Here is a 51,962-nt window from a genome sequence, read left to right on the forward strand (position 1 = left end):
AAGGAAAAAGTAGCAAAATACCGGCAAAGTGATGCAGGAAAAGCTGCTTACGCCATACGATGCCAAACTATAGAGCGAAGCTTCGCGGATGCCAAAGTGCTCCACGGGCTTCGCTATTGCCGGTTTCGGGGTAGAGAAAATGTACAGATTCAAGCGTTGCTAACCGCAACTGCTCAGAATATTAAGAAGATAGCCCTTCATCTTTCCAGAAGGACTATCTCGAATATGCACAAGATTTCGTATTGTATTTTACACCTTCGTTTTCATTTTTCTTTCGATACTAAGTTTAAAAGTAGGGGTATCTCAACAGCCTGAAATGTGCAGGCTTTCTCTAAGGATTCGCTTCAAACTAGTCTATTCTGAACCATATTCCTGCATTTTTGCAGGCTTTTGTTCATCCTTTCATGGCTACTTTTATAAAACTGCATTTTTACATGTTTTCCTGATATCTTGCCTTGCCACTGCTAAACAAGAAGCTTTTTATATCACGGTTGTCAGTAATCAATCTGTTATGCATCACCTATTTAGCTCGGTCCTCTGTAAGTTTAAATTGTCCAACAATATGCTGTAATTGATTAGTAATCGTCTCTACATATTTAGAGGTATCTTGTACTCCAACTATCTCTTCTGTTAATTCATGCACCTTATTCTCCACGCTATAAGATACGGTTCGATTCTGGCGACTGACAAGAGCGATTTGCTCAAGCAGTTCTACCACTTGATCAACTACTTCATTCTTACGTTCATCCTGATTAAAAGCTATGTCAAGTGTTCCGGCTACTGTAGCTACCAACTCATTTCCTTCTTCTACTACCTTATTCCCTTCATTCATGATTGAGAAGGCTTGCTCGGCTTCTTTATATATTTTGTCAGTGATTTGATAAACCTCTGAGGTCGATGTTTTAGTCAAGTTAGCAAGCTTGCGAATTTCTCCCGCCACTACGGCAAATCCACTACCCAATTCTCCAACATGAGCCGCTTCTATTGAAGCATTAAGCGCAAGCAGATTCGTCTGGGCAGAAATTTCTTCTATAACCTGAAGTACATTTTTAATTTCCTGTGTCGTCTCGACAAAAGCATGAATACTCTTATTCGTCTCCATTACCTTACCGGAGATTTCCTCCATTTTATCGCCAATGCGACCTACACCGGACTGAGCTACACCGATTTGAGACATCGCTTGCTCTTCAATTTCATTTAGTGTCATGCGCATCGTATCCGCCATTTCTCGTACTTGCTCAATATCTTTCAGTTGTGTACGAATACTGTTAATCACGTCTGTGACCTGGTCACTCACTTTCTTAGTAGAATCTGTGGTTACGCTTGCTGTCTCATTCAGCACTGCCTGACTATCGGATACTTGAACAGCCGCCGCTTTAACCTTTAACATGATTCCTTCTAGGGTGTCCATCATGTTGTTCAACCACTTGGCGATTTCCTTGATCTCATCATTATTAAATTGCCCCAAAGTCAATCGTTTGGTAAGATCACCTTTACCCTCCGCATTGGTTTGAATGAAATTTTTAACTTTCAGCAATTGCTTAATTTCACGATTATCTTCTCTATGATAAAGATATTTCAAAACACCTATTCCTGTGAAAAAATGAAATAAACAGACGATACCAGCTAAAATCCAAGGGGGTAATTGTGAATAAAGTAACATAATAATACCTGCGGAAATTACTGCAATTGCACCAGTGGCATAAGCAAGTATCTGGCGCCGTTTTGTGCCCATACTTCTAATCCGGTATACTTCCTCAAAATCCACTTCACACATCATTCCCCATACATCCGGACAATGCGGCAATTGAAGGGTACAGCCCTTTCCGATTACTGGAATATAGCGATAATCCGGATATCCTGGAAAATCTACAAACAAATTACTTCCATTTCGAATCGTATTTGCAACACCGGGATGTAGCTCCTTTGTAGCCGGACTAATGAATTTGAGCTCCAGCTCGGTATGATCTTTTACAGAAACCGTTCCCCAGTTTGTCGTCACGCCATCCTTCAGATTTTCACCCATCGTAAAGGTCTTATCCTCAAATCGGCTTCTGGATAAAGCTGTCCCAGGATCAATATCCTTTTGTAATACGGGTTCCACCATAAACAAATAGTTGTCTCCCGAATCCGGGTAAATATGCCCTGCTTCTCGCTGTATTAAATCTCCTATCACATCGTTTGGCACTCGTCCGCATAAATAAGCTATGGACTTTCCATTAAATGTAATCGGTAACAAAAATAAAAGAGTCACAGCATCATGAAAAGAAGAAGATCTAGGTCCTATACGTAAGGTCAACTCATCCTTATATGGGCCATATAATAACGGCTGGTCGAATGCATGCCCTCCTAAATATGAAATCGCTGGCGATAGAACGCTGCGGTCGTGATAAGCTGTGCCTGTATGTTTTGAGTAAGTTGAAACTATTACTTCATTAGAGGAATCTAGCAGAAACAACTCAGTTAAATCTGACATTTGATGATAAGTTTTATTCATTGCTTGCACTATGTATTCTTGCTTTAGACTATCTGAATCATAACCTGTTTGTTCCCATTTTGCCGTTAACTGAGCTCCCAACCGTTCCAAGCCAAACCATGTTTCATTAGCCCAATCCATTAAAATTTGCTTTCTAGTCTCGGAAATCCCTTCAAACGTGCGCTCCGCATCTTTCTTTAAATGCTTATTTAGTCTCCATGATTTCGACAATGGATAGCCTGTTTTAAACCCTAACCAATCATACATAATGTGCCCCCCAACTGTTCAAGTGTCAATCCCTTTTCGCCTAACCCCCCTATAATGATGTTAAATATCTTAACATATCGATAGTGCATTTTCTTTGTACAAATCCCCCTATATTTTGGATTTTCTTCAGCCAATAAATGATAAAAATGCAAACAACCCCATTAGACCAATACCCGCACATCCAGTGCATAACGGAAATAATATACTTAAGATACACATGCGAAATACGCTAGCGCGTAAAAAGTCTATCAATGGGTTGGTGACATTTTTATGATCTATACAGCTCTCGGAGATTCCATTACCTTTGGGGAGAATGCGTCCTCATTTAAAAATGCTTATCCTCAACTAGCCGTAGCTTCTTTAAATTCATGTTCATGCAAGACTACCGGGTATGTTCTGGCACGGCCTGGCTGGAATAGCTATGACCTGCTAGATTCCGTAATCTGGCAAGGGTCCTCGATGATTAGCCACTCCTCTGTCGTTTCCATATGGATCGGAGGCGTCGATTTAGCAAATGCTGCACTTTTTTCACTTAGAAACAAACAGCCATTTTCCACAAAAGAAATATTATCCGTGTATAAAAGAAATTTGTGCAGCATGATTAACCGGATTAAAAAAGGCAGCCGGGCCCGCATTGTCCTCTGTACACAGTACAATCCGTTCCCGAACAGTCCTCTCGCGGCTGATTGGATAAACCGATTAAACGCAGTGACGAATCAAGTCGCCCAAAGCTGTAGCGTAAATGTCGCTCCCGCTCATCAATGGTTTGAGGGAAAGCAAGCAGAGCTTATTTACGGGTACAAAAAAGGTAGAATTGAAGATGCATTAAGTGGATCTCTACCTATTCACCCCAATGATCGGGGACATCGAGCTATCGCGAAGGGGCTCACCCCCTACCTCCTAACCAGAAATGATGTTGCTTTGAAAAAAAAGTAATATACATTCACGCCAGCATGTTCCGTTAAAGACGTGGATCAATTTCCTGCTCCTGGGCAACCTCAAATAACAGATTAGCCGCAATCTCCCGATACGCTTCATCTCCAGGGGCAATATCAGCTTGCCTAATGCCAAGCATGTCGACACCAAGCTTGTACTCGTTGAGTGAGGTGCGAAGCTTACGGGCTATATTTTTTTGTTTCATCAGTTTCCGATACTTATGCGGAAATTGATAGTCATAGCCATAAATAATTGATAAGTAATCAGGGTTTCGTACCTTCATGTACGGTACTGTCCGTCCATCCCAAACTTCAGGTTTGATAACAACACCTTCCATATGGTTCTCCATCGTCAGCTTAGAAAAAAATTGTTCTGCCAATTCATAGCTTTCCGAATCGGACAAATCCAGAGTGACAGCTTCATCCTCTGACAAAAAAGCATACATCTCCGAAGTGTTCCACTGTGGAATTTGCTCCTCACCACTGTCAAAAACCATTTTTAAAATGGCGAACGGCTTATATTCCATGATCCCCTCTTCCGCATATAGATCAAGCTGTCTTTTATACATCTCATATGCCCGAACATGATCAGCTAACGGCACGTATGTCTCCTGAATTTCATGAAGATATTTATAGTTCTGATAGACGCTCGATCCATATTTTTCACTCAGGGCGCCTTTTGAGATTCGAGACTGATCCTGCGCGTAGCCGCTGACCTCATATTCTTGGGTTAAGCTCTGAAGGGCTGATTCGAAGCCGTTCTGCTGCAAAAATTCCAACTCCGTCTCAAGTGCCTTCTCGATGGGCTTGAATTGACGCTTAATCAACCCTTCCCCAAGCGCATTCCAAGGCATAAGCTCCCCATCCAAAATCAACATACGAATATGATGCTGATCCATATACCCGCCAAACTTGACCAGAAGCTTGTCATAAACCTCCGTCAAATCGACTTGATTCACCTTATAACCATTCCGGCTCACTGCGAAACATTGATCCAACTCCTTATGCAGATAGATGTTGCACCGGGAACCCATATACTTTGGCTGCAAAACAATCTGGTGAATACCATGCTCCTTAAAATAATCAAGCCCCCGCTTCAACGATTCAAGCTCAAGTGTATCCTGATCCTTATCGGCTGGCGACATCGTACCCGAAATGAAGTTAATTTTATTCCGTGAACAGTAGTTAAGCCTGCGGACATCGTCCTCTCCAAGATCCTCTATCGATACCTTCCGCTTTTCTTTAAACAATACCTGGAGCTCCTCGTTAATAACCGCAGTCCGTGACTTATGCGATTTCATAAATGGCTTATATGAGATCATGACGGATGTTAATCCATTCCCATGCACAGCTCCAGTATCAAGGTGAATTTTATTGCGAATTCGAAACGACTGCTTGGCTGCGACGTGTCCAAATATATGATACGGGTAATTCCTGACGGCCTCTTCCTGAAGGAACGCGAGCTGCTCTTCCAACGACGCTTCCCTGTTAATCCGAAAATTACGCTGCTGGCGGATAGACTGGATATCCAATTTGCCGATATATTTATTTTTACAAGGTGCGTGAGTTATAACGTAGGATGACCCTACTGTACCCACATAGCGATAAAATGGCTTCGATACAGAAATCAAATGCTCAAATTTCAGCATTAGCTCTGCATTGGACTGAAGAACCTCCGTGGAATCAAAATAGGTATGAAGAAGCTCTTTATCCACACCGTTAATTTCGCCCTTCAAATATTTATATACGAAGTTCTCATGATTCCCCATTACAAACAAGAAATGCTCTCGATTATGATATAGGAACTCGATCACGGCCTGAGTATTTTTCCCCTTATCCATCCAATCACCGACCAGAATGATCTTCGTATTTCGCAGCTTTTCCCCAGCGATGAGCTCGCCCGCCTCGATCTGGTAGCCATAATCTTTCAGCAAGCTCGTCAGATCATCTACACATTCATGGACGTCACCCACAATAATGTATCGCTGATCCTGTAGAAGGAACGTCTCTGCATAAGCGTTCAGATCCTCAATTACAACGCAGTAATCCGAATTAGCCTTTCCTTCATTTTTCAAATAAAAATCTTTTGCGCGCACCTTATGAATCTTATCGTAGCCCTCACGGGACAGAGAGCCCAATACATCCTTTTTCAAACGATTAATATGGTTCGTAATGAGCTTTTTAGATCGTTCTGATGCGTAATAATCCTCTCTTTTTCGATAATCAAACACGATCACCTCAAGATGATAATGATTAGATTGCGCTATGCTTTTTACCTTTTTTCTAAAGTCTTCTGCAAGTCCAGTGGTATCAACCACTACAAATTCCGCATTTACGGGATACGAAGTGACCATTTTCAGCTTCTCAAATAAGAGATGAAACGCCTGCTCACTTGCCTCCAGCATCACCTGATCGTATTTATCATAATCATATCCAAGGACCTCTTGACGGATTTGGTCCGAAGACAGATATTGAACGTTTGCTTTTAGATTTGTATTAGCGTCCTCAAACCTGAGCCCCGGAATTAGTACCTCCTTGGCAAACGTAGTTTTTCCGCATTCCGTTGAACCGACAAGCATGAAGATGGTATGCATTTTTGTCCGCATTTCCATGGATTAATTCCCCCCTTTCTTGAGAATGACGCCCTGCGTCGTTTGAATATGGTTAACCCCGTCCCCGATCGCCACGAATTCATATTGCAAGCCGGACTCCGCAATGACTTCCAGCATCCACTGCTGAAAAGCCTCCTGCCCCATTTCCCATTTATGATCATCATGTCGGAAATCGGTCAATTCGTAGAACTGGTTAAAGTCCGCATTCGGGGTTGTGATGATAAAGTGCTCAAAATCAACGTCGCGATAGATCTGTTGAATTAGCTCAGCCGACTCCTCTTGACTCATATGCTCGATCACCTCAGTCAAGATAATATCTACTTGTTCGCCGCTATACTCCTCCAGGAAATGATGGATAGACTGAAACGTTACGATATTATCGATTTGCCTGGATTCTGCTTTACGTTTCACTTTATCCAGAACCTCATCATTGACATCTATCGCATAGTAATTGGCTTCAATCTTGCCGGCAAAAGAAAGGGCATAAAATCCCTCTCCACAGCCCACATCCAAAATTGATTTGCCAAATGGCAGCACATTGCCGATAAAGCTTCTACGCTGAAATGCGGTTCCTCCATAAGCAAACTGGATTTCGTAGCGGCTTGTGCTCTCAAGCTCCGCTTTGAATTTGTTGTACCGATCTTTAGAAGACAGGAAATTGCGTACAAACAAACTACGGATATAAAATGGTGCGTCGATCACATTGATACTCTTGATGTATTTATCCAGGACACTATCCGAGATATCTATGTACTCATTACCGAACATGGATAGAAACAAACACAAGACACTTACGACATGCAGAAGCTGATATAAGCTTTTTTGTGTCTTCACTGTCAGTGAATAGCTCTTATGAGCCTGAAGAGTCACTTCGAACGAGAAGTCCTTGAGATGCTTTTCAAAAAACTCGATATACCGGATTAGCTCAATGTGGATCATACTGATGTAAAAGGTGTGCTCGTACCCCTCCGTATCTCTTTCATCATGACTTTTAAGCGGTGAGCTGAAAAACTCATTTATGGCATTCAAAGGAAACAAAGGTGTGTTATATCGTGAAACATTTAAATATTCGAAATTGTCCTGCTCGTGCTGCTTGTAGGAAATTTCATTATCTGCATCCTTAAAATAAACATTGTATGTACTCTCATCGGTGTACCATCCATACGCCGTACCTTTTCGAATACTTCGAAGAATCATTCCGGAATTTGGGTTCTTTTTAATCAAGAACGAAAACTGCGGATTCGTAGACTTTACTTGAACAATCGCCATACCGAACTCTCCTTACTTCCTTTTTTTACTATAGAGTTATTATCGGTTACTCCTGTTTAGATGAACATGGCAAAAGTATTACAACCCAACAATTGCTTTTGAATTAATTTTGTTTTGCTTCGAGCAAATTTTCCATATACCTCTGATACAACCAGATCGAAACGGACAGCCAACAACCACTAGCCAAAAATCCCCCAGGACGTCACTTGGATAGTGTACACCCAAAAAACGTAAAAGAACTCCCCAGAGTTTCCTCCGGAGAGTTCTTCCGATAGCTATCAATTTACCGCTATTCTAAAATTGCCCCGTCTTCTCCATGAGCTTAATTAATACTTTAGCCATTTGAGCACGTGTGAAGAGAGACTTAGGCTCAAAATAACCGTCTGCAACGCCCTCCACAAAACCGAGAGATGCTGCAGCCTTCAGGCTGTCCACGGCATATTCACTCACCAGATGGATATCCTTGAATGACCCCGATCCTGATTCTACCGCAGTTGTCTCACCCGTAGTGTAGCTGTAGGCCTTCATAATCATCGTAACCATTTCTTCACGCGTTACGTCCTGATCTGGACGGAAGGTTCCATCTTCGTAGCCATTCATAATTCCGGCCAACTTCATCGCATTTACATACCCTGCATAATATTGATCGCCAGATACATCTGTGAAAGCTGCGCCTTGGCTCTCTTCAGCAATATTTAATGCTCTGCCGAGGAACACGGCCATTTGACCTCTTGTTACTGTTCCTTTTGGTGCAAATTGATCCGAAGTCACACCATCAGTGATGGATCTGGCAGCAAGCACCTCAATGTAATCCTTCGCCCAGTTCCCCACAGTATCACCAAAGGTTTTAGTGGATTCCAGCACAATGAAATTACTAAAGTGGTCGGTCAAGAAATGGATCTGCTGCCCATTGAATTTACCGCCCTTGAAGTTTGTTAATCCATCAGCGGCAATATGGTATACACCAGCTTTTCTCTTATCTGCAAGCTTCGCCAGATTCTGTGCAGTCAATTGCAAGAATACGTTCAGGTTTTTGTTAAAAGTAGTCACGTTACTGCTATTGCCATTCTTATCGATCACGGTAATAGTGAATCCGAACATTCTGCTAACAGGCTGCAATGATTGATTCGCAATGCCTGCCTGGTTCAATATAGACTGCGCCTCAGTCTCCCCAATTAACTTCTTCGTTAATTTAAATTCCTTGGCACCAGCCGCCTCAAGTGCATTGGCAGGGATCGTTATAACTGCATCCGAAGTTACTAGCGTAATGGCAAGGCCCGCCTGATTGATTTTGTCCAGAACGTCTGCAGGCACACTCACCTCTACTGAGGTTCCGCTCACGTCTGCCACCTTAACGGTGATAGCTACTCCCGCTTTGACCTTCTCCAGCAGCTTACTATTTCCCGCAAGTGCTTTCTCTACAGATTCAAGGCCTTTCTGTAAATTGTTAAGCGCTGTTTGTAATTTTGCAGCATTCACAGCTGCTACATTAGTTCCCTTTACGTCCTCTGCTTTAACATCAGCAACAGTACCTGATTCGTTCAACGCTGCAATAATCGCCTCTGCTGCCTTGGCATCATCTTTAGGCAAATTTGTAAGCAGCTTGCTTAGTGCATCGGTGGTCGAATTACTTGCAGGCACTGAAGCTCCTGAGCCGGAGCCGCTGTATGATGTGCCACCAGACGGTGGTGTTCCAGGTACGCTACCGTTATCCTTTTTATTGATAACTACCGCGGTTAATGGCTCAAGCGTAATGGAACCGGAAGTAAGCTTAAATCCAGTACGATTGTTGACCTCTGTTGCTCCAGCTTCATCGTTATCTACGAGCACTTTGCCTGAGGTCAGATCCTCCCCAATCGTAAACGTTCTTTCCTTGTTGTCACCGTTCATAAATACATAGTAATTTCCCGTACCGTCGGTTGATGCATTTTTATATGCGATCGCAACATCGTTAGCTGCAATTTCCGGCGCCTTAATGAGAGTTACATTATTGTTAACCAGCTTCATATCACCGAGTCTAAAGGCATCAGTGGATTTTCTGAGCTCGATTAATCCAGAGGTATATTTAGCCGTCGTATTGTTAATCGGATATTTCTCCGCATCGGTAGCCCTACCCCAATCAATTTTGTTGATAACATCCGTGGAATCAAAAGAATCGCTTATGAAATAAACGGTCTTGTTACTATCCTTATCTTTCATCACATGAAATTTCTGCTCTGGTTCTGTATCCGCGAGCCATTGCTTCGTCCGTCCATATTCTTGCCCTGCATGAAGAAATGCCGTCCCCTGCGAGGTCATAATCATCAGATTGCCAAGACGAAGTCGTTTGTGAATTTCAAGCTCATTCTCTGGAACCGTTGGGTCCTTCTTCAGGGTGTAGGCAATAATATCGTGAAGCGTCAAATTATCATGGGCTTCTAAATAAGGTAAAATGTCTCCCGGATCATCGGAAGGCGTATTTGATGGCTGCGCCTTGATATTGTTAAAAATGACATTAATATCTCTTGCTCCACCCGTAAGAAATCTCGGTTCACCTTCATTAGGATAACCCGATTTCAATTCATTTCGGAACTCATCCGAAAATACACCAACACTATCCGTCTTATTCATCCAGGCTTGAGTTGCGCCTTTACCTTCAAGCGAAGGATCGGCAATATTTCCGCTAAATGTGTTCCAGCCTTCACCCGTAAATAACGCATCCGGGTTGATTTTTACCGCTTCATTATAAGCGTTCTGCACAGATTCATAGGTTGCATCACCCATCATATCCCAGCGCATACCGTCGATTTTATATTCTTTGAACCAGTATTTTACGGAATCAATCATTAGCTTCTCGGCCATCTTATGGTTGGTTGCCAAATTGTTAGTGAAGGTGCCCACAAATTTCCCATCGGCATCCTGCCATGCATAATAATTTGGAACGATGTCATTCAGGAAGTCAGGTTTTGCCATGTGGGTATACACAACATCCAGAACCACACCCATCCCCGCTTCATGTACCGCATCGATTAAACCCTTCAATTCCTTGATTCTCAGCTCAGGATCCGTAGGGTCCTCAGAGTAAGCTCCGTCTGGTGAGAAATAATTATGCGGATCATATCCCCAGTTGAATTGGTTATCTCGTGCTGAGTATTCAAGCTCTCTTTCTTCCATATTCGTCTCATCGCCATAATACCACGCCATTACAGGAAGCAATTGCACATGAGTAACACCCAGTGATTTAAGATATTCCAGCTTATCCTTGAAGGCTGCGTATGATCCCCATCTCGCGTTCAGATCTCCTTCAATCGCAGGATCAGAGGTGAAATCACGTACATGAATTTCCCAGAGGACGGCATCCTCTCTCTTCTTGTAACTATCGATTTGTGCATAGTCGAAGCCTTCCGGATCAGTTCCGGTCAAATCTACGATTGCAGCTTTACCTACAGTATCACCGCCAGAGCCCGGTTGACCCGTTGTCTGCACAGTAAAGGCAGCCATGGATTTGGCATACGGATCGAGCACTGCCTTTGTTACACCATTGTTAGTGACCTGATACTGATAGTAATAGCCTTTTAAATCTGACAAATTCAATTCTGTCGGGTCAACATCCGCCGTCCATACGCCTTTGTCGCCCAAAGCTAGTTCCACATTACCAATATATTGGTTAGCATCATCCTTATCGTAAACGTTTGCGGTAACGGAAGAAGCTGTCGGTGCCCATAACTTAAACGTTGCTCTACCACTATGATAAGTTGCCCCGAGGTCATTTCCCTCGTAATGATACATCTCATCAAGCATTCTCCAGCCTTTGGTTGTCACTACAGTTCTGCCTGAATACGTAACACTCAGAGGGAAATTGTCCAGGGAAAAGCTCAGGTTTACTTCTGCCGTCTTTGATCCCGTAATTACAACACTCTCAACAGCAACACTCGTACCGTTCTTATCCTCTATGCTTAATCCAGATTCCAGTTCGGCAAGGTCCAAACCCTCTGTCATCGTAAAATTCAAAAGCAGCTTACTGTCTGATATTGCCTCCGCTGAAAGGAGAGCTACTGGCAATTCCTTGTACGGTGAAATATAGACCTTATCGTCTCCTTGATAAATCCACAAATGATCGTATTTGTCCAGAAGACTAAACATTTTGTCCCCACCATCACTATCGCTTTGCAAGTTGGGATTGACGACAAGAAGGCCGAGCTGTTTGGCATCCGCCTTAAGCGGCACATCAATATAGGCTCCATAACGGTCTACTTGATCCGTTGTAAATGGGGTAGCAGCCTTTGGAAAAGGCAATGGAATGGTTTCAGATGGAGTAAGCACATCCTTCCACAACCACAATCCGTAGGAGCTGTATTTTTGATCATCTCTGACATAATGGATACGGACTGTATTTGGGTCCTTATTCACAGGTTCATAAGGATACACGGTATCTGATCCTACCTTAATCCACACCTCATTCATAGCCGCAGATGTAATGGTTAGGTGCTTATTCTCACCCTCTTTAACTTCATTCTCTCTATTCACTACCAAAAATCCGATTTTCTTTGCCTGGCTTGCAAGCTCAACATCAACATACGGACCATAGGAATCGACATCCGTGCTGTTAAACGGGATTGCGTCTGATGGCCAGACTTTTGAAGGAGCCGCAACATCATCCCATAACCAAAGACCGTTATCCTTAATTTCTCCGTTATAGTGAACACGGATATGTCCCTCCGGTACTGGCGTTCCACTACCTGCTGCCAATGCAGACACTCCCGAATCCACGTCTGCACTTGCCGCCGTCGAACTTAATCCAACACAGGATAGAAGCAGTGCTACAATCATAAAAATCGATAATGACTTCTTACCCTTTACTGCAAAGTTCATGCAATAATACCTCCTAAAAGAATATTTTGATGAAAAGCCCACTAGTGCAAACGCTTGCATTATGACGGATTCGGTCTTGGAATTTTCGCAAAACTATCCATGAAGTGAAACCGTTTCCATTACATTACATATATTAATCAACGATGTAATAATTTGCAATATACTTACCTTGTATCCAAAACAAAAAAACACCCTGCAGGGTGTTTCAATTTTTACTGTACAAGCAGGGAAACCGCTACATTAAAGCTCATCTGACCATTTGGACTAACTAAGCTTTTTTCAAAAATAAACCGATAGACCTAATGGTCCTAAATCCATCGCTTCAGATAAAAAGCCGGATAAGCCTCTTGCTTTCATAAAAAAAGGGTAATTTTGCAATCATAAACTCATATTGCCTGTAGAAAGGAACTGAGTTTATGAGAAAACGAGCAGTATTAGCCTTAGGGTTATTGTGCAGCCTTATGCTCACATCTTCTTGCGCAGCAACTAACGGTGTAAAAAAACAATCCGTGGAAAAACAAGAGACGATAACAACGGATAATGACGCTGATTTGTATATCGGAGATTTAGGCGTGGAAAAAATAATTTATGCCCATCGAGTGCGAAGCCTTGCTACAGGGAAGCAGCTTGTAGATCCTAATGGGTATCCGCTCATTAAACAATCACCCAACCCATCCATTCTTCCCATTGGAGGAAAGTATGTAGAAAATGTGATTAAGTCTGCTAAATCCTTCCTCGGGGTCCCTTATGTATATGGATCTGACCGAACGGAGCCCTCATCCTTTGACTGCTCTGATTTTACGAGGTGGGTATTCTTATCTGCCGTAGGTATCGACTTGCCTTGGGATTCTAGGAGCCAAGCCGCATATGTAAAGGCCTTTTCCCCAAAAACCTATACTTCATTAAAGGAGGCCAAACGCGGAGATCTGCTGTTCTTCTCAAGCTATAGAGGGAACAAAGCATCCGACTACCGAGGATTAACAGAAGCTGAAAGAACGGTTAGTCATTTAGGCATTTATCTGGGAAACGGAAGGATCATTCATTGTGCTTCCAAGAAGAGCGGAGGCGTCAATACCCATCCACTTACGTGGCGGCAGCTTAACAGCCGTTTCTTGTTTGGGGGAGGAATTTTGTCGAATGAAACTACTGCCGAAATGCAGCATTTCATCGGTCAAATGGATCAATCTGGTTGGTTGAAGTTGAATTGATGCGAAATTGCAGCTTTTTACCCGTTCAATGGATCATCGATGTGAATTCATGCAAATGTGCAGGCTTTTCGAATCCCTTAACCCAGTTCAGCTCAAATTGAGTAAAAAGGCTGCACTTTTGCAGGCATTTCACCTGCATTGGAGACATTTACGGCAAAAACCTGCACTTTTGCATCAAATTGCTCCACAGTGTCCTGTCCTCATTCATGCTTTAGGCTCTTTCTATTCTATCTTTAACCTTTGTTATGTACAACTGCTTTAGCTTGTGACAGAATCGTAGAACACGTGCATACAAGCTTTTGTTTATCTGTATATCAAAGGGCTTGTATCTATTATTTTTGATTTCCAGGCAATTTAATTGATAACCGAAGTAACATCCTCCGTCCAATCCAATCTTTTTATTGCCAAACCAGATGTCAGTAGATTCATGGATACGTTTCGTGGGTATGTGTCCGAACACAACTGTTTTATTTAATTGATGGTCATTACCTATAAACTGCTTGGTCCCCCATAAGAAAATGTTGTCCGGATGTGACTGCAAGTCTCCTGAATAGGCAGGATCAATGCCAGCATGAACGAATAGATGTCGGTCATCCTCGGCATAAAGAGGCAACGACTTCAAAAAATCGATATGATGCTGATAGTACATTTTGATAAAAGCTTTCGCCCTATTATATTCAGGATAGTTAAACCCCATCTTGAACCAGTCCTTACCGACATAGCTCTTGATTGTAGAAATCCCGCCGTTTTCCATCCATATCGCATTTTCATTGTTTTCCATCGCATCGATAAACAGCTGATCATGATTTCCGCGCAAAGCAATAACGTTCCCCTGTTGTACGAGTCGTCTCACCTGCTCAATGACTTCCTTACTCTTGGGACCACGATCGCAATAATCGCCGAGAAGAATCAATTGATCTTCTGAAGGTATATATTTTACTTTGTTCAGTAGTTCTTTAAATTCATCATAACAGCCGTGTATATCACTAATCACAAGCTTCCTCATACTTCAAGTCCCTCTCAACCTACCCGTTGTATCTTCCACCCTATCTTATCATACAGGCAGGTAGAGTTACCATGAGAACCATTGCTCGCTCAAAAAACTGGGAACCGACTTTATATGATGGAATTCATTATTTTGGGGAGTGTAGACGTAGTCTTTTCTATATGCCTCAATATTGTCTGTAATATCATGAATAGCATGGACTATGTACTCTATCTCATGGTTCGTCATAATTGGATGCAAAGAGATACGGACCCAGCCAGGTTTATGACTGAAATCTCTCGTATCGATACTATCCGTGATTTGTCTGGACATCGATTGATTCATATTAAATATATAGTGGCCGAATATTCCCGCGCAGGAGCAGCCCCCTCTCGTCTGAATACCGTAACGGTCATTAAGAAGCCGGACCATCAGATTATAATGGATATTGTCCATATGAAAAGAAACGATACCGTGTCGCTCATTCAAATGGCCATCCAGCACATGAAGTCCAGGAATACTTCTTAGTTTGGGCATTAGAATACCGAGCATTTCCCGTTCTCTTTGCCGGATTTGCTGTGTACCCATCTTCTCTTTTAGTGTGATGCATAATGCGGTTTTAATGGTCTGTAAAAATCCTGGAGTACCACCATCCTCACGTTCTTCGATCTCCCCTTTGTAACGTCTGCCTCCCCATGGGTTACTCCAAAGAACCGTTCCTCCCCCAGGGTGATCAGGGGTCTCGCTGCTGATCAACCTTGAATCTACGATTAAGACACCGCTTGTACCCGGCCCTCCCAGAAATTTATGGGGAGAAAAATAAATAGCATCCAGCTTCTCCTGCGGATGGGCAGAATGCATATTGATGTCCACATAGGGTGCAGAAGCCGAAAAATCGATAAAGCATACTCCACCATGCTCGTGCATTTTTCTGGATAGTGCATGATACGGAGTTTGAACGCCTGTTACATTAGAACAAGCGGTGAAGGCTCCAATTTTTAGCTTGCGATTTCGATAACCTATCAGCTGTCTATCAAGCTGTTCAGGACTTACTCTTCCTTCAGCATCGGGCTCGACAATGACTACATCACCAATGGTTTCCATCCATGAAATATGGTTGGAGTGATGCTCCATATGCGTCACAAAAATGACCGGGCGCTCCTCTTGGGTTAAATGTATTTTATGCCGCACCATCTCAGGTACTTTTATCCCAAGCAGCCGCTGCAGCTTGTTCACCATCGCCGTCATTCCAGAACCGCCCGTCATTAATACGTCGTATTTGTCAGCATGGACATGGTTCTTAATAATATCCTGTGATTGCTTATAGGCCGCGGTCATCATCGATCCCGTAACATTGGATTCTGTATGTGTGTTGGCAACAAACGGTCCGTACACGTCGGTAAGTCTATGCTCAATGGGTCGAAACAGTCGGCCACTTGCCGTCCAGTCTGCATAAAGCATTTTTTTCTTACCATACGCTGTCATGAAAGACTGCTCCATTCCAACGGTCAGCTCTCTGAATGGATAGAAATAGGACTCTAATTCGCTGCGACTACAATAAAATTTACTTCCAATTCTCGCTTGAAGCAATTGTGCTCCCCCCAACATCCCAAACCTACTCTAATGTATGTGGAGTCGAAGAATTGTGTTAATGCCCATACCCATCAAATAAACATTTGGATATTGGATTCAAGCGCCCCCTTAAGAAAATCCTTGGCTTCAACAATTTCAACTTCCGGTAGGAATTCCTCCTTTTTAAATCCCATAACTTCAACAGACAGCTTGCATGCATAGAAATTAACCTGTTTTTTCCGCGCACCCTTGAGAAAATCAACCAACCGCGGGGCATGATCCTCCTCCATCATATCCAGCAAAACCCTTTTGCCAATTCCAGCCCAGTTCATTTTGGACAGGGGGAGATCTTCGGGACCCTTAGGTGATATAAGCGAGAACATTTTCTCATACAGTGTCTTGTCTTCATTTGATAAGTGATCCGGATCACGAATCAAGGACAAGCCCCAGAACGCAAAAAACATATTGACCTCCACATCCATCTCCCTGGCTGTATTCGCCAATATAAGCCCCGCCATAGCCTTGTCGTATTCTCCGCTGAACATGATCAGATCCATTGTTTTTGTCATTACGATACTCCTCCTGTGTCATGGTCATTAAGTCTGCGATGTTATTGTTTACCATGAGGGAGAGATTTATTGCAGGAGACACCTACTTCACAGGTTCATTACAGCGTCGAAACTGCCTCACGATACTGTACATACCATTTTTCCCATTCTTCCTTACGAGACTCCACCACTTTATCATCCAGCAAAGCAGCAATGACATTGAGACAAACATGCCAACCTGCCAAATCCCGCGGGGTATGATCGGTGATCCTTGCGAGCTTTTCAACAAGAACAAGCTTACACCCATCAGCCGCCCCGGACAGCTCGAAACGAACACGATCCTTATCCCAAGTGTACTCCAATACACTAAGAGGTTTTAGCTCAAGAATAGTCATCTCCTCAAAGCTGCCATCTCCCATATCGAACCGAATTATTCCTCCTTCAATAAGCTCGTCCACACTAAGCTCAGGGAACCATCGCTGTAGTTTTTCATTATCTGTAAGGAAAGACCATACTTGCTGCATTGGATGTTTCAAACTTCGCTCAAATGTAGCGATGTATCCTTGCTCTGCTTTTTGAATATGTGCTATCTTCATTTAATTCATCTCCTTCAGGTCCTTTACCTTATGCATGAGTTTTTCAATTCTTCTCAATTGTGAAGCGATCAGATCACCTTTCCTTGCCTCCAATACATCTGCAAATTCTTTAATGTTGGCTGTATTCAGGCAAATTGCAATGCGTTCAGCGTGTTGTGGAACTTCCTTGGGTCTGCAGTTAGATAAATGCTGTATTAACAACGGGAATATCTCCTTTTCATACCTTTGATCAGCTTTACAAAGCTTTGAAAATACAGTCATACTATTATCTATTGTAATAACACTTCCTGTTTCATATGCTGTTCTAACAGCATCCAATTTTTCATATACCTCACTCGGTTTAAGGTCTGTTATTGTTGCCAATGCCGTCATACTTCCCCAAGCCAAGCGGTTGTTTTTTGATCGTAAATGCGAAATAAAATCCGATACATAATTTGCAATCAATTCAGGCTGGTTATTCCCAATCTCATATAAAACCTTAATACAGTCATTAGCAATCGCCTTATCCTTGCCATTTAACCCATCTACAATTTCCCGAATACCTTCGGTATCCCTATTTTTGCATAACAACGTTGCTAATTCTATATTCGGTTCCTCATCATTTCTCCCAAGACTACATGCTAATTTTTCGATCATTTACCAGTACCTCCTGAAAAGATGATTATATTGCGGAAAAAGAAAATGTCTCTATCCGAAAGACAAATACAAAAAATGTCCATTAAAAGGTGGACACCAAAGGAATCATCCTTCTCTAACCAAAATATCTATATATGGTTATTATTTCAATTAGACAAACTAGTTATAGATATTTGAGGACTACAAAGTACAAATATCCCATATATTGCAGTGTCCACTATTTAAAAGACATTTCACCCATTTGTCCACCTAATAAAGACAAAATGAAGGGGTTGTCCCAAAAGTAGGTTTAGTGTCAAAACTAGAAATAGCGGTGCAAGGAAGACGATCCCTGCACCGCTTGATCCCGCCATATGCTATGACCGATCTCATGTGTAAAATAGTGCATGATGCGAGACTCCTGAAATTCCTGCAAATGTGCAGGCTTTCTCTAAGGATTCTCCTCAAACTAGTCTATTCTGAAACATATTCCTGCATTTTTGCAGGCTTTTGTTCATCCTTTCATGGCTACTTTTAAAAAGCTGCATTTTTACATCATTTTCCTGATATCTTACCTCTCCACTGCTGAAAGAGCGTTCCTCAAAGTTATCTTAGATAACTTTTGGGACAGCCTCTTGGTTGCTATTCAAAACTTACACCTGTTTAAACTCAATCCAATCGATCAGCATACCAGGCTTGATGAAATCAAGCTTCAGCTCGTAAAGTCCCGCTTCCAGCTCGATTTTGACAAGTCTTTGTCTGATCCATTTGCCCTCTGTCCCGTTCGTTTGAATGGTCGTCATTAGTTGATCGTTGAGTGTTACAATGCAAGCGCTCTGTGCCAAAGGATTATCCGGAGACATGATATGAACGATGATCCGGTATTCTCCGGCTTGATCTACTTGGATAAAGATTGGCGCAGCTCCAGCTGGTTTAATCTGAGCGTTCTCAGATATCGCTTGTACTTGCCCCGGTGACAGCGATGCATTTGATTTGAATTTTTGAGTCGCCTCTACCGTCACCTGTTTTCTAGAGAATACAGGCGCATGCATGATGAATTCGCAAATATTCATTGCGCTGCGTTGTAATTCACCACGGGTTAGAGTGCCATTTTCCAAAGAAGCTATCGTATTGTCATCCAAGGAATTGATTTCCGCTCCATAATTATTGACGACCATATATAGATCGTTTTGCGCGCGAACCATGTAGTTCGTATATTTCGCATCCGGTGACCCTCCGTGAACAACATCGTTCATAACTGCCCACCAATCCGTCATCACGATGCCTTTATAGCCCCATTCTCCGCGAAGAATCGTAGTGTTCAGATCATAGTTGGAAGCAGCCCAATGCCCATTCACAGGATTGTAGGAGGTCATAATTGAATTCGCTACCCCCTGCTTCACCGCCATTTCGAAACCTTTCAAATAAATTTCTCTAAGGGCGCGTTCAGAAACGACAGCATCTACCTTACTACGGTACTTTTCCTGATTGTTGCAGGCGAAATGCTTCAGTGTAGCGTTAGAGCCGCCTTTCTTGATACCACGAGTGCAAGCTACAGCAAATGCCCCTGAAACAAGCGGGTCCTCCGAAAAATATTCAAAATTCCGTCCATTCAGCGGACTACGACGAATATTGAGACCAGGTCCAAGCAATGTGTCTATGTTGTTTCTCAACAATTCCTGACCTTCCATAACATACAGCTCTTCGACCAGCTCCACATTCCATGAAGCAGCGAGCAAGGTTCCAATAGACACCTGAGTAGCCTTCTCACCGCTATCCATACGAATTCCGGACGGTCCGTCTGCCGTGCAAGCCACTGGAATTCCGTAATTCAACAGCGCGTCACTTACTCCTCCAAAGGCAGAAGCCGTACCCGGCGTAACTAGCGGACTGCTCATCCCCTCTCCTCTGACTATTACAGCCAGATCCTGATCGCTGAGCTGGGCAATAAAGTCTTCCATGCTGACCTTCTTCTCATGTACATCCTTCAATTTATAGCCTTTGTCACCTGTTTGCTTTATGGTCTTGGGCAGATTCTTCTCCATTCTCTCGGCCAAAGAAATCTTTTGTACAGGCACTTCTACATAAGTAAGCTTATACGTACCGTCTTCCTTTTGTGCGCCCGGCTTCATTCTTGTAAAGCCTTCTGTTGGCGCGAGCGCTTCCTGCAGCTGCTCCACAACTTGGAGGGACTCTACTTCGTAACCACTTTGTCCTTCCACATTTATTTCTACAACATTCTTGACGCTGTTCCCTATATAAAAGTGGTAGACGCCCGCTTCCAAAACATAAGCAGAGGGATGACCTGTCACACCTTCATCATCATAGGATGCCATGGAATGAACAGGGAAGCACACAGTAAGATGCTGCGATTCACCCGGCTGAAGATTTTCCGTCTTGCCGAATGCTGCCAAAGCTTTAGCTGGCTGTCCCAGCTTGCCTTGTGGCGCTTCATAATAGACCTGAACGACTTCTTTACCCGCAAAGGCTGATCCCGTATTGGTTACGGTTGCGCCAATTTCAACGTGCTTCTCTCCCTCTGTGGTAACCAGTTTGGCTTCCTCAGGCTCAATCCTGAATTCTGTATACGACAGACCATAACCAAATTCAAACAATACTTTATCCGGACAGAATGTCTCAAAATAACGATACCCGACATAAATATCTTCCTGATAAAAGTTTGTAAATTCATTCCCGTAATTACGGGTTGATGGATAATCCTCAATCGAATAAGCGATCGTATCGGTTAATTTACCGCTAGGCACTACATCCCCAACTAACACGTCAGCGATCGCATTACCGCCTTCCATCCCGCCCTGCCAAGCGTAGATGATACATGGAATCGGGTGTACATAGCCTTCATCATTCATCCAGTTCATATCTATAATGTTTGAAACATTCAGCACAACGACGGTCTGTTCAAAATGAGCCGTTACCTGCTTCAGCATGGCTTTTTCCTCTGCTGTTAATTGGTAGCTGCCCGGCTCGTTGGCATTATCCTGGTCTTCTCCCGCAGTGCGTCCGATGACAATAATCGCCTTGTTCGATTTTTGTCTGGCCTCTGACACCAGCTCATCAGTTAAAGGCATTTCCTTCTGATGCCACGGCTCAGCAGCCCAGCCGCCCCCGCCATTATCAAATGGATTCTGCTCAATCCATTTTTCATATACAGCCGCTAATTCTTCGTTAACTGTGATGTTCTTTTTGCTGCGAAGACCACCCAACAAATTGGTTGTATAGGTAACGTTGACGCTACCGCCCGAGCCTGTGCCGCTGCGATAATAATTCACTTGAATTCTGCCAAAAACAGCAACGTTGTCATCTTTTTGAAGCGGAAGAACATGCCCCTCATTCTTTAACAGCACAGCACCTTCTGCAGCGACTACTCTGCTAAATTCAGCAAAACCTTCTAATGGAACTCCCAGTTTTTGTGTATTCAAATGATTCCCTCCCTATAGTTATATCAGTTACATTCATCATGAAAAACCCCATCCTTTTTTGGACAGGGTTCTCCAAGTTGAACAACCTCTTATACTCAACCAAGCTTCTGACCACAATTCGGGCAGAAGTTGGCTCCTTCGTTTTTCGCACCACAGTTTGGACAGAAATTAGGCTTGCTTCCGCCTTGAGAAGGGGTTGAATTAGCAGACGATTGCTCCTTCTCAGCCGCAGGCTTTGGATTCTGATTTTGACCCTGGTTCATGTTTTTCATCATTTCATTAGCCAGATTCATCCCCATCATCATACCTGCCATGTCCGAAGCAGTGCCGCCGCCTTGCAGCTTGCCGGAAGCCATTGCATCGGTCATGCTGATTTGTTGATATTTTTGCAAATTACCGACCATTTCATGCGAAGCCGTCTTCGTGATCATATCCTGAATTTCTTTAGGATAGTTGAAGCTCATCACTTGAAATCCGGTAATAGTCATCCCGTTATTCAGCACTTCCATATCCAGATCCTCACGAATACCTCTGGCTATTTCATATGCATTCGCCTGCAGATTGAACATATCCTTGCCTTCCCTGCTAACCCACTTCATTAACAATTGATCCAGCACGGAGGTGATGCGAATTTTGACATCCTCTACAAGATAACTGTCTTTCATACCAGCAATTTTATCAATCAGCGTAACGTAATCATTCACTTTAAAATTAAACGTACCGTTCGCTCGAATCGGCATACCCCCGGGCAACTGTGGAGTCGGGATCATGATCGGATTCTGGGTTCCCCACTTAACAGTAAATTCCTTCGTGTTAACGAACAAAACCTCTACCCTCATGCCACTATTGAAGCCAAATTTGAATCCTTTTAGCGTAGACAGGAACGGGATAATATCCGAATCGATGCTATACTCTCCGTCATCCTGAAAAACCCCTTCAATTTTGCCGTTGTTAACGAATATAGCGTCTTGACCTGCACGGATAATCAGTTTACTGCCCTTCTTGATCTCCCGGTTGCTCCATTTCCAGAAAATCATATCATCTCTAAATTCTTCCCATTCTACAACGTTTGAAAATTGATTTTTAAAAAATCCCATGTCCATACCTCTTTCCTTCTATAAAATAATCTTCCGTTATTATTTAAAATTTGCCTCTGCTGCCGCTATGCGAATGACCCCCACTGGTGGTTCCTCCACCTCCGCCACCGCCGCCGGAGCCGCCGCCAGAACTCTTTTCGATCTTTGTTTTCGTTACAGTTGTTCTAATATATTGATCTTGATGATCTATAATCCCCGATGTGCTGGCATCCTCATAAGTACGACGGTTTACGGTTACACGCCCGCCAGAGCGATAAGCCATAATACCTACGACAATGCCTCCAAGAGCCAAAGCTCCTCCTAATTGAAACCATATATTAAACAAAATATTATCCGGGTTCACACCAGGCTCAAAGCCCATATATTTATAGGAGGTTTTGATATATTTCTTAAAAGCCACTTTATAATTGCCATCTGATAAATACGGGGTTATTTTGTTACGAATTTTATCCAGTCTGCCATCATCCAGATACGTCTCTGCTTTATAAAATCCCGCCAAATAGACATCCCGATTCCTCATATCCATGGTTAAGATTACTGCATTCCCATGAGACTTATCGTACCCTGGTGCTTGCTCATCATAAAAATCCTCAGTCATTTTCACGATATCTATGTTTTCAGGATTATTAGAAGTAATAATAATGATATCCGTTTCTCTTTTGGCTCCGTACTTATTAGCCATCGTGGTTAATTCATCGTATTCCTCCTGCGTGAGCAGGTTCGCATCATCATAGATCAATGTTTTTTCTTCCACTGCCGCCGCAGCCATTTGAGTAGGAATAGCAAGATACACAGATAAGAAGAATAAAATTACCAGAACCGCACTACTGTATCTTCTCACAGGAAACCTCCTCCCATCATCAATGAAATTAATTTCAACAACAGGAGTGAGACACCCGAAACACCCGCAAACCACGACATTACCTTCGCTTTGCTTATCGGAGGTTTGCCAACCACCTTGCCCGTCTGTCCGTTCATGGCAAACGTGTACTCCTTTTTATTGTAATCATAATGAACCACCCATACCGGGAGTAGAGTATAGTCGGCGCCCCTTACCTTTGTATCGATCTGCTTATTAATGAAGTTAACCGTGCTATATCCTGTTACCGATGCAGAAATAGCAGATTCAATATATCCACTGATTTTATCCTTCGCTCGGGGTAGAAGCTGTTCGTCATTATAGCTATATTTTTCTGCAACATAGCCTGCGAGATATGGAGTCTTAAAGCCCTTCAATTGATCATAAGGAAAAGGCTCCAGCTTATCCATCAGCTCATCGTTCATCTTCTCCGAAGCATCAATCGGAATTTTCGAATAATCGAGACGCAATCTCCGGTAGACGTCATAATGCTGTGTTTCTGTATACCGGTAATCACCTTTAGTATAAGTTCTTACTTTCGTAGCTTGACCATATACATCCACCTTGTTATGTAATTCATACAACCAGAAGGGTACGTACATCCCCGTGATACCCTTTATACGATCGGCGGTCATAAATCCGCCTGGGGTAAGCAAACCGTTTTTGCACCATTTCTTAAAAGCCTGCATCGCCTCTTCCTTGCTAATCGAAAAAGGAATAACCATCGCCGGAGCCAGTTTCCCGCTCAATCGGTCGCCAAGAACAACAGCCGAGCCGCAAAAGCTGCATACCGTAGCAGCCGTCTCGGCTTCCGTCATAATGACAGCCCCGCAGCTGGTGCAATGGTATTCCTGAACCTCATCCCCTGAGAACACCCCATTGCCCAGAGGATCGGCGATATTCTTAATATCGTCCTTTCTTCCGCAGCTCTGGCAGGATAACATCCCTGTCTCACTATCAAAAACCATACCGCTGCCGCAGTTAGGACATTTGTATTCAATCACCTGCAAACTGCTCACCTCAATCTTTTTCCGTTGGATTAGAATCCTTCTCAAGTTGCGCAATCAGAGTATCCAGATCGTCTTCCTTCGCTCCCGCTCTAAGTTCAGCCAGAGCCATCGCTTCATTCAAGGCATCATTGGCCTTCTCCTCCATTGCAGAGAAAGAGGAACTAACAGCACCCGCGGCCGATCCGCTCGAATTCAATCCTTGCTGCACCTTCGCAGCTGCCAGCTTGCCTTTTAGCTCAACATGCCGAGCTTCAAGCTGACTGATGTCCGACACCAGCTTATCCTGCATTTGCTTCATACTTGCGGCATTTGAGGAAGCCTGGTCATAAGCTGCTTGCAGTTCACTCAACTTCTCTGCGAGCTTCACTTTTTTCTCCAGAAACTTACGAGCATCATCCTCATTACCCGCTTCTACGGACTTCTCGGCATAACGCTGCAGCTTCCTGATTTCGGAATTGCACTCATCCAACGCGTTTTTTGCTCTTTGCTCATTCGCCAGCACAGAAGCCGTCTCCGCTTTCACCTTGCCAAGATCACTGTTCAGGCTCCGCATATATTCATCAATTGTCTTCTCCGGATCTTCTACCCGATCCATAATTGAATTCATATTGACCCGCATAATATCCTTAAACCTCGATAAAATTCCCATATTGAGATTCCTCCTCGAAAGTCCGCTTATTCTTATAATACAATAGTTTCGTGTAAAAGGTTTCAAAGTCCCCCAGATCCACATTTTTATTCGATAATACACATTTTAAGCCGAATTAAGATCAATTTTTGTTAATTTTGTTCGTTATTAATTATATTTACTGTATTTATATTCACAAGTAGGTTAAAATGTAAATAAAATAACGTAATCCTTTTGAAAGTGGGGGTCAAATATGGCACCAGTTCCATTTACACCTGAGAATTTACCGTTACCTGACGAACGAATAAACCAATTATTGTTCCTTCGAGAATTAATTGAAGCAAATAAAAAAATCACACAATATCAAGTGCTGCTTCAGAATACTAAGCTCCCCTCACATTTATTGTTAAATCCTGTTATGCTTAACGAGGCGGTGCAATCAACTAAAATTGAAGGTACTCAAGTCACTCTCGATGAGGTTCTTGAAGTTGAGGCTCACAGCAGAAAGAATAATAAGGATGTTCAAGAGGTTCTTAACTATTACAATGCACTTCGTGATGGTATGGATAAGTTAGCCATTTTACCGATTTCCACAAGACTCTTTAAAGCAATGCATGTAACCCTGATGTCAAACCACGTTCGCGGAAGCAACCGTTCTCCCGGTGAATATAGGAGTATCCAAAATTATATAGGTCCTGAAGGATGTACTTTAGATACAGCAACGTATGTTCCTCCACAACCCCAATTAGTTGACAACTATATGAGTAACTTGGAAAATTACATTAATAATCCTCAGGATCAATTTGATGAGCTAATTCGTGTTGCTATTATACACGCACAGTTTGAAACCATTCATCCATTCCTTGATGGAAATGGGAGGATTGGCCGTATATTGATTCCATTGTACTTATTCAGCAAAAAAGTAATTGATTATCCTAACTTTTTTCTAAGTGAAGCTTTGGAAAGAGATAAACATAAATATTATCGATTTCTTAATGATACAAGATATAGGGGAGACTGGAATCAGTGGATTCAATTTTTTCTAGAGGCGATAATACTCCAAGCCGACAAAAATATTCACTTAATCAACAATGTTAATCAATTATATGAGCATGATTTAGAATTGGCTCAATCTTTAATCAACAGCAGCGGTGTAAAGAAATTAATTGATGCAATTTACCAGAAGCCTATTTTTACCGTCCATACTATTTCTTCAGCAGCTGACATCCTAGAGGCCACTTGTAGAAGATATTTATCCATACTAGAGTCGAACAGGATCATATTTTCTGACGGGAAGCAAAGATCAAAAACTTATTATTACTACAATCTGCTGGATAAGTTACGCTGATCATATTAACTTAAAATGACTTTAACTTGTATAGAAAATCACAGGCCAGCCCTAAAGGGGTGACCTGTGATTTTTTTAAATTGCAGCTTATTCTATTGCTACAACGCCTCAAACATTGAGATCAGCTTATTCATCGTCTTCCAATTCCGGGTAGTTGGCACGCCCAGCTTCTCAACCTGAACGGCAAGCTTTGAATTGCGAATACTCTGTTGAAATAACATGTACACATCTCTTCCTTGAATGCTGAACTGGTCCCCCTTGAAATCGAATGCCTTCAGCTTTTCCATTCGTTCAGCATCCGGAGCGTCCAGCAGCATTGTCACGTACATGCTTTCAACCTCAGAGGAGGCTGCCGCCTCAGCAATTTCCTGATCCGAAAAAGGGCAGTTCCTAACGATTTCTTGTAATTCATCAGATGTTCTCAGGATCGTCGGAATTGAGAGACCGAACTCTTGTTCTATCATTTGCTCAATCATAATACGCAGCGTCTGCTCATCGTCATCAGATTCAAACAGAATATTTCCGCTTTGGATATACGTCTGCACCTCGGATAGCCCTAAGCGTTCCATAGCTGCTCTTAGCTCCGCCATCTTGATTTTATTCTTCCCGCCAACATTAATGCCCCGCAGTAAAGCGACATATTTACCCATGTAACCACCACTTTCTAGAAATTCCACTATATTAAGTTTACCTGTTAATCATCCATTAACAAACAACATTTATAATTTACATAAAGCAGCCATCACTATATCCATCACAGAAAGGAATTCAAATATGGGAATTCATACGTACTTTCAATCGTTAACCGATTTGGAGCGCATCATTCGCTGCCCGGGCAGATTCAAGTTTCAGGAGCACAGCGTTTCAGCCCATTCCTGGAAGGTTGTTCAGTATGCCAAAACTTTAGCCGACATCGAAGAAAGCAAGGGAGTTACTATAGATTGGAAAAAGCTGTATGAGGTAACAAGCAGCCATGATTACGGCGAGATTTTTATCGGAGATATCAAGACGCCTGTGAAGCACTACTCCTTGGAGCTTAGAGCCATGCTGCAAAAGGTAGAGGAAGGCATGGTCGCTCATTTCATTGACGAGCATATTCCGGAGGAATTTCAGCCCATCTTCCGCAGACAATTGCGCGAGGGCAAAGATGATTCCGTAGAAGGACTCATATTAGAAGTCGCTGATAAGCTGGATCAAATCTATGAGGCTTTTGCAGAGCTGCAGCGGGGCAATACCGAGAAGGAATTTATCGTCATGTATCGAAATGCACTGATCAAAATAAAAGGCATCAAACTGCATTGCGTCGATTATTTCCTCCAGCATATTCTGCCCGATATCGTAAGCGAAGGCTCCAGATCCCCCGTCGATATTGAGCAAATTACAAATGAGGCATTAGCTTCTTAAGCAAAAAAAGCGCACCTGTGAAGGCCTCTCGGGTGTCTTTTTTGTTTAGAGAATATTACTGTTATTAGGTTTATGTCGTGTACTATGCTGTACTTCGTCAGATGTAACAAACTTACAAGATAATGCAAGAAAACGTATTATAGTAGTTTTAACTCTATTTGGCCTGTAATATGAGTTGTGAAAGGGGGGGCATACAAATTGAAGGTTATATTTGAAGCTGATGCAGGGATAGATCGAAGTATTACAAAAGTTATAACCAATCCTGCTGAACAAGAAAATTGGATACATATTAAAAAAGCACTAAATAACACTGAAAAAAAGCTTGTAGTCATCAACGCTAAAAATAACCGTAACGTTCAAATTTTATTAAGTTCTATTGCTGTCATAGAATCTGAAGAACGAATGTGTAGTGTGCGCTTAATTACTGGAGAAATGCTTCTTCTCAATAAACGATTAAAGTTTGTCGAAGAAAGCCTTGATTCACATTTTTTGAAAATTAATAATCAAACCATTGTTAACACTATCTATATAAAGGAGTTCTCGTCAACAGATAATGCACGAATTAAAGTGATATTAAATGACAATTCAAGCTACTTTGTCAGTCGCTTTTACATTAAAAATTTTAGGGGGAAACTATCATGATCAACCAATTGAAACATTCATTTTTTCAGGTATTTACTGTGACATTATTGTGGGTAATCTTACTTGTAACTGTCTTTTTTAAGGATCAATCGATCAGTATCTTATTTATGTGGAATGTTGTAGGTATCGCTATTATTTCTGCCGGATTATTTGGGGTTATGTATAACGCCCTATGGAATTACTTCACTTTAAAACCGTTTTGGAATATTGTTATCTCTTCAACTCTCAATACTTTAGGTGGAATCGTTGCTGTTTGGTTGTTTTCAAAAGATATGTTTCATTTCATAGCACCTTGGTTTCCTGGAATGTTGCTGTTATCTGTTGTATTGCATACTATTGCCTTTTATTTTTACGCTAGAATGGATAGTAAGAAAAAAGCTGAAGAGTTAAACAAGATTTTGAAGTAGCGGTTTCCTCGCCTCCATGTATACGATCAGTGAGACCACCTTAATAGGCAATGTCATTAAGTTAAGCTCAAAGACAAGACCGGGAATAAAAATGGAATCCAAACGGCATGGGGAAAAGCCCTGTGCCGTTTGTTTTTTTGGTACAAGCAAGGAAAAAAGCGCATAGCAAACAAAGCAGATGAAATATCCGCTTAAAATAATGTTCATGTGAGCTGAACTATGCTACTCTGTAGACGAAGCTAACAGTTGATTTCGAACGGTTTTTGCGCGTATTCTGCTGCCCTGGGCGAATGGGTCGAATCGGCAAAACGTTTTTGCGAAGTGAACGGCAACCGTGAAGTTGACTTGGTATGGGTGCCGTTTATCCATTTGGGAAATGACGACGTACGAGGTCATCATTTCAGCGAAATTGTACATGATCATTCTTGCGAAAATCTCCTGGGTGATGGACTCTCGCCTCTTTGCGTGAAAATTTGTTAGACCAACGGTGTACTTTAATGCCCTGAAAGAGGTTTCAATGCCCCATCGCATGTTATAAATGGATTTGATTTCATCCGGTGGGAAATCAACGGCAGAAAGATTCGTAATGACGGTTTCATAAGCGCATTTGGCAGGACGAAACGAACAACCCGAAAGGAAATCGGGTAAAACAAGTTCTCCTGCAAGTCCAAAAAATCAAAGGTAGACGCGAAACCTCCTCGTTTTTTCAAGAGGCTTCGCCACACACTTCCATCCGCTTGTCAAGTTCTTTTTTTTCGCATTCAAAAAAAGAGCGGGTTATCTTTTCGATAACCTGCTCCCTAACTTAATGACATTGCCTGTGAAGGTGCACTTTTCATGTAATTATTGATTTCTAATCAGGTAATCAAATGCACTGAGTGCCGCAGTAGCACCCGATCCCATGGAAATAATAATTTGCTTATAAGGGCTGTTCGTGCAGTCACCTGCAGCGAATACTCCCGGAATGTTAGTTGCGCCGTGGTTATCTACCACAATTTCGCCAGTGCGTGTACGTTCAACCGTGTCACCTAACCAATCCGTATTCGGAACGAGACCGATTTGGACGAATACACCTTGCAGGTCAAAATGCTTCGCCTCACCGCTCTCACGCTCGATGTAAGTAATCCCGTCTACCTTGTTCGTACCCGTGATTTCTTTCACTTGAACGTTTTTGAGAACAGTCGTATTAGGCAGGCTGTGCAGACGGTCTTGAAGTACAGAGTCTGCTTTCAGCTCCGGCATAAACTCAAGCACGGTTACATGGGATGCGAGACCCGCGAGGTCAATCGCTGCCTCAATACCGGAATTACCACCGCCAACAACAGCAACGTCTTTTCCGGCAAATAAAGGACCGTCACAATGCGGGCAATAAGCAACGCCCTTGTTCTTGAATTCTGCTTCACCAGGAGCACCAATATTACGCCAACGGGCTCCTGTGGAGATGATGACGGTTTTACTCTTCAGAACAGCACCATTCTCCAGCTCAACCTCAACGAGATCCTTTTTCTCCAAGCGTTTTACACGCTGTGCTTTCATGATGTCAATGCCGTATTCCTTGGCATGCTCTTCAAGGCTCGCTGCGAGCTTAGGACCTTCTGTGTATTTCACACTAATAAAGTTCTCGATCCCCAGCGTATCATTAACCTGTCCGCCGAAGCGTTCGGCAACAATACCTGTACGAATCCCTTTGCGTGCCGCATAAATCGCTGCACTTGCCCCCGCAGGGCCACCGCCGACAACCAATACATCGTACGGCTCTTTATTTTCAAACTCAGAAGCGTCTGAGGTTCCCAATTTACCAAGAATATCGTCAATCGTCATCCGGCCGCTTTCAAAAAATTCGCCATTCAGATGAACGCTAGGAACAGCCATGATCTCTTTGCGTTCTACCTCTTCCTTGAAAGCTGCACCATCAATCATCGTATGAGTAATTCCAGGGTTAAGCACACTCATCAGGTTCAGCGACTGCACAACGTCAGGACAATTGTGGCAGGTCAGGCTGACATACGTTTCAAAGTGGTATTCGCCTTTAATGCTTTTGATTTGATCGATGACATTTTGTTCTACCTTTGGAGCTCTTCCGCTCACTTGAAGCAGCGCCAATACTAATGAAGTAAATTCATGTCCAAGCGGTACTCCGGCAAAGGTTACGCCAGTGTCTTCGCCTACACGGTTTACGCTAAAACTTGGTGTTCTAGTTAATTGTGTATGCTCAACTGTAATCTTATTGGACATGCTGGATAGTTCATTAACTAAATCCAGCATGTCATTGGATACAGAATCGGTACCGGCACTAACCTTCAGCAGAACATCGCCTTCCATAAGCTCTAAATATTGCGCAAGCTGCGCCTTAATGTCTGCATCCAGTTTCATAGTTCTCTCTCCTTAGATCTTACCTACGAGATCAAGACTTGGCTTCAATGTTTCAGCGCCTTCTTTCCACTTAGCCGGGCAAACTTCGCCTGGATGGTTGTGTACATATTGCGCAGCCTTAATCTTGTCGATAAGAGTACTTGCATCACGGCCGATGCCGCCCGCAGTAATCTCAACAGCTTGAATTACACCATTTGGATCAATAATAAATGTACCACGGTCTGCAATACCTTCTTCTTCAATCAATACGTCGAAGTTACGGGAAATAGTGTGGGAAGGATCACCGATCATGATGTAAGTGACTTTACCGATTGCTTCGGAGCTATCGTGCCATGCTTTGTGTACAAAGTGGGAATCTGTAGATACCGAATACACTTCAACACCAAGTTCTTTCAAAGTTGCATATTGATCTTGCAAATCCTCAAGCTCTGTAGGGCACACGAATGTAAAATCTGCTGGATAGAAGCAAACTACGCTCCATTTTCCTTTGAAATCTGCATCTGATACGTCAATAAATTTACCATTGTGATAAGCTGCTGCTTTAAACGGGAGTACTTCTTTTCCAATCAGTGACATGAATATACCTCCAATGTATTTTTAAGTTTATTTTATTAATTAGTATAGAAGACTTCTCATATCGTACTGTCACAAGAACTATACCAATTTCTTATTTATATTTATTATTATATGAGAACCCTTCTCAATGTCAATGTTATTCATCAAGTCTTCATTATTCCTTAATGTGCTTTACATGATCTTAGATTATTCACTGTTTTCATGTGAGGAGCACTATGGTTATTTTATGAGGGGAGAAAGGGGAGTATGAGTGTTGGATGAAAAAGGGCCTAGTCATGCCACCGGGTTGGTGGTTTGATTAGGCCTATTTAGAGTTGTAAAGGGAAGTGAAGCCAATAAAAAACATTTCATGACGTCGATGGGCTTATCAAGGTAAATTTCACTTGCTGCTAATTATTCATCATGACATTTAGCAATATCGCTCGTTCCGTGTTCTAGATGGATTTCAATGATCATTGCCGCTCCCAGCCTAAAGCCATACGTGAAGGTCGTCGTTAACTCCAGCCCCTGTATCTGCTGCTGCAAATCTAATAACACCTCAAGCTCGGCAAATTCATCGCTGGACAGCTTCTTTCTCCAAGCTTCCTTCTTCTCGGATAGTTCCCTGCCCATTTGGCGATACTGGGGGTCTTTGGGAACCAAATGCTCTTGGATAATGAGATCACCATTATATAGGGATTCGAGGAAAGATAGCATGGGAGAACCTCCTTTTTACTTTAGAATAGCAGAAGAAGGATTAATATGTGGTACTTATATACGTAATAGAAATTAAGAGATTATTGGGGGAAATTATTGAATTATCATTTACTACTGTGATGCCATTACTATAATTAGTACATTCACCTAGTCACTATGAGAAAGTAATCTAATAAATTATCATTAATGCCCCAGACTAGTATAATTATAATGCGCTTGATATAATACTGAATTCCACCACAACCTCACTGTCTGCTTTACTTCATAAAAAGTAACTTGTAATCATATAAAATACCTTTATAAACGAAATATAGCCCAATTATTTTACTTACAGGGCTGAAAATTATATTATCTTAAAGGATAATTTAAAATGTCTTTAACAGAAACACGAATTGATTTTCCATTAGCATTTATACCACGTAAAGATATATAATTAAAAAAATCCTCAGACTTTAGAATTTCTACTGCATCTCTCAAACCTTTATCTGCTACAGGAATAATATAAAATCCTGAATAAGGAATCGTATCTTTATCAAGGTAGTAACATTTTACTTCATTAGTAACAACAGAGGATAACATTAGTTTCTCTTGATTTAAATATAATAATGCTTGACTTCTACCATACTCAAACCACTTTGCTGACTTGTCGGATTTTCTCTCCATTAGAGTGCTAATAAAACTTAATAAATATTTAGCTGCTCCTGGAAAACTTATTAGAAATTCATCCTCTTCAATTCTGATTAATTTTCCCTTTAAATATCTATAAGGAAAAATTATGTACTCTCCTCTTTTTATCGAATGATTTCTCGGACTGGCTGCTATTCGAAGCACATTTTTTTCAATGTAAAAATCTTTTACTTTTATATAATTTTCGTCTTCATCTACAATATCATTTTTTTTGATGATAAAGGCCGAATTAAGTAATGTCGCAACACTATTGGACACTTTAAAATAATCACCAAATTTAATCAAACTACTTATATTCTCTGGATTCTTCCAATTGTTAAATACCCATTTGTCTCCTAAATAATCCTTATTAATAAAGGAGTTCTCTTCATTATCCACATCTCGATATTCAAAATAATGGTTTTTATTTGTTTTATTCAGACAAATAATTGCAGGATATGTTAAAACATTATCAAATACTACACTCTCTTTATAATCATAAATAAGAGCTAAAGAATCCTTAATAATTTCTCTTAATGCTTTACCAAAAACATTTTTAAAAATACTATTTGGAATTATATAAACCATTTTACCGTTATCATTTAATTCTTTTAAACTTTTCTCAATAAAAGCGTAACAATAGTCAAATTTCCCTTTATGACAAGAAAGAAAGTTGCCTCTTAAAAAATCCCTCTCCTTAATATCTAGATCTTGATAAGTAATATATGGAGGATTTCCTACAATAAAATCCATTCCTTTGACTATATTCAATTTCAAATAATCATCATTTGAGATATTCCAATTAACTGAGTTAATTCCATATTTATTTACCAGTTTATTTAATTTTTCTATACATTTTCCGCGGACTTTTTCATCAATTTCATAGCCAATAATATAGGTTTCTAAATCAGATTTAATTTGTTCTAAAGTATATCTTTCTTTAATTGCTGCCGTAATATATCTTTCCACAATTCTCAATAAAATATTTCCTTCTCCACAAGAGTTTTCTAATGTATATTTCCCTAAAATGTGCTTTCCTTCGTATTTTATAATATCTAACATTTTATCTACATATTTCCCAGGTGTGAAGATTTGACATTTTTCATTCATAGGTAATCACCAATTAATTTAATAATTCCTTCTTCGTTTACTTTCAATTCTAGTAATGAGCTTTTGTATTTTGTCAATTATTTGTTCCCCTTCATGTTTTTCACAAAAATCTTTCATTTCCATTAAAAGATAATCTATTCGTCTCAATTGATTGTGAAGTTTCAATTTATCATAGAATTCTTTAATTACTAGATTATCTATATATACCTCATTTATTTCTATTGAATAATCATCGCTACGCCAGAAAATTTGAGGCAGATTATTATTATCTGGATGAAGTAAATTTAAACTTTCTTCCTCACAGAGGAAATTTGATTTCCCTCTGTTGCACATATGACAACTATTTACTAAATTATCTATACCATTGATAAATTCATCTGAATAACCTAAGCCTAATTTTAATACAGAAGCTGGAACTACATGGTCAACCTCAAATCTTGAAGAATCAATTACTTGAGTATTAACACCACAGTAGGCACATTTCTCATAATATATAGATCTAAATTGAGCATTGAACTTATTATCTCTATTTTTTATAGTATTGTATATATTCTTTACTTGAGGATGGTCTAATTTAAAATCCTCCATAAACTTTATTTTTTTTTCGCCAAGCAAGAAGTCATTATCATTAAATGAGGTATTTCTGTAATCTTGAACTGTCAACAAATTAGTCGCCATAATTACCCCTTACCTCTTTAAAAAGTTTTATCAATTCATCTAAATCTTCTTTTTCAAATAGAGTTGTTTCCATAATTCCTTCTATTGTTGATTGAATTGATTCTACCAATATTGGATCTACTTCCTCATCTACTGTTAATTGTTCCAAAACTTCAAATTCCTCTATTATCGATAAAATATGTTTATGTACAACTGGCTTTAGAGTTTTATCATAGTACTGCTTATATGTTTCACTACTATTAGATTTGAATTTTTTTATTGTCAGAGAAAGAGAGTCTAGTTCATTCTGACTTATAACAATTGTCTTTATAAAAGGTAATACCTTCTTCAATATTATTTTAAATTGTTCTCCAGTGAATTTACTCAAACTGGAACTCTTATTCTCAAACAACCAAGAATCAATAACAATAATATTTGCACTATTTATCACTTTATTATTTAACAAAGTTTTATAACTATCTTCTTTTTTAAATGTATATTCCTCAAATTCTAAGACATAATTATATGCACCAAGAGCATTTAATTCATTACAAAACTCATCCAAATATCTATTTAAGATAGGATCAATCCAATCATCAATGTAAACAATATTTATATGTTGTTTCATAAGCTCACCCTTTAATTGAAAAATATATGTTAAATCCTTTTTCACTATTTATATCTATTACTTCCCCACCGTACATACGCAATGTATTACTCACAATCCACATTCCTAAACCATGTCCATCTGATCTAGAGGTTTCATGAACTTCTAATATTCTCTTAGGATCAGATATATATTTTTCATCTAACCCTTTGCCATTATCAAAATATTTAAACTCGAGCATATCCCCTACTTTTTCAACTTCCATTTTTATTATTAATAAGTCTTTCATTTCATTATGCTGAATACTATTTAAGATTAAGTTGTCAAAGATAACCTCCAATACATCTTTTGATATCTTGTATTTTTCAGGCATTTGATTTTTTATATTAATTTCAAAATTCAACCAGTCATACTCTTTTTTCCATGTATCAATAACTCTATTTAAAGCACTTTCTATAGAGTCAATCTTTGTGCTAAATTTCTCCTTTTCAATTTTATTTAAAATCACATCAATAAAAGCAATTAACTTTCTATTTATTTCTTCCAATCCATCTAAGATTTTCGGAACATTTTTATATGTAACTCTTGTATATTTTTCTGATTTTAATTCTTCCCAGAATCCATACTCTTCTAATGCATTTACTATATCCCGATAACCACTCTCTAGTGAATTTCTTTTATTATGTAACTCATGTGCAATTGCACTAGCCCTTAAGCCTTGAGTTGCTAATACATTAAGAATTCTGACGTCGTATTTATGCTGTTGTTCGCTTTCTTCTCTAGCCTTAGATTGTTCTTTTGCTTCACGTTGTATATCTTTAATTTCTTGTGCTAATGAAGATATTTCTTTTTCTGTCATCTGAGTAACTGTAGATGGTTTCTTTAAAAAATCATTAATATTTTTTCTTTCATTTTTTTTGTGTTTTATATTTGTTGTAGATTCATCTATTTTTCTAATTATCGATTGACGATGTTTTTCGAATCTACTAATTCCAAAAGATATAATATCTTTAAATAGTTGATAATAGTCGTCTTCTTCAAGACCCTGCCTATTACCTAAGTCTTTTAAATTCGCGTTAGTAATTTTATCAATCTGAACAAATCCGTAAATTTGATTTAACCTTACTCTCCAACTACCTGTTTGGTGAGTTGCTGCAGCTGGGGATTTTCTTGCACGTGAAGCTATATCCAGCCAATCTTTTGTACCATCTAGAGAAGAGATACTAAAGGCGTTCCTATATAAAATAATTTTTGTATCTTTTGTGGTTAAATTATTATATTTATATTTGAACTTCTCACTCATTTCAAGGGGGACTTTTTCCATTCCAAAGTATAATTCTGCAGTAAACTCTCCCAATTCTTTAAGATATTCTTGATAATGTTCAAATTCCTCTGTATTTAAATTAAGCTCATTTACCATATTGAATTCGTCTTCATAATGAGTTTGTGAAATCGATCCAATTATCTTTTGCACTTCTGGGTTAAATTCATCAGAGTTTATAGTTACGGTTAATTTCATATTTTCACTATCATAGGACAACAAAATTTGGTTAGTATAATTTTTCCCAATCTCCACATCATTGAATACGGATATAACTTGGTCAGACCCCCCCTCAAAATCTATATTTATTTTCATCTCACTGCCTTTATATGAACGACTTAAAAAATCAATAAGTTTATCAACATCTTTCCGTTTCCAGTGGTCTCTAAGGTTATTAAGTTCTATAACCGTTCCTTTATTGAAATCTACGATGGCTTCTCTTAAGCTATTCGTTATCCAATCAGTTTTCCAAATTACAGCTTTCTCATTTTCCTTTTTTGAGGACACCTGTATCCTGTCACCAAGCCTTGCCAAGGCGAACCTTCCTACTCCTTTAGAACCAGCTAATACTCTATCTGAATCACTATCTTTGTAACCTTTACTACTCTTTCCAACATGCATCCAAGAACTTCTAATATCTTCGCTATTCATACCGCTACCGTCATCGACTATTTTTATACAATTTTTATCTATATAAATGTTACATATATTCGAAGCCGCATCATAACAATTCTTTACTAGTTCAAAGATAGCCGATTCTTTACTAGAATAGTTTTGTCTTCCTAATAATTCAGCAATTTCTTTTTCTTCTATAGTGAATTTTAGATCTTCCACTTTTTCACATCCTTTTATATTTTTTGTGAAAAGCGCTTTGCTAAAACAACTAGTTCCTCTTTCCTAGTATAATTCCACACTATTCGACATATTCCTTCTACAATTTTCTTTTTTTGGAAAGTTGGGGGAACAACACAATCGATCCAATTAATTCCCCTTAACAACGTGTTTAAAACCAATTAAAAAAATATTATCCATACGTTATTTTTACAACCTACCTAGCAAAAACAATTGATCCATAGCATTCCATATCATTTTCGAAAAAGCAAAAAAACCGCCCCCTTCGTAAACGGTCGCTCATCACTTCCATTCAACCCGGAAACGGTCTCTTCACTTACAAAATCGCGTTTGCGATCAACATATCAAACTTCCGAATATCTACACCTTTATGTAATTTCACTTTAATATGACCTGCGCGTGTCCACAATTCAACCTCTGCAGTGGTGTCCAGGAATCCGCCTGCGTTTTCTGTAGACCACATATTAATAGAAGAGTACGGTAGGGAATAAATCTCGATCTTCTTACCTGTTATTCCTTGCGAGTCTCTAACAATCAGTCTTTTGCTCGTAAAAATGGCAATGTCTCGAAAGGTTTTATACGCTGCTACGGGTACTTCTCCATTTACTAAGATGGAGTTAACATCTTGCGGGATTGGGCACTCCGATACTAATACCCATTCCAGAATATTTTGAGTCTCTGCCATTCTTTTACCCTCCAAATTATATGATTTGATAAGATAAATGATTCGACATTATCTTCCAAATTCCTTCCTTTACAATTTCTGTTACAGTATTGCCTGCCTATTTATCTGTAGTAGAATTTTCACCCTCAATCTGCTGATCTATCTCATCAATTTCGTTCTGTTTTATTGCGCCTTCACCGAAGAAATCGACTAATTTATCCTTTGCCCGCTGCTTAACTACAGAATCGATACTCAGCGCCACACGTGTTGCGGCGAACAACAATACACCTAGATCATCCCCATATCCTGCAACCGGAACAAGGTCTGGAATAGCATCCACTGGAAATATCAAATAACCAAGTCCGCCATAAATAATAGCTTTATCTCTGAGAGAAGTGTTTGGACTTTCAAGCGCATAATACAGCGTCAGCCCGCTATACACTACCTTTTGTCCGGCTTTAATAGCATTCTTTTTCAGCTTCGTCCAAAATCCTTCCTCAGAATAATGCTTAACGTACTTTGTTTCTTCACTCATTGGCTATCCCGTCCTTTCCTTTGAAGATCACTATTCGCTAATTCACTTATTCCCGCTTATGCTTTTCATAATCGGCTTCAACATTTCTTGCTTATCCTTACTCCATGTATTCCAATCATCCAACAATAATCCGCCTGTATCACCACTATTAGGGTTTAGACTCCAATACGTCCAATAAAGCTTATTTTCCTGAATATAAGAGACCAGCTTGCGCTGCCATTTGCCTTCTAATGATTGGGTGTCCACAGCGCGTCCGCCAAACTCTCCAACAAGCACTGGGGCAATGCCTTGCTTGCTAATATAGCCCCAGTATTTATCCCACAGCGCCGGTAAATTATTTGGAAAATTTGAGGCATTAAACCAGGATTGATGATGTACTCCCGGTCCGTAATCATGTGCAGAATATACTAAGCGATCAGGTACATTTAATTTTACAGGATAATCCGCTACCCCTTGCAAATTACCTCCCCACCAGTAATCACCGCTAGAATTTTTAACATTGGCAGAGACACCCTCAACAATAATTAACCAATCCCCGTTTACCTTTAGAATCCCATTCCCCGCTCGTTGTGCGGCCAGACGCCAATCCGTCTGCTTATCCCCAGTCCCCCACGATGCTCCACCATGAGGCTCATTATGAAGGTCTGCACCAATCACAATTCCATTTCCTTTATAGCGTTTGGCCAGCATCACCCAATCATCAATCCAGCGTTTCTCTGTATAGGAGGATGTATACCACAGCTCTGATTGACTGTTGGCATCCGGACGATGACGGTCCAAAATAATCTTAAAACCACGCTTGCCCGCTTCCTCAATGAAATAATCCATAATTTGAAGAGGCGTTTTATTTTTCAAATTTGGATTTTTATTAAAATCAATTCCGTTTGCTGCAGATCCCTTGTCAAACATTTGGTTACTGTACGGAAGTCGTATTAAGTTGTAGCCTTGCTCTTTTGCTTGATCCAGCATCTCCTCCATGTTTCGTGTCCATAGTCCATGCGGAGCATAATTTGCCGTTTCAAAGCCGAACCAATTCAGTCCGTTCCAGGTCTATTGATATTCATATGCTACTGCTCAACTCCCTGCAAGCCTATTTCTAATATCTTACTTCAATCATCTGACGGCAGACTTTCAACCGCTGTAAAAAATACATCATCACTGCTATATTCCAGACATGGACGCCCTTCACTCCACAAAACCCTGCATTGAAATCGTTCTCGAACACGCTCAATAATGAAATCCTGCTCCACGGTTCCACGACGAATTGCCATAGACTCATGCCCCCTTACCTGCTGTCCTCAGCGTTGATGCTGCTAGCGTAATTATTCAAAATTTAAATAGTTGTTTTCCGTAACATAAATCACAGTTACAATATAAGTGATATGATTATTATCCTATTCTAATTGCAATAATGAAAGAGAAGAAATCAAAAATTAGGAGGAGCTTATGGGCAGATTAGTTCATTTTGAAATCCATGTGAATGATATGGAGCGCGCGAAAAAATTTTATGGTGAGGTTTTTGAATGGACATTTGAGGATTGGAGCAGCTATGCCGGAATGCCTTATTTCGGTGCAGTGACGGGCAAAGATTCTGAAATGGGAATCAATGGAGCTTTGATGCAGCGTCAAGGTGCTGCCCCGGAGCCAGGAACTGCCTTGAATGGTTACGCATGTACCATGGGGGTAGCGGATTATGATGCCACTGAAGCTAAAATACTGAATAACGGCGGTACGCTTGCACTGCCTAAATATGCGTTACCCGGAATGGCATGGCAGGGATACTACATGGATACCGAAGGAAATATTTTTGGTATTCATCAGCCGGATGAGAATGCGAAGTAGCTTGAATAGATCTTCTTAAAAAATCGGGTGCTGTCTCTTTATAAGAGAAGCACCCGATAACACCAATCATACTCCTATTTCCCGCATTCTCGCCGCGACTCTTTTCATCCTGTCGTCAATATCTGTCCCGCTGAATTTCTGTAGCAGCAATTCGCTCACTATTTTCCCATCGCGCATAAACATAATACGCTCCGTTCTCGCTGCAATTTTTGCGTCATGCGTCACGAGCATAACCGAAGTACCCTCCGAGTTGATTTCGGACAAGATGTCCATAATCTCCTCCGCAGACTTTGAGTTAAGCGCTCCCGTCGGCTCGTCACCAAATATAATTTGCGGATAACTCATAAGTGCACGGCATATTCCTGCACGCTGAAGCTGTCCTCCCGAAACCTGTGTAATATCACGTTGTTCCAACTCCGCAATGCCCACCCTTTTCATAAGCGCTCTTGCTCTTTCGGTAATCTCCGCTACATTTTTTCTGTTATCACGCATAGAAGGAAGCATGATGTTGTCAAGGATATTCAAGTTTTTTAGAAAAGTCGGCTGTTGAAAAATAAATCCCATACTGGTTCTACGTATGTCGGCGTACTCATTTTCCTTAAGTGCGGTTAAATCCCTGCCGTCAAAAGCAACTCTTCCACCGTCAAGGCCGTCCATTCCGCTCAATGCAAACATCAGTGTCGATTTTCCTGAGCCAGAAGGTCCCATAACGGATACGAACTCGCCTTCGTCGATTTGGATGGACACTCCATCGAGAGCATTGTGTTTTTCATCGCCTTCTCCGAAAGATTTTACGATGTTATCACCAATAATAATCTTCTTCATAAGCTACTCCTTTATATTCCCCGAAATTTTGATTTGTCCCACGCCCGATATGCCTGTATGGGCTGCAATAAGTACCGAGCATATCATCATCAGCGGACAAAGCAGATATGCCGAGACGGGATTGACTACAAAATGAAACGAAGACGCTCCAAACGAGGCGATAACCGCACCTGCAAGCACCTCTCCTAGCGTGTTTGCCAGAAGCGTTCCAAGAACAATACCAACAATCAGAACGAATACCGAACGCGACACATACTGCGCCTTTATATCAGAATTTGTAAACCCGAGTGCCTTCATGACGGCAATGGAATATCCGTTCTTTGCAACAAGCATTTTCATGAATAACAGTGTAACCAGTATCGTTATGATCAGAGCAATAACAATTGCTGCAAATGAAGCCTTCCCGACGGAGCTTATTGTCGAGCCGAATATCTGCTTAATGTATTCATCGATGCTCGTAACCTTGGCATAATCAAAGCGGTTCGCATACTCCGAAATCTTTCCGGGAGCATGTGATTTATCCGAAAGCTTCGCTGAAATAATGGACCACATAATATCTGAAGAATTGTCGGTGAAAACAGCCTTTGCGGTCTTGCCGCCGTTGGTGACATCGGAATAAATACCGCATACCGTGAGCTTTCTATCCTTGCCGTCAATTACGAGTGTAATGCCATCCCCGACCTTTTTGCCCCATTCATCGGCATTTATAGCGGAAAGCGCAATCTCGTCTTCTGCAGCAGGCGCTCTTCCCTTGGAATACGCTACCGGAAATATGGAATGATCACCAAGCTCAATTTTCAGCCTTTCTTCCGAGCCATTCTCCGTTTTTGCTTTGAACGTTTTGGTCGTCAGCACAACGTATTGGGAAATGGATTTATCACTCTCCATCACCTTTGCAATCTCCACTGCTTTCTCGGCAATACGGTCGGTCTGCTGAATATCAATGCGCAGATCGGAGCTGCCTATCCCCATATAGGTGCTGAAACTCTTCGAAGAAATCGTATTGTGCAAGTTCTGAGGAACCATTATGATAAACGTCGAAATCACAAGCACCAGAAGCATGGTGACGTAAAGTCTTTTTCTTGCTAAAACATCTTTGACACCCAGAAATATATTCGTGCTGAACAATCTGTTTGTACTCAGGCGAAAATACTTTGCACCCGCTGATTTCTCCTGCGAGGAACCAAAACATATAGCTTCCGTAGGGGATATTTTCCGAAAACGCCTCAGCACGCCGCTTACATTCGCAACAATAGCGAGGAATACAAGCAGTACGCCGATGATTCCGAACAGTAAGGCCGCAAAGGAATTGTTGCTTTCCCCCATATACAGCCGTATATTTTCCAGAAGCATGCCTCTGAACACAAACGAAAGGGCAAATCCGAGCATACAGCCGGCCGCCGCAATCGCCGCGTATTTCGCAAGATAAATCTTTTTAATGTCGGAGACTCGTAGTCCTAATGCTTTCATAACACCGATTTCACGGTAATCGTCTTCGATCTTCGCGAGGAGCGTAAAGCGTATGCACATAAATGCGATAGCAACCACAAGCGCGCTTACAAGAAGAATAATGGCAATCATCAGTCCGTCGGACATGGCATTCATCATTTTAAATAGCGAGTATGTAATCGTTGGTCCGTTGGCCTCAAGCCCTGCGGAGGTATAAGCGGTTTCGAATGCACCAAGCTCGGACAAGTCCTTGAGCCTGAACTCGATCAGATATTCTATGCTTCCGGAATTTTTTAATTCCGTATAGTCATGTTCACTCACCAGAAATCGCTTTGACGAGGCTAGCAGTGAATTCATTTGTGAATCGCGCAAGAAACCCGCAACGGTAAATTCCTTTCCCGATACAACAGCCTTGTCACCGACCTGCGCCATGCCGTCCTTCATATAGCTTATAGGAACATAAAGCTCCCCGTCGGATGCATGAATGACTTCTCCTTCAAGGTCAAGTAGATAATCAAATGTACCGCTTTGGGTACTGAAGCCGTTATCCTGAACACTACCTGCCAGTGAGCTTTTCCCGATTACAATCTGCGCTCCATCCATATTGAGAAATTCAAGGGTCTGAAATTCATCCACAGTGCTGTTCTGCTGCGCGAAAGCCGCTAGCCGATCTTTATCCATAGCACCCGAATGCATCTGCATAAAATGCGGGGTTTTGGCTTGTGTCATTAACTGATCAATCGCACCGGATAAATTAACAATAAGCACAGCTGCGAGGGAGACCAGCATCGCCGCGGCAGCAATAAATATCAGGGTTGTTAGCGATATGAGCTTGCTTTTGGCTAGGTCATTACGGATGATCCTGTAATACATAAGTCACCTCCAGCTTTTTAACCGATCTTAAGTTATACAGAATGACCGAAGTCATACATAACAAAAGCCCGGCGATGATAATGAGAAATCCCGTTCCTCTACCTTTGCCCGCGCCAATAATCCTTCCCACACTGTCTTAATATCAGAAATCAAAATGTATATCAGACCTGTCGCGGAAAGACTGTCGCCCAGCATCATGAGAAGCCTGCGGTCATAGCGATCTGCAAGCACTCCCGCAAAAGCACTTAACAGAAGTGACGGCATGAAGGCCAACAAGGTGACAAGTGCCATTGCGGATGCCTTCCCCGTTTGCTGAAAAACATATATCCCAAGCCCAAACGACGTAAGCCCGCTTCCTATCGCTGAGGTAAGCTGTCCCGACCACAGAAGCAGAAACTTTCTGAAGGATTTTCCCGAGCTATTCATAGCTGCTTCCATCTTCTCCGCCAAACATCCTCATAACGCTCATAAGACTTCCGCTTTCGGCTCCGAGCAGTCTTTCTACATTGCAGATAAAAGCCAGCATTCGTGAAGCGCGCTCCTCGTTCGTCATTGCAACCATATCATCATCAAACACGGTATTGGCATAGATCACAACCATCTCCATGCATTCATACGGATACGGCGTACTGAACATTCCCTGCTCAATGCCCTCAAGGATGATTCCCGTTAGGATCGACGGAACACCTTGGATGATGACCTTGTGTATCTTTTGATGCATAAGCGCATTCTGCGGCTTGTGAATGTGATCCATAATTTCCTGACTGCTTCCACCGCTTATGTTTAGTGCCATAACAGCCCGGATTATGCGCTCGATGACAGGAATGCTCTTATCTTCGGCGACCTCCTGCGCCGCGCTTATTATCCGGACATTATACCGCTCAATCAGTGCGTCCATAATATCCTCTTTCGACTTGAAGTGATAATACAGCGTTCCCCGCGCGATTCCGACCTTTGCAAGAATATCGTTAGTACTTGTGCCATCAAAGCCCTTCTGACCGAAAAGCTCATCTGCCGCGTCAAGTATTTCATTTTTGCGTTCTTCAGCTTCCTTCACCGTTCTCATTATCTATTACACCCTTTCGAATAGACCGACTGTCTGTCGGTTATATGTTAGCATACTGCCTCTCAGCTATCAAGTGGCAGAAATACAAAAAAACCGCTCCTTTTGTAAATGGCGCTTATCGCTTCCAATTAACTAAGGAACGGTAATTATGTTCAGCACATTTCCTCTAAGCCTGATCTGTTTTTAATGATGATTCTTTTATGACCCTTCAGTTCGATCAGGTCTTCCTCCTGCAGTACTGCGAGCTTTCTACTCAGAGTCTCCTGACTCATACCGATCTGTGAGGCGAGATCCCCTTTCGACATATTCAGAAGAACCTCTTGACTCCCCTCTGATAGTTCAAGCAATGCCCTCGCCAATCGCTGAGACACCGTGCTTAAGCTGATGGTTTCAATGAGGTTTTCCGCCTTTTCCAGCCGTCGGCTCAATTCATCCAGCACCTTAAAAGCAATGGATGGATATTTTGCCATCAGCTCTTTTAGCTTTGCCCCCTGAATCACGCACATAGTCGATGCTTCCAGCACCTGTGCGTTATCGGTCAACGGCAGGGAACTGAACAGAGAGAGCTCCCCGATGAATTCGCCAGGCCCGATCACGCGAATGACCTGTTCCCTGCCATTTACGTTAAGTCTGGATATTTTCACCCTGCCTGTGTACACAACGAACAGCGTACCACCTTGATCACCCGCCATGTATACCATATCGTGCTTCTCAAAGGTCTGCGAAGAAGCGATGTGGGCAATTTCCAGCATTTCTTCACGGCTCAAGCTTCCGAATATCGGCACGCTTTCGATACAGTTTGCATGACTCCCATAATGACCGCAGCTATTCACTTATAGCCCTCCCTTTATGATCATGAATGTGATCATGAATGTTCCCTTTGGATTTTCCATATTCGAGCAAGCGGATCGCATTCAGGATGACCAGCAGCACCGAGCCTTCATGCACCAGCATCCCGAAGGACAGGTTCACCGTTTTGATGAGCACGCCTGCTAACAGCAGCACTACCACCACCAGTGCAAAATAGATGTTCTGCTTCATGTTGCGCACGGTCGCCCGGCTTAAGCCAATCGCATAGGACAGCTTACCAACCTCCGCCGACATCAGCACCACATCGGCGGTTTCCATAGCGACATCGGTTCCAACACCACCGATAGCAATTCCCAGGCTCGCAGAAGCGAGCGCTGGTGCATCGTTGACCCCGTCGCCAACCATGGCAATCGTTCCGTATTCTTTCTCCAGCTCGGCAAGAATCCTTACTTTGTCGTCGGGTAAAAGCTCGCTGTAATAATCATCTAGGCCGATTTCATCGGCGACCGACTTTGCAGCTCTTCGATTATCCCCGGTCAGCATGACCACCTTTTTTACGCCCTGTGATTTAAGGCTGGCAACTAAAGCTCCCGCGTCCTCCCGGATGCTATCAGCTATGGAAATTATACCATTAATGCCATCCTTATTGCCGACGATGACCACGGTCTGTCCCTGTTCCTCCTCAATTCTAAGATCATCCTCATAGCTTGTCACGCTGATCCCGTTGCTCTCGAACAGCTTTCGGTTGCCGATGTAATATACCTCGCCGTGAAGACTGAATATAAGCCCCTGACCTGTGATGATTTGCATATTTTCAGGCACTTGCGTGATAACGCCAAACCTCTCCTCTGCCTTTACGATGATAGCTTTACCAAGGGGGTGCTCCGAATAGGATTCACCGATGGCGGCAATTCTCAGCAATTCGTCTTCATCCGTTTTGTACGCTTTTACCCGGGTCACACCGGGGTTTCCGACCGTTATAGTACCTGTCTTGTCAAACGCGACCACATGAATAGTCCCCAGTTTCTCCATGATTTCGCCGCTCTTTACAAGAACTCCGTGCTTTGCACCGTTGCCAATACCGGCGACAATGGAAACCGGGGTAGATATTACAAGTGCGCCAGGGCATGCGATCACGAGAAGAGTTAACGCGAGCTCAATATCTCTTGTGACCAAGTATAGAACCACTGCCAAAAGAATGATAATCGGCGTATAATAGCGGGAAAATTTTTCAAGGAATTTCTGTGTTTTCGCCTTTTTGTCCTGCGCCTCCTCAACCATCTGCAAAATCCTTGCAAAGGTTGTGTCATCACCAACCCTGTCCGAACGGATCACAAGATATCCTGATTCGACAATAGTCCCTGAAAATACCGTTTCTTCCACACCGCGGTTCACGGGAACAGATTCCCCGGTAATCGTTGCTTGATTGACATAGGCGGAGCCTTCAACGACCGTACCGTCAACTGATATTTTCTCTCCGGGCTTCACAATCACCAGATCACCCTGTGCTACTTCATCGGGTTCGATAAATGTCTCGATGCCGTTTCTTTTTACCCTGGTTGTGTTAGGAGCCAGATCAAGCAGCGCCTTGATGGAGGATCTTGTTTTTTCTATTGTTCTTACTTCCAGATAATCCCCGAGCATAAACAGAAAGGTGACAGCCGCAGCCTCCCAATATTCTCCGATAAGGAGCGCTCCGATCACTGCAAGGGTCACCAAAGCGTCAATACCTACGATTCTGTACCTTAAAGCGCCAACCGCTTTTTTGAAAATCGGGACCCCTGCGATGATTGTAGTCATAAGCATTAGAATGATCGTAATCGCTTCATACCCCACCAGCTTCTTTAGCATAAAGGACACCGCGGCTAAAATTCCGGATACCCATATGATTTGGCCTTTAGTCAGTTTTAACATGAGCCGATGCCCCTTTCCGCTTTATTTTTCCGATAAAATCTTGTAGCCCAATTTTCCTATTTTGCCTTTAAGCTCCTCTGAAGAAACCAGGCTCTCGTCGTAAGTAACCTTGACCCTCGAAGTATTAAATAGCACCTCGGACTTTGTGACACCCGCCGTTTTCTTCATTGCTCCCTCGATTTTCGCGATGCAGCTTGGACAGGATACGGTCTCCAATTGATACGTTTTGTTTGTCATGATTATTGCCTCCCTTTAATTTGTAAGCTCAGTATATTAGGAAAGGGGTAAAGATTCTTTGACCTGGATCAAAAACAAATAATTTATTGATACTTCAGACCATTACGCTATCGGTATTACTCGGTTAACAAGCAAAAATCAAAAAAGCACTGCATCCCAGTATGACTGGGAACAGTGCTTTTAAGATCCAATTCTCTTTACCCCTTGTATGCCTTCCGTAAATCCGCAAGATCAATTTTTTTCATTTTAAGAGATGCTTTCGTTACTCTCTCAATTTGCTCCGGCGTACCCCTGCTCATCATCTCGTCCATCTCATTCGGAACAATCTGCCAGGATAGGCCATACTTATCTTTCAGCCAGCCGCATTGCTCGGCTTCAGGAACAGCGGAGAGCTTTTCCCAGTAGTGATCGATCTCTTCTTGTGTATCGCAATACACCATTAATGAGATGGCCTCGTTAAAGCTAAAATGATGCTCCTGCGCGCTGTCCATTGCTGAAAACCACTGATTCTCCAGCATGAAATCGGAAAACATGACTGTACCTTCTTTATCAGGCTCCATGCCCTTAGAGTAGCGAGCAATATGACCTTGCTTTGAGTTGTTAAATACTGATAAATAAAAATGAAGCGCTTCCTCCGCCTTGCCGCATTTATCGCCGACAAACATAAAAGAAGGAATTATCGCAGGCCGCTCCTCACCTTCTGGGTTGGTAAGAATCAACTGCCACGTTAAACCATATTTATCCTGAATCCATCCATACCTCTCACTGAACGGATACTTATCAAGCGGCATTAATGCTGTGCCACCTTCAGATAATTTGTTCCAAACCTCATTTATTTTCTTATCTGCGTCTTTTTCCCTCGACGGGTCAAAATTAACCATGAAAGACACCGACGGATTGAACTTGAAAAAAGGCCCTGCACTGATTGCCATGAACTTCTGCCCCCATATTTCAAAAGAGACAACATCACATTGACCTGAGGGTGTGTCATAGAGAGCTGTAACATTCGTATTTTTTGAGTCCGGGAAAATGGAAGCGTAAAACTCTGCTGCTTCTTTTGCCTCCTTATCGTACCATAAATGCGGAACAATCATTTGATTGGCTTCTACCATAAGCTATACCTCCTCAGTTGAGGTTTGCGGGCAAGGCCCACATCACCTATGAAAATATTTTGTAGTCTTCAGCAACCGTACTTGTACATTTTACACCAAAATCGAGCTGGTTAAACAGTTTTCGCTGACCTATGCCTTGCCCCAAAATCCGACGTTCTTTTTATCAAAATAAACACCATTGTTCCATCCGGCTTTCACACCAGTTGCTTACTCTCAGAATCCCAGCGCCATGCTAAATCACCATGCAGTCGCAGACCGCCATACCACTCATCTATCTCCTTAATCTTCATCCAATCCTTTACACCCGCCGCTACTTCCCTTCCTACTTCCGTTAATGCAACAACGCATTCATTAAAGGAGGGGTCCCCTTTCTTTCGATAATCAGGAAATGAATAGAGACCTTGTATCTCTAATAAAGCATTCGGTCGTTCCGACAGACTCCTTAATCGATACCAAAATTCCAGATCACCCATTCCTAGTACACTTATTCGGTTCCCTATTTCCTTAAACAACTCCAGCGGAGTACTCACTCCATCCCGAACGAGCTCCAAGGTTGTCTGCTCTACAATACCCAACCCGTTCATTGTGGAGGGCAGACGAGACAAATGTAGTTCAAGAGCCGCTTTAGCAAAAGGCAATGCCGATGTGTCTTCATGCAAAATATCAACATGCCGCGTAATATCAGGGGAAGTGTACGCCTCCCAAATTTTCCGGCCAGTCTCCAGTTCCTTCCGCCCGATCCGCTGCCACGTGCCTGACAACTTTTCCAGCTGCTTCGTTGTTAACTCTCCCAATCCCCTAAATAAATCAATCCCTGGATAGTTGCCTATACACAGCAGATTTAGTTTTGTATGACCCAGCGTCTGAGCTGAGAACCAGTGCAGTAAAAAGCTTAACATGAGCTGATCGAATAAATCGTGCTCAAACCATAACACTACTTCATCGTACTTATGGAAGTTATGAAGAACCTGCTCCTGGGACTTGCAATTTGATATATAGTCTTCTGGCGGAATACCTAAAGTTCTCTCCAAATATGCCGATCTGGACGGACTCTGATGGTGCTCACTCATTTCAAGGAATACCGGACCTACCGGATACACTTCTCTCCAGACCAGAATATCTCCGCGAATATTCCCTTCCTTCAACTTGTCCCCGATATGATCTCCGTTTACTATATGTAGCATCGCTTCTCCTCCTTCGTAAATTTCGTTGAACACAGATATAAAGTCGGTGACAAGCATCGACGATCTCAGCTTATTTCGAGCATCGAACAACCGTTTTTTTAGCACAGAGGGAGATACCCCCAGGTAGCTTGATATTTCTTTGATAGAGTACCCTTGAAAATAAAATAGCTGAACTGCCAGTTTTAAACGATCAGATAAACCCTCGACAGATTGATGAAGCTTCTGGTGCCATTCCCTTCTTTCTGCGATAAGCTCTACATCGAATTCCTCAGCATCCATTGCGATATCTTCATCCAGCAGCATCATCGCAGGTTTCTTATGGCGAAGAATACGATAACATTTACGTTCGACAATAATCTTAAACCATCCAGGGAACGCCTCCGCATCCTGCAGCTTGTCAAGATTAGCAAAAGCCTCCGTGAACGCTTCCTGTACGGCATCCTCCGCCAGACACCAATCATCTAACTTGGCATATGCCACTGAAAATGCCATTCCGCTAAAATGCTGCACTAGCTGCTCCCATGCAATTTGATCGCCTTGTCGAGCTCCTTCAATCCATTGCCGCACCCCTTACACCTCCTCTGTATGCAGATACTATTTACAAAGTGCCGATAGCGTTGCAAAAGGTTACTTTGTTTATATTAAGGATAATAGTAACGACTCTATCGTTACTTGTGATACGATTCTCCAAACTCATCTTAGGTCTACAATTTCATCCTAGAAAGGCTGAACCCCCACTCTGTGAGCGGGGGTTCAGTATGAAGGAGAGGGCCTGCCGAAGGCAACGCCACATAGGTGGCGCTTGCGGTGAGTGTAGTTACGGTTTTGATGTTACCCGATCCTCATTTTATTTAGTGCTTATGCTTAGTCTGAGTAGGACTTGTATTTGCTAAAATCGGTAGCATTTTCTCGCCTTTCTCCATGAAAGAATTGCATTGACCGCACACCGGCTGAGCCAAAAAAACGAAGTTATCCCTCATCCATCCGTTGCACTTTTTATTGGTGCATGACCATATAGTTGTCATTTCCTCTGGAAGATCACTCATTGGTCTTTTGCGTGAATTGTACAAGTAACATCCCTCTTTCTTACCTGGAATAAGAAAAAAGACCCCAACACTATGGCTGGGGCCTTGTAACAGAAGTCTTACAGTTTAACAACATTCTCGGCTTGTGGACCGCGATTACCTTGCACTACGTTAAATTCAACGCGTTGGCCTTCGTCCAACGATTTAAAGCCGTCGCCAACAATTGCACTGAAGTGCACGAATACGTCGTTCCCGCCTTCAACCTCGATGAAACCAAATCCTTTTTCTGCATTAAACCATTTTACTGTTCCTGTTTCCATGATTAATTACCTCCACATTTTCATTTTTAATTGAATTCAAAATTTCAAAAAAAATCACATATTGTACAAGGTTATAGTATTAAAATCATAACCCTCTACAATATGTGACTTCAGGTCGAAATTCCAATAATCTAACTATAACACATTTGAAACTGGTTTACAACTCTCTTTCATCCCCGTCCATTATTTGTGAATACTTCTTGAAGCAGCCTACTGCAATATACAGAAAAAGAGGCAGTCCCAAAAGTTATCTAAGATAGCTTTTTAGCAGAAGAAAGGCAAGATATCAGGAAAAACATGAAAAAACAACTATGACGCTCAGGCGTCACCACCTAGAATGAAAATAATATACTCCAAATTTCCAAATTGCGCTTTTTCGAAATAGTACAGCTAGCTTATTCGTGAGAAGTCAGAGGATTGCAGATCGAACACAGTAGAGGAAAAAATCTCCTTTATTTTCGAAAATGAGATGATTTTAA

46 protein-coding genes are annotated in these 51,962 nt (G+C 41.7%); 8 read left to right on the forward strand and 38 right to left on the reverse strand.

The features are described 5' to 3' along the window. Positions 1-315: transposase (locus tag BLS49_RS20345; RefSeq protein ID WP_245742606.1), on the forward strand; the 315-nt coding region annotated here is incomplete at its 5' end. A 205-nt stretch (positions 316-520) separates the two neighbouring features. Here the strand turns inward: BLS49_RS20345 and BLS49_RS20350 are convergent. Then, on the reverse strand, positions 521-2,743 hold the full coding sequence (locus tag BLS49_RS20350) for a methyl-accepting chemotaxis protein (RefSeq protein WP_091235187.1): 2,223 nt from the start codon (positions 2,741-2,743) through the stop codon (positions 521-523). 270 nt (positions 2,744-3,013) lie between these two features. Here BLS49_RS20350 and BLS49_RS20355 point away from each other — a divergent pair, with 270 nt between their 5' ends. Further along, the gene (locus BLS49_RS20355; protein WP_091235189.1) at positions 3,014-3,679 is read left to right on the forward strand and encodes an SGNH/GDSL hydrolase family protein; all 666 of its coding nucleotides are present in this window, start codon (positions 3,014-3,016) and stop codon (positions 3,677-3,679) included. A 25-nt stretch (positions 3,680-3,704) separates the two neighbouring features. On the opposite strand, the gene BLS49_RS20360 is transcribed toward BLS49_RS20355, so the two are convergent. From BLS49_RS20360 to BLS49_RS20370, 3 genes are all read right to left on the reverse strand, one after another. Further along, complete coding sequence (locus tag BLS49_RS20360; RefSeq protein WP_091235191.1) at positions 3,705-6,290, reverse strand: metallophosphoesterase; 2,586 nt, start codon at positions 6,288-6,290, stop codon at positions 3,705-3,707. 3 nt (positions 6,291-6,293) lie between these two features. Beyond that, positions 6,294-7,559 carry a class I SAM-dependent methyltransferase gene (locus tag BLS49_RS20365; RefSeq protein ID WP_091235193.1) on the reverse strand — a complete coding sequence of 422 codons (1,266 nt, stop codon included), beginning with the start codon at positions 7,557-7,559 and terminating at the stop codon, positions 6,294-6,296. Between the two features lie 294 nt (positions 7,560-7,853). Then, entirely contained in the window at positions 7,854-12,410 is a 4,557-nt protein-coding gene (locus tag BLS49_RS20370) for a pullulanase (RefSeq protein WP_245742607.1), read from the reverse strand. Positions 12,411-12,826: 416 nt separating this feature from the next. Between BLS49_RS20370 and BLS49_RS20375 the strand changes: the two genes are divergently transcribed. Beyond that, complete coding sequence (locus BLS49_RS20375; RefSeq protein WP_091235199.1) at positions 12,827-13,618, forward strand: C40 family peptidase; 792 nt, start codon at positions 12,827-12,829, stop codon at positions 13,616-13,618. 211 nt (positions 13,619-13,829) lie between these two features. On the opposite strand, the gene BLS49_RS20380 is transcribed toward BLS49_RS20375, so the two are convergent. From BLS49_RS20380 to BLS49_RS20425, 10 genes are all read right to left on the reverse strand, one after another. After that, the gene (locus BLS49_RS20380) at positions 13,830-14,624 is read right to left on the reverse strand and encodes a metallophosphoesterase family protein (protein ID WP_091235201.1); all 795 of its coding nucleotides are present in this window, start codon (positions 14,622-14,624) and stop codon (positions 13,830-13,832) included. A gap of 66 nt (positions 14,625-14,690) precedes the next feature. Further along, a complete protein-coding gene (locus BLS49_RS20385; protein ID WP_245742608.1) occupies positions 14,691-16,193 on the reverse strand; it encodes an aminotransferase class V-fold PLP-dependent enzyme in 1,503 nt (500 codons plus the stop codon). Positions 16,194-16,267: 74 nt separating this feature from the next. Further along, positions 16,268-16,744: a DsrE/DsrF/DrsH-like family protein gene (locus BLS49_RS20390; RefSeq protein WP_091235206.1), complete on the reverse strand. Its 477-nt coding sequence runs from the start codon at positions 16,742-16,744 to the stop codon at positions 16,268-16,270. Positions 16,745-16,842: 98 nt separating this feature from the next. Next, entirely contained in the window at positions 16,843-17,319 is a 477-nt protein-coding gene (locus BLS49_RS20395; protein ID WP_091235208.1) for an SRPBCC family protein, read from the reverse strand. Beyond that, the gene (locus BLS49_RS20400) at positions 17,320-17,955 is read right to left on the reverse strand and encodes a hypothetical protein (protein WP_091235211.1); all 636 of its coding nucleotides are present in this window, start codon (positions 17,953-17,955) and stop codon (positions 17,320-17,322) included. It lies immediately after the preceding gene. 632 nt (positions 17,956-18,587) lie between these two features. Continuing rightward, positions 18,588-21,374, reverse strand: coding sequence for a glycoside hydrolase family 3 C-terminal domain-containing protein (locus tag BLS49_RS20405; RefSeq protein ID WP_091235214.1), 2,787 nt, complete (start codon positions 21,372-21,374; stop codon positions 18,588-18,590). A 95-nt stretch (positions 21,375-21,469) separates the two neighbouring features. Continuing rightward, the gene (locus BLS49_RS20410; protein WP_091235216.1) at positions 21,470-22,471 is read right to left on the reverse strand and encodes an SPFH domain-containing protein; all 1,002 of its coding nucleotides are present in this window, start codon (positions 22,469-22,471) and stop codon (positions 21,470-21,472) included. A gap of 43 nt (positions 22,472-22,514) precedes the next feature. Beyond that, complete coding sequence (locus BLS49_RS20415) at positions 22,515-23,312, reverse strand: TPM domain-containing protein (RefSeq protein WP_091235218.1); 798 nt, start codon at positions 23,310-23,312, stop codon at positions 22,515-22,517. After that, positions 23,309-24,340, reverse strand: a complete 1,032-nt coding sequence (locus BLS49_RS20420) for a TFIIB-type zinc ribbon-containing protein (RefSeq protein ID WP_091235220.1) — start codon at positions 24,338-24,340, stop codon at positions 23,309-23,311. Before BLS49_RS20420 ends, BLS49_RS20415 begins: the two co-directional genes overlap by 4 nt. Positions 24,341-24,350: 10 nt before the next feature. Continuing rightward, positions 24,351-24,989, reverse strand: coding sequence for a PspA/IM30 family protein (locus BLS49_RS20425; protein WP_091235222.1), 639 nt, complete (start codon positions 24,987-24,989; stop codon positions 24,351-24,353). A 232-nt stretch (positions 24,990-25,221) separates the two neighbouring features. On the opposite strand from BLS49_RS20425, the gene BLS49_RS20430 reads away from it, so the two are divergent. Beyond that, positions 25,222-26,316, forward strand: coding sequence for a Fic family protein (locus BLS49_RS20430; RefSeq protein WP_091235224.1), 1,095 nt, complete (start codon positions 25,222-25,224; stop codon positions 26,314-26,316). Between the two features lie 98 nt (positions 26,317-26,414). Here BLS49_RS20430 and BLS49_RS20435 read toward each other — a convergent pair whose 3' ends face one another. Then, the gene (locus BLS49_RS20435; protein WP_091235226.1) at positions 26,415-26,966 is read right to left on the reverse strand and encodes a DUF1697 domain-containing protein; all 552 of its coding nucleotides are present in this window, start codon (positions 26,964-26,966) and stop codon (positions 26,415-26,417) included. Positions 26,967-27,090: 124 nt separating this feature from the next. Here BLS49_RS20435 and BLS49_RS20440 point away from each other — a divergent pair, with 124 nt between their 5' ends. The 3 genes from BLS49_RS20440 to BLS49_RS20450 all read left to right on the forward strand — a co-directional run bounded on the left by BLS49_RS20440 (position 27,091) and on the right by BLS49_RS20450 (position 28,769). Beyond that, positions 27,091-27,720, forward strand: a complete 630-nt coding sequence (locus tag BLS49_RS20440; RefSeq protein WP_091235228.1) for an HD domain-containing protein — start codon at positions 27,091-27,093, stop codon at positions 27,718-27,720. A 198-nt stretch (positions 27,721-27,918) separates the two neighbouring features. Then, on the forward strand, positions 27,919-28,362 hold the full coding sequence (locus BLS49_RS20445) for a LytTR family DNA-binding domain-containing protein (RefSeq protein ID WP_175471490.1): 444 nt from the start codon (positions 27,919-27,921) through the stop codon (positions 28,360-28,362). Further along, positions 28,359-28,769 carry a hypothetical protein gene (locus BLS49_RS20450; protein ID WP_091235232.1) on the forward strand — a complete coding sequence of 137 codons (411 nt, stop codon included), beginning with the start codon at positions 28,359-28,361 and terminating at the stop codon, positions 28,767-28,769. The genes BLS49_RS20445 and BLS49_RS20450 overlap by 4 nt, the downstream gene beginning before the upstream one ends. Before the next feature lie 222 nt (positions 28,770-28,991). On the opposite strand, the gene BLS49_RS25825 is transcribed toward BLS49_RS20450, so the two are convergent. From BLS49_RS25825 to BLS49_RS24905, 12 genes are all read right to left on the reverse strand, one after another. Continuing rightward, the gene (locus tag BLS49_RS25825) at positions 28,992-29,357 is read right to left on the reverse strand and encodes a transposase (protein ID WP_091235234.1); all 366 of its coding nucleotides are present in this window, start codon (positions 29,355-29,357) and stop codon (positions 28,992-28,994) included. A gap of 255 nt (positions 29,358-29,612) precedes the next feature. Next, positions 29,613-31,142: an alkyl hydroperoxide reductase subunit F gene (ahpF, locus tag BLS49_RS20460; protein ID WP_091235236.1), complete on the reverse strand. Its 1,530-nt coding sequence runs from the start codon at positions 31,140-31,142 to the stop codon at positions 29,613-29,615. A gap of 12 nt (positions 31,143-31,154) precedes the next feature. Further along, a complete protein-coding gene (gene ahpC / locus BLS49_RS20465; RefSeq protein ID WP_091235238.1) occupies positions 31,155-31,718 on the reverse strand; it encodes an alkyl hydroperoxide reductase subunit C in 564 nt (187 codons plus the stop codon). Positions 31,719-32,111: 393 nt separating this feature from the next. Then, the gene (locus BLS49_RS20470) at positions 32,112-32,414 is read right to left on the reverse strand and encodes a DUF6809 family protein (protein ID WP_091235240.1); all 303 of its coding nucleotides are present in this window, start codon (positions 32,412-32,414) and stop codon (positions 32,112-32,114) included. Between the two features lie 348 nt (positions 32,415-32,762). Then, positions 32,763-34,190: an Eco57I restriction-modification methylase domain-containing protein gene (locus tag BLS49_RS20475; protein ID WP_091235242.1), complete on the reverse strand. Its 1,428-nt coding sequence runs from the start codon at positions 34,188-34,190 to the stop codon at positions 32,763-32,765. An 18-nt stretch (positions 34,191-34,208) separates the two neighbouring features. Then, entirely contained in the window at positions 34,209-34,868 is a 660-nt protein-coding gene (locus BLS49_RS20480) for an HNH endonuclease (protein ID WP_091235244.1), read from the reverse strand. Further along, on the reverse strand, positions 34,858-35,475 hold the full coding sequence (locus BLS49_RS20485; RefSeq protein ID WP_139173163.1) for a hypothetical protein: 618 nt from the start codon (positions 35,473-35,475) through the stop codon (positions 34,858-34,860). Before BLS49_RS20485 ends, BLS49_RS20480 begins: the two co-directional genes overlap by 11 nt. 4 nt (positions 35,476-35,479) lie before the next feature. Then, positions 35,480-37,609 (reverse strand): sensor histidine kinase, encoded by a 2,130-nt coding sequence (locus BLS49_RS20490; RefSeq protein ID WP_091235248.1) that lies wholly within the window; start codon positions 37,607-37,609, stop codon positions 35,480-35,482. A 334-nt stretch (positions 37,610-37,943) separates the two neighbouring features. Continuing rightward, complete coding sequence (locus BLS49_RS20495; protein WP_091235250.1) at positions 37,944-38,312, reverse strand: PH domain-containing protein; 369 nt, start codon at positions 38,310-38,312, stop codon at positions 37,944-37,946. Between the two features lie 97 nt (positions 38,313-38,409). Continuing rightward, complete coding sequence (locus tag BLS49_RS20500; RefSeq protein WP_091235253.1) at positions 38,410-38,826, reverse strand: YkvA family protein; 417 nt, start codon at positions 38,824-38,826, stop codon at positions 38,410-38,412. A 42-nt stretch (positions 38,827-38,868) separates the two neighbouring features. After that, positions 38,869-39,864 (reverse strand): glycoside hydrolase family 5 protein, encoded by a 996-nt coding sequence (locus tag BLS49_RS20505; protein ID WP_091235254.1) that lies wholly within the window; start codon positions 39,862-39,864, stop codon positions 38,869-38,871. Between the two features lie 71 nt (positions 39,865-39,935). Next, positions 39,936-40,097: a hypothetical protein gene (locus BLS49_RS24905; RefSeq protein ID WP_175471491.1), complete on the reverse strand. Its 162-nt coding sequence runs from the start codon at positions 40,095-40,097 to the stop codon at positions 39,936-39,938. A gap of 175 nt (positions 40,098-40,272) precedes the next feature. Between BLS49_RS24905 and BLS49_RS20510 the strand changes: the two genes are divergently transcribed. Beyond that, positions 40,273-40,668: a VOC family protein gene (locus tag BLS49_RS20510; RefSeq protein ID WP_091235256.1), complete on the forward strand. Its 396-nt coding sequence runs from the start codon at positions 40,273-40,275 to the stop codon at positions 40,666-40,668. 66 nt (positions 40,669-40,734) lie between these two features. Here the strand turns inward: BLS49_RS20510 and BLS49_RS20515 are convergent, their stop codons facing one another. The 11 genes from BLS49_RS20515 to BLS49_RS20565 form a co-directional block, all read right to left on the reverse strand. Then, positions 40,735-41,493 (reverse strand): ABC transporter ATP-binding protein, encoded by a 759-nt coding sequence (locus BLS49_RS20515; protein ID WP_091235257.1) that lies wholly within the window; start codon positions 41,491-41,493, stop codon positions 40,735-40,737. Positions 41,494-41,496: 3 nt separating this feature from the next. After that, positions 41,497-43,815 carry an ABC transporter permease gene (locus tag BLS49_RS20520; protein ID WP_091235259.1) on the reverse strand — a complete coding sequence of 773 codons (2,319 nt, stop codon included), beginning with the start codon at positions 43,813-43,815 and terminating at the stop codon, positions 41,497-41,499. Positions 43,816-43,866: 51 nt separating this feature from the next. Beyond that, positions 43,867-44,241, reverse strand: coding sequence for an MFS transporter (locus BLS49_RS20525; RefSeq protein WP_245742619.1), 375 nt, complete (start codon positions 44,239-44,241; stop codon positions 43,867-43,869). Continuing rightward, positions 44,234-44,881, reverse strand: coding sequence for a TetR/AcrR family transcriptional regulator (locus BLS49_RS20530; RefSeq protein ID WP_091235260.1), 648 nt, complete (start codon positions 44,879-44,881; stop codon positions 44,234-44,236). Before BLS49_RS20530 ends, BLS49_RS20525 begins: the two co-directional genes overlap by 8 nt. A gap of 152 nt (positions 44,882-45,033) precedes the next feature. Continuing rightward, complete coding sequence (locus BLS49_RS20535) at positions 45,034-45,714, reverse strand: Crp/Fnr family transcriptional regulator (RefSeq protein ID WP_245742621.1); 681 nt, start codon at positions 45,712-45,714, stop codon at positions 45,034-45,036. After that, positions 45,707-47,605 (reverse strand): heavy metal translocating P-type ATPase, encoded by a 1,899-nt coding sequence (locus BLS49_RS20540; RefSeq protein WP_091235262.1) that lies wholly within the window; start codon positions 47,603-47,605, stop codon positions 45,707-45,709. Before BLS49_RS20540 ends, BLS49_RS20535 begins: the two co-directional genes overlap by 8 nt. A gap of 21 nt (positions 47,606-47,626) precedes the next feature. Then, positions 47,627-47,842, reverse strand: coding sequence for a heavy-metal-associated domain-containing protein (locus BLS49_RS20545; protein WP_091235264.1), 216 nt, complete (start codon positions 47,840-47,842; stop codon positions 47,627-47,629). 197 nt (positions 47,843-48,039) lie between these two features. Further along, complete coding sequence (locus BLS49_RS20550) at positions 48,040-48,954, reverse strand: VOC family protein (protein WP_091235265.1); 915 nt, start codon at positions 48,952-48,954, stop codon at positions 48,040-48,042. A gap of 194 nt (positions 48,955-49,148) precedes the next feature. Beyond that, on the reverse strand, positions 49,149-50,705 hold the full coding sequence (locus BLS49_RS20555; RefSeq protein WP_091235267.1) for a sigma-70 family RNA polymerase sigma factor: 1,557 nt from the start codon (positions 50,703-50,705) through the stop codon (positions 49,149-49,151). 284 nt (positions 50,706-50,989) lie between these two features. After that, on the reverse strand, positions 50,990-51,208 hold the full coding sequence (locus BLS49_RS20560; protein ID WP_091235268.1) for a cold-shock protein: 219 nt from the start codon (positions 51,206-51,208) through the stop codon (positions 50,990-50,992). Positions 51,209-51,282: 74 nt separating this feature from the next. Further along, a complete protein-coding gene (locus BLS49_RS20565; RefSeq protein WP_068779348.1) occupies positions 51,283-51,483 on the reverse strand; it encodes a cold-shock protein in 201 nt (66 codons plus the stop codon). Positions 51,484-51,962 lie beyond the last annotated feature (479 nt).

It is taken from the genome of Fontibacillus panacisegetis, assembly GCF_900102215.1.
In the GTDB taxonomy this organism is placed as follows: Bacteria; Bacillota; Bacilli; order Paenibacillales; family Paenibacillaceae; genus Fontibacillus; species Fontibacillus panacisegetis.

What these genes read in the sequence shown, in the direction of transcription:
- BLS49_RS20365 (WP_091235193.1), bottom strand. Translation starts at nt 7,559, where the DNA reads ATGGCGATTGTTCAAGTAAAGTCTACGAATCCGCAGTTTTCGTTCTTG.
- BLS49_RS20515 (WP_091235257.1), bottom strand. Translation starts at nt 41,493, where the DNA reads ATGAAGAAGATTATTATTGGTGATAACATCGTAAAATCTTTCGGAGAA.
- BLS49_RS20470 (WP_091235240.1), bottom strand. Translation starts at nt 32,414, where the DNA reads ATGCTATCTTTCCTCGAATCCCTATATAATGGTGATCTCATTATCCAA.
- BLS49_RS20545 (WP_091235264.1), bottom strand. Translation starts at nt 47,842, where the DNA reads ATGACAAACAAAACGTATCAATTGGAGACCGTATCCTGTCCAAGCTGC.
- BLS49_RS20500 (WP_091235253.1), bottom strand. Translation starts at nt 38,826, where the DNA reads ATGAGTGAAGAAACAAAGTACGTTAAGCATTATTCTGAGGAAGGATTT.
- BLS49_RS20525 (WP_245742619.1), bottom strand. Translation starts at nt 44,241, where the DNA reads ATGAATAGCTCGGGAAAATCCTTCAGAAAGTTTCTGCTTCTGTGGTCG.
- BLS49_RS20350 (WP_091235187.1), bottom strand. Translation starts at nt 2,743, where the DNA reads ATGTATGATTGGTTAGGGTTTAAAACAGGCTATCCATTGTCGAAATCA.
- BLS49_RS20520 (WP_091235259.1), bottom strand. Translation starts at nt 43,815, where the DNA reads ATGTATTACAGGATCATCCGTAATGACCTAGCCAAAAGCAAGCTCATA.
- BLS49_RS24905 (WP_175471491.1), bottom strand. Translation starts at nt 40,097, where the DNA reads ATGGCAATTCGTCGTGGAACCGTGGAGCAGGATTTCATTATTGAGCGT.
- BLS49_RS20390 (WP_091235206.1), bottom strand. Translation starts at nt 16,744, where the DNA reads ATGACAAAAACAATGGATCTGATCATGTTCAGCGGAGAATACGACAAG.
- BLS49_RS20360 (WP_091235191.1), bottom strand. Translation starts at nt 6,290, where the DNA reads ATGGAAATGCGGACAAAAATGCATACCATCTTCATGCTTGTCGGTTCA.
- BLS49_RS20435 (WP_091235226.1), bottom strand. Translation starts at nt 26,966, where the DNA reads ATGGGTAAATATGTCGCTTTACTGCGGGGCATTAATGTTGGCGGGAAG.
- BLS49_RS20485 (WP_139173163.1), bottom strand. Translation starts at nt 35,475, where the DNA reads ATGAAACAACATATAAATATTGTTTACATTGATGATTGGATTGATCCT.
- BLS49_RS20530 (WP_091235260.1), bottom strand. Translation starts at nt 44,881, where the DNA reads ATGAGAACGGTGAAGGAAGCTGAAGAACGCAAAAATGAAATACTTGAC.
- BLS49_RS20425 (WP_091235222.1), bottom strand. Translation starts at nt 24,989, where the DNA reads ATGGGAATTTTATCGAGGTTTAAGGATATTATGCGGGTCAATATGAAT.
- BLS49_RS20550 (WP_091235265.1), bottom strand. Translation starts at nt 48,954, where the DNA reads ATGGTAGAAGCCAATCAAATGATTGTTCCGCATTTATGGTACGATAAG.
- ahpF (WP_091235236.1), bottom strand. Translation starts at nt 31,142, where the DNA reads ATGAAACTGGATGCAGACATTAAGGCGCAGCTTGCGCAATATTTAGAG.
- BLS49_RS20475 (WP_091235242.1), bottom strand. Translation starts at nt 34,190, where the DNA reads ATGAATGAAAAATGTCAAATCTTCACACCTGGGAAATATGTAGATAAA.
- BLS49_RS20430 (WP_091235224.1), top strand. Translation starts at nt 25,222, where the DNA reads ATGGCACCAGTTCCATTTACACCTGAGAATTTACCGTTACCTGACGAA.
- BLS49_RS20400 (WP_091235211.1), bottom strand. Translation starts at nt 17,955, where the DNA reads ATGATCGAAAAATTAGCATGTAGTCTTGGGAGAAATGATGAGGAACCG.
- BLS49_RS20395 (WP_091235208.1), bottom strand. Translation starts at nt 17,319, where the DNA reads ATGAAGATAGCACATATTCAAAAAGCAGAGCAAGGATACATCGCTACA.
- BLS49_RS20440 (WP_091235228.1), top strand. Translation starts at nt 27,091, where the DNA reads ATGGGAATTCATACGTACTTTCAATCGTTAACCGATTTGGAGCGCATC.
- BLS49_RS20510 (WP_091235256.1), top strand. Translation starts at nt 40,273, where the DNA reads ATGGGCAGATTAGTTCATTTTGAAATCCATGTGAATGATATGGAGCGC.
- BLS49_RS20480 (WP_091235244.1), bottom strand. Translation starts at nt 34,868, where the DNA reads ATGGCGACTAATTTGTTGACAGTTCAAGATTACAGAAATACCTCATTT.
- BLS49_RS20380 (WP_091235201.1), bottom strand. Translation starts at nt 14,624, where the DNA reads ATGAGGAAGCTTGTGATTAGTGATATACACGGCTGTTATGATGAATTT.
- BLS49_RS20375 (WP_091235199.1), top strand. Translation starts at nt 12,827, where the DNA reads ATGAGAAAACGAGCAGTATTAGCCTTAGGGTTATTGTGCAGCCTTATG.
- BLS49_RS20355 (WP_091235189.1), top strand. Translation starts at nt 3,014, where the DNA reads ATGATCTATACAGCTCTCGGAGATTCCATTACCTTTGGGGAGAATGCG.
- BLS49_RS20565 (WP_068779348.1), bottom strand. Translation starts at nt 51,483, where the DNA reads ATGGAAACAGGAACAGTAAAATGGTTTAATGCAGAAAAAGGATTTGGT.
- BLS49_RS20370 (WP_245742607.1), bottom strand. Translation starts at nt 12,410, where the DNA reads ATGAACTTTGCAGTAAAGGGTAAGAAGTCATTATCGATTTTTATGATT.
- BLS49_RS20410 (WP_091235216.1), bottom strand. Translation starts at nt 22,471, where the DNA reads ATGGGATTTTTTAAAAATCAATTTTCAAACGTTGTAGAATGGGAAGAA.
- BLS49_RS20495 (WP_091235250.1), bottom strand. Translation starts at nt 38,312, where the DNA reads ATGGCAGAGACTCAAAATATTCTGGAATGGGTATTAGTATCGGAGTGC.
- BLS49_RS20450 (WP_091235232.1), top strand. Translation starts at nt 28,359, where the DNA reads ATGATCAACCAATTGAAACATTCATTTTTTCAGGTATTTACTGTGACA.
- ahpC (WP_091235238.1), bottom strand. Translation starts at nt 31,718, where the DNA reads ATGTCACTGATTGGAAAAGAAGTACTCCCGTTTAAAGCAGCAGCTTAT.
- BLS49_RS20540 (WP_091235262.1), bottom strand. Translation starts at nt 47,605, where the DNA reads ATGTTAAAACTGACTAAAGGCCAAATCATATGGGTATCCGGAATTTTA.